The sequence below is a fragment of the Pseudomonas sp. A-RE-22 genome (assembly GCF_019956035.1).
In the GTDB taxonomy this organism is placed as follows: Bacteria; Pseudomonadota; Gammaproteobacteria; order Pseudomonadales; family Pseudomonadaceae; genus Aquipseudomonas; species Aquipseudomonas brassicacearum.
The window spans coordinates 1-57671 of record NZ_JAHBCZ010000066.1 but is presented as its reverse complement, the minus strand read 5'-3'; the positions used below and the strand labels follow the sequence as shown (position 1 = coordinate 57671).

Below are 57671 nucleotides of genomic sequence, written 5' to 3'. Positions count from 1 at the left end.
TCGCGGTTACATAACACTTCGCCGACGTGGCTGTCGCACTGCCAGCGTATCGGCAACTCCTGTACATGGGTCAACGCCGCGGCCTGCAGGGATTGCAGCAAGGCCTTGGGGGTGACACGGTCGGTCAACGGCAGCTCGCCGCGAGCAAATACCAGCATGTCGCGCACCTGGTGCTCCAGTTCGTGCAGGCGCTCTTTCAAGCGTCCGGCGAACCGTTGCTGAGTTTCCATCGGCAATTGCTGTTCAGTCAGATGACTGGCATAGAGCAGCGCGGCAGAAAGCGGCGTACGAATCTGATGGGCCAGCGACGCTACCATCCGCCCCAGGGAAGACAGGCGCTCATGGCGAGCCAGCTGGTCTTGCAAGTGACGGGTTTCAGTCAAGTCATTGAGCAGCACCAACTGCCCCGGCTCGGCATCCAGCGAGCGCGTCGAGATGGACAGGCGCCGACCGTCCTTGAGGGAGACCTCATGACCATCGTCTTCACGGGGCGCAAAGCAGCGGGCGATGACATGCCGCCACAGCTCGCCTTCCAACGGCAGGCCGAGCAACTCGCAGGCCGCGGGGTTGGCTTCGCGCACACGGCCGTGGGCGTCGATGACGATAACGCCACCGGGCAACAGATCGAGGAGATTTTGCAGACGATTAGCCAGGCGTTCCTTTTCCGCCAGCTCCTGCATGCGCTGGGCGCTGACCACGGCCAGCTCACCCTTGAGCTCGGTGACCCGGGCTTCGAGCAGGCTGTAGGAATCAGTCAGTTGGCTGGACATCTGGTTGAACAGCGAAAATGCCTGCTCAAGTCCTAGCCGGCTTGCCTGCTCGGCGGACGGCATGTGTCCCGGCTCAGGGACAGGAGACATCTGGGCGACTTGGGTCATCGTGCTCTCTCGCTTGGCTGACCGTCAGTTAAACGGAACGTTGCGAGGGCTATAGCAATACCCGTGCCGAAAAAAAACCGCCTGAAAATCAGGCGGTTGGAAAACAGGCGTCAATCATCCGCCTGTTCATCTCCGTCGCGACGGCTCATGCCGTACTTGCGCATCTTCTCCACCAGGGTGGTACGGCGGATGCGCAGGCGTTCTGCGGCGCGGGCCACGATACCATTGGCATCGTCCAGCGCCTGCTGGATCAGCCCTTGTTCCAAGCCTCCCAGGTAATCCTTGAGATCCAGGCCTTCGGGCGGCAACAAGGCATTGGCGGTGAAATCCGGCGTATGACCATTGATTGCCACCCGCTCCTCCAGGTCGCTTCGCAGGCTGTCGACCATTTGCTCGTCTTCATCGTCGACGTAGCGGAATTTCTTCGGCAGCTCGTTCACGCCGATCACCCCATACGGGTGCATGATCGCCATGCGCTCCACCAGGTTGGCCAGTTCACGGACGTTGCCCGGCCAGCCATGACGGCACAGGGACATGATCGCCGCCGAGTTGAAACGAATCGAACCGCGCTTTTCGTGCTCCATGCGCGAGATCAGTTCGTTCATCAACAACGGAATGTCTTCGACCCGCTCGCGCAGTGGCGCCATTTCGATCGGGAAAACGTTGAGGCGGTAGTAGAGGTCTTCGCGGAAACTGCCAACCTCGATCATGCTCTCGAGGTTCTTGTGCGTGGCGGCAATGATTCGCACATCGACGCTCTGGGTCTTGTTGCTGCCCACGCGTTCGAAGGTGCGCTCCTGCAGGACCCGCAACAGCTTGACCTGCATCGGCAGCGGCATGTCGCCGATTTCGTCGAGAAACAGCGTACCGCCATTGGCCAGTTCGAAACGCCCGGCGCGGCTAGTGATCGCGCCGGTAAAGGCGCCCTTCTCATGACCAAACAGCTCGCTCTCCAGCAACTCGGCCGGGATCGCGCCACAGTTGACTGGCACGAACGGCGCTTCGCGGCGCTTGGAGTGGTAATGCAGATTGCGCGCAACCACTTCCTTGCCGGTGCCCGATTCGCCCAGGATCAGCACGCTGGCGTCAGTATCGGCGACCTGCTGCATCATCTGGCGCACGTGCTGGATCGCCCGGCTGGTGCCGACAAGGCTGCGGAACAGGTTGGGTTCGCGATGCCTGCCGCGCTCACGGGCCTGGTCGTACATCTCGCGATAAACCTGCGCGCGATGCAGCGAATCAAGCAGCTTGCTGTAGCTGGGCGGCATTTCGAGCGTGGAAAGTACTCGGCGGCGCTGGTCCTCAGGCAAGTCAAGGGAAGAATTTTCGCCCATTAACAAAACCGGAAGGAACTCATCCCAGGTTGAGAGTGTCTTTAGCAAGCCCAAAAGCGTTGCGGGAGCATTTACGGTCCCGATAAGGACACAGATGACTTCACGACTGGACGACAATGAGCCGACAGCCTGCTGCCAGTCATGGCTTCCGCAGGGTAAATTTTCTTCTCCAAGAAAATTCAGGATCACCGCCAAGTCGCGGCGGCGGACGCTATCGTCATCGATCAGGAGAATTTTGGTTTCACGCCACATGCAATAGCAACTTCCCTAGTCAACCCAATGCCCGAAATTAGGGGGCAAGCTAGACGCTTGCAGACTTGTCATGCCTGTAGACGCCTTAAATCTGTAAACAGTTACTAGTTAAGTCAAAAAACCGCGCACAGTCAAATTTATGGCGCAACGAGCTCGGATTAACTGAGCATTAACCGAACAGATGGTAAACCTTTGCCGCGCTCTGTGCTTGATGGATCTGTTGCATCTCGTCGACGATCGCCTGACGCTCTCCTGTCGCCGCCTCCAGCAATTGCCGATACACCCCTAGCAACTCCTCAAGATTGATCCGCAACGCCGCCTCATCCACCTGGGACTCGCCCAGGACGTCTTCCATGCAGGAACGGCAAGCCAGGTCCAACTGACCGATGGCCTCCCAGTTTCGCTCGGCCAGGGCATCAACCAAGGCATCACGGGTTTGTTCGATTCGCTGCAGGACAAGACTCATGAGAGCACTCCTTAGAATTGCGGACCAGGCGCGGCAATGGCATCCCAGCCTTCCTTGACCGTGTGAAGCAGATCGGCGACTTCGTCGAGGATCTTCGCATCGGCCTTGACGTTGGCTTCGGCCAGACGTTTCATCATGTAAGCGTAAAGAGCGTCCAATTCAGCGACCGACTCGGCCCGATTTTCCAGGTCCAGGCCTTCACGCAAACCACCGACGATGCCGATGGCCTTGCTGATCAGAATGCCTCTGTTTGCAATATCCTTGCGCTCCAGCGCGCCCTTGGCTTGGGCGATACGATCCAGCCCGCCTTCCATGAGCATCTGAACAAGACGATGGGGACTCGCTTCGGAGGTTTGCGCTTGGGCGCCAATCTTCTGGTATTGGCGAAGGGCCAACATCGGATTCATGTTCTACCTCATCTAAAAACTTCAGTTCGTATAAACAGCGTATCGACGCTGCGTCAAAAAACTTTAGACCGAAAAGCCGAAAGCCCGGAACGTTGTCAAAACGTTGCCGGGCTTTTTGCATCGCTCGAAAATCAGCTGTTTTTCTGCTGGGCCGCCATCGCTTCGAACATGGAGGTGATGTTACTGGCGGTGGCTTTCAGCTTGCCGACCAGGGTATCCATGTCGTTGTATTTTTTGGTCAGCGTGGCGGTCAGGGTCACAACCCGGCGATCCAGGGCTTCCTGATCGTTCTTCAGCCGGGCCTGGGTCCTGTTCAGCGTTGTGGTCCGCTGATCGAGGATACCGCCAGTCTGGGTATAGGGTTCGATAGCCTTGCCCATGCGCTCCAGCAAGCCATTGGTGCCCGTGAACAACGTCTGGACTTCACCGCTGAGCTTTTTATCGTTCATCGCTGTGGTGAATTTGACGCTATCGAAGTTCAACGCACCCGTCTTCTGATCGGTGGTAATACCCAACTGAGCCAGCGACGTCAGCTTGTCGCCGGCGCCGGTTTCAGACAAGGGCGTTCGAATCGCCGCCAGCAGCGAGCGAGGCAACGCGTCACCGGTCAATTTTGCCGACACCGTCAGCTTCCCATCATCGTCGAGCGACGGCTTGGTCAGTGCGGTGACGCTATTGGCGATCGCGTTATAGGCATCGACGAATTTCTGGATCGAGGCTTTCAGGCCATCGTTGTTCGGCGCCACGGTAACGGTTGAAGTGCCGCCGTCTGCTACTCCGAGCAAGTTCAACGTCAATCCGGAAATCGCCGTGCTTACCGTATTGCTCTGGCTCGTCAGTTTCATGCCATCGACAGTGAAATTAGCGTCCATGGCCAGGGCCCCGATGGCACCCGCCGAAGTGGCCGTCAGCGGATCAGTGCCGGCACCCACAACGTTCGTGCCATCGATCTCCAGCCCCGCGATGCCGCTCACCGAGATATCGGAACCTGCGCCGGTAGTGGTTGAACCCAACACCAGGCGCGAACCGAAAGAATCGGTGATGATGTTCGCACTGACACCGGCAGCCTTGAGCGAAGAGTCGGCGTTGATCGCGTCACGGACCGATTGCAGGGTCGAACCATCCGGCACATTGAGGTTGTAGTTGACCCCCTTCTGCGAGATGGTCATCGTACCCGATGGGATGGCACTGGTCGTACCACCAGCGAAAGCCGCCGAAGTGACTTTGGACGCAGTGGCCAAGTTGGTGACTTTGATTGCGTAAGTGCCATTCACCGCCGAGTTGCTGGCGGTAGCGGTGAGGACACCGGGAGAGGAAGACGTTGCAGCAAAACCCGAGAATTGCGGGGTCGTTGTGCTGGACAAGTCCTTCATCGCGGTATTGAAAGCCGCCAACAACGACTTCAGGGTTCCCACCCCGGAGATACTGTTGGTAGTCGTCGTCGTCGCTCGGGTGATCTGACCTTGCTTGGCGGCCTTGTCGGAATCGACCAGCGCCTTGACGATTGCGGTGGTATCAAGGCCAGAGCCTAGACCCAAGCCAGGTAGAATTGGACTTGCCATGTGGGACTCCCTTCAGTGTGTCGCCGGCCTTTTGACCCTTACAACGCCCAAAAGAACATAGCAACAAAATTCGTGCCAGTTGTCAGGCTTCGGCGCTGAACAACAAGCTGTTTGCATCATTCAAACTGTTGGCCAGTTTCAGAACCTCTTCGTTCGGGATCTGGCGAATCACTTCACCGGAACCACTGGCAATCACTTTGACCACTACTTTGCCTGAAGGCTCATCAATAGAGAACTCCAGGTTGCGCTTGACCGACTGAACGAACTTCTCGATTTCCTGAACGGCCTTCTTGAGTTTGTCCTGCTCGGCGGCAGCGTCTTTAGGAGCTTCCTTGACCGGGGTCACGGTAGCAACCTCGGCTTGAGGCTTCTCCACCGGCTTGTCGGCCACGGTAGGTGCCGGCTTCGCCGCTGGATAAGACAAGTTCAGCTTCACGCTCATATCCATGTCCATCACCTCTTGAACGGAAAAAGCGAGAGAGCACGCAAGCGCACTCCCCCGCTAAAACTCATCCGGCTATTACTGAAGCAGCTTCAGTACAGCGGATGGCAGTTGGTTGGCCTGGGCCAGAACCGAAGTAGACGCTTGCTGCAGAGTCTGCTGCTTGGTCAGTTGTGCAGTTTCAGCAGCGAAGTCGGTATCTTGTACGCGACCCAGTGCAGCACTGGCGTTTTCGTTGATGTTCTGCAGGTTGGAGATGGTGCTGTTCAGACGGTTCTGGGCAGCACCGAGGTCAGCACGGGCGGCGTTGATGGTATCGATGGCGCTGGTGATCGCGTCCATGGCGGCCGAGAAGTTGCTTTCAGCAGTAGCGCTGTCGGAACCAACGATGGTGGTCGCAGAACCTACACCCAGGGTTGTAGCGTCGAAGCTGGCGCTCAGGGTCAGGGTGATCTGGTTGTCCGTACCGGTGTTCGAACCGACCTGGAAGGTCATGGTGCTGGCGGTACCGTCAAGCAGGTTCTTGCCGTTCAGGTTGGTGCTGTTGGCGATACGGGTCAGTTCGTCGCTCATCTGCGAGAACTCTTTGTTCAGAGCGATACGGTCATCTGCGCTGTTGCTGTCGTTACGGGACTGGATGGCCAGTTCACGCATACGTTGCAGAATGTTGGTTTGCTCTTGCATCGCGCCTTCAGCGGTCTGCGCCATGGAGATACCGTCGTTGGCGTTTTTGATCGCCATGTTCTGACCGCGGATTTGCGAGGTCATACGGGTAGCGATCTGCAGGCCGGCGGCGTCGTCTTTGGCGCTGTTGATTTTCAGGCCGGAAGACAGGCGGGTCATCGAAGTGGACAGAGCGTCGGAAGCCCGGTTGAGGTTCTTCTGAACGTTCTGCGATGTGACGTTAGTGTTTACTGTTAAAGCCATGACGAATTCCTCGTTGGTTGGGTACTGCGGCTTCCGGCCCTTGGCAACCGCCGGGGGTGTGGCCTAGAGAACCTTCGTAATAGTTATCGTCGGATTAGGAACTTGCTTGAGGGCTTTTTTCAAAAAATTTGCTAGCAGACTGCCACCCCTTGAGAAACAAGGGTTTAGCCGAGGGTGAAGGCCCGAAAAATGGCGTCAAGAAACCGCAGAACGACGTCGCGGGCAAAAAAATAGCGCTACAGGTCAACCTGAAGCGCTATTGGAAGAAAGGCGATTAGATCAATCGCGATAAAGAATCGCCGATCCCCACGACAGGCCGACACCGAAACCGCTTATCGCCACGCGCTTCCAGTCAGCATCCAGCACGTGCTTTTCCAGCAGCAGCGGAATGCTCGACGACACGGTATTACCAGTCTCGACCATGTCCTTGATGAACTTCTCAGGTTCACCCTCGAAACGCCGCGCCACGGCATCGACAATCGCCGCACTGCCTTGGTGGATGCAGAACGCGTCGATGTCACTGGCTTGCAGCGACGATTCGTCCAGCAGTTCGTGCAAATGAGCGGGTACTTTCAACAGGGCGAAGTTGAAGACCTGGCGGCCGTTCATGAAAAACACCCCATCGCTGACCTTCAGGTGTGGCGCGCCGGAACCATCGGTGCCGAACTTCGCCTTGCCCAACTGCCAGCTGGCGCCCTCGGCCATCCACGTGGCGGTGGCGGCATCGCCAAACAACATGGTGGTGTTGCGGTCTTCAGGGTCGACGATCTTCGAATACGGATCGGCGGTGACCAGCAACCCGTTCTTCAGCCCTGCGGCCTCCATGAAGCCTTTCAGGGCATAAATGCCGTATACGTAGCCCGAGCAACCCAGCGATATATCGAACGCCGCCACATGGGTCGGCAGGCCGAGCTTGTCCTGCACGATGGCGGCCGTGTGTGGCAGCCCCTCTTCATCACCGTTCTGGGTGACAACGATCAATGCGTCGATGGATTCACGCGAAAGCTGCGGGTTGTTGGCGAACAATGCATTCACTGCTTCGACACACAGGTCCGAGGTTTCCTGGTCAGCGTCTTTGCGCGGCAGGAACGCCGAACCAATCTTGCCAAGGATGAATTCTTCATCCTTCTCGAATTTGGCACCCTGAGCGTAGTTATCCACACCAGCGGTCGGCACATAACTCGCTATGCTTTTTATGCCAATCATCATGGCTTCCCGATCATGTACTGCGACTAGGTTCACCCCCAAAAGCTCAGGGGCGCTTCAAAAATGGTTGATTCCCGAGGGCTGACGCCTTGTCCGGCGAACGAACAGGCCTCCACTCCGGGGAATACAATACAGTGAAGATGCACTTTATGACCTATGCGTCACGCCGTTTTGTTCTGCAAAGGCATTTTTTCATGGCAAACAAAGCCGCGACGTCTCCCGTGATGGCATAGGACACCGGAAAGAAAACTCGGGGATGGCAGCGTAATTCGCGGAAGATGCCGGCAGGTTTTTACCTGCCGGCATTGATGGAAAGCCCCGCAAGGGAGGCTATCCGGCAGATCAGTTGAGCAAGTCGGCCCAGGGTACGTTGCGCACCGGGCCGAGAGCGAAACCCGCGCCTTCCAGCGACAGATTGCCGTTGTAGAACCGATCCTGGGCGAGTGCTTCGGACCACTTCTCACGCAGCGCCGCACGCGCCTCTGGCGTACTCGCCAGCACGCCGGACTGGATTACCTGCACGTGTGGCGTCCATACCGTCAGGTACCCGGCCTGGCCGACTCTGAGGCACAGGTCCACGTCACCCAAGGCATCGTCGAACAAATCGCTGTCTATGCCGTCAGCAGCGTTGAACAGCTGTTTGGAAATCATCAAGCAGGCAAAAGACACCGCCGAACAATTCTGCTCGACGACCAACCGGTTCATGTAGCCTCTGGCGGTCTTCGGCTCGCCGACGAAGGCCGAGCCCACTTCGTCATTCAAGCCCAGGACCAGGCCGGCCTGGGTGATACGTCCATCGCGCTCGACCAGCTTGGCGCCTACCACACCGACTTCCGGACGCAAGGCCTGGTTGAGCAGCGATTCGATCCAGTTGACGTTGACCACTTCACTGTCGGCCGCCAGGGTAACCAGATACTCGCCCTTGGCCTCCTGGCTGGCAGCGTTGATCCAGGTGCCCGTCGCGACATTCGGTTCGATATCCAACAGCCGAACGCGACTGGCCTGGTGCCCCTGGCCATCAAGCCAGGTGCGCAGCACGGAATGGTTCGCTGTCCCGGTGGGGACCAATACTTCGTAACGCTGATATCGGGTGCGCTGCAGTACGCTGAGCAGGCAACGTTGTAGCGCCGTCAGATCGCCAATGCCATGGACGATGATCGACACCAGAGGGCGCTCGGCAAAGCGGTAATCGATTTTGTGCGTGCCCGGCACGACCGCGCTCACGTCAGCCTGATAACCACGAACCGCCAAGTGACGCAGCAATGTCTTGCGCTCGTCGGCATTGTCTTCCACCGGCAGCGCCTGGCAAGTCAACAGAGGCTCATCCAGGTGGGCAAGCCCCTCCAGGCCGCCCTGCTCGATCAAACGTAACAGCAGGTCGAACTCCAGCGCATTCTTGAACTCGCGCGAATAACCGCCGAGTCTTACCAACGTCTCGCGGCGTACCAGCCAATGACGGGCCATCAAGGCCGGGGCGTTTTGCAGCAAGTCAAGGTTGAACCCTGGCCGGAAGACGTCGGTCAGCGTCCCGTCAGGCTGGCGCTGGAACTCATCCATAGCCACGGCCTGGCACTGTGGCGCAGCCAGCAATTCCACCCCCGCGCGGAACAGGCCGCCCGGTGTCAATTCATCGCCGGCCTCGGCCATGACCATCCAATCGCAATCGCTTTGGCTGACAACCTGATTGATTTTGTCGACGTAATTGCTTTCGTTGACTTTGACGAAATGCAGGACATGCTGCGGTGTGGTCTCGGCCGGCAGGTCGCCAGTAGTAAACACGACAATCTTGAACGCCCGGCAATAGCCATTGATCACGCTGTCGAAGGTTGCCTGCATCTTGAAGACGTCAGCGTCCAGATCCAGGAGCAAAATGCCAAATGTCGGGCCCCCGTTGCGAGCAGCCAGGTATTTGGACACTTTCTGGGCTTCACTGGCGCTGGGTTCACGCGCCTCGAGCCAGCGCAGCAATTGACCGGAGCGCGTGGTGTCGAACAACCTCGCGGTATTTTCAAACGCCGCTGCCTTGAGCCGTTGTTCCCAGGCCTGGATCATTTGCACGTAGCGCGTGTCACCCTTGGCCTGCATGACCTCGAGCAATTGCTTCACCAGATCCTGGTTGAAGGCATAGCTCAGGAAAGCCCTCGCCAGCTGTACATCAAGCGGCTCGGCGCTGGTGTTGCGCTGGGGGCGAGACAGCTCCTTCTGCTTGAGCATGACGGCTTCCAGCTCCTTCAACTGCACCTGCCCGCTTGGCGCCGCGTGAAGCAGGAATTCCAGCGAGGTGAGCACGTCGAAAAAAGCCTGGTTATAAAACGGCAACTCAACGTATTGCGTCGGCTCGAAACGCCGAACCGGTTCGCCACGCCGCGAATCCCAGGTCGACTCGAACAGTTTCCCTGCCTGCGGCACCGAGCGCTCGACCAGCTTCTTGAGTATGGCCAGGGCATGTTCGCGCGCCGAAGCATCCGTGCCAAAGGCGTCGGCCAGCATCGTGCCCATGCGTTCCTGTTCAGCGACTGCTCGCAAGTCCTCGGCACCAGGCGCCATGCCAACCGGGCTCCGTGGCTTCGCTACGCGACTGCGCTCGTGCACACCATAAGCAATGTCCAGCAAGCGAACCTTTGCATCCGACACCAAGCCAAAGCAATGGCCGGCCTCCTGCAACCGTGAATCAAAACCGACGGGCAACGACGCGTAACTGCGCCGCAGGGTTTCAGTGCGCGTGAGTGCGCTGACCAATGACGGGCAATCCTCGGCAAACACGGCCAACCGGGCCTCGGCCGATGGGCCGGAGTAATCTTCACTGCCCTTGCGATCGAGCAAGTAATAGTCGACATGGTCGGCATGGGCCTCGAACGCCAGGCTGTAGCCTTGGCAGGCACCGTATTCGGCGTGTGCCTCGAGGAAACTCAACGCTTGTTCGAGCGCTAGGGGCAGCAGGAAACTCTCGGCATCGGCAATCGCCATGTAAGGCGTGGCAACTCGCTCGACGGCCTGGCGAACCTTGTCACCGAAACCTCCCGCCGTGGGCGCATGCAGGTATTGCACGCCGGGAAATGCTGCCGTGATATCAGCGTCGAGCAAGCTTGATGAGTCGATCACAAGTACGGCGAACGAACTGTCGCGGTAATGGCGCAAGGCCCGCCGCAGGGCTGTCGACTGGTCGTGAGCGAGCAGCACCAGGGTAAACCGTTCACTCAACGGCGCAGCCGATCCTGTTGGGACATTGCTTTGCATATTCATTCCTTAACGAGTGGGTGGCGCCGTATCAGCAACACCGGGAGTTTCGCGGTTGAAACTCATCAATCCGGTAGCCAACCATTGGCCCAGTACTGCAGGTTATCGCCGCGCAAGATAAAGTCGCGCAGCACCACTTCACGTAATTCGTCGCCCATCCGGTAACTGGCAATCGGATCCGCCAGGTGCATACGGATGGCCTCCAGCCATTCTTCGGTGCTGTTGGTGAGGACCCGGGTACAAGGCAGGTGCCCCCGGTAAGCCTCGGTATCCGAACAAATGACCGGATAGCCACACGCACCGTATTCCAGCAGGCGAAGGTTGCTTTTACAGTCGTTGAAAATATGAAATTCCAGCGGCGCCAAGGCCAGGTCCAGATTCAGGCTGGCCAGCTTCGCCGGATAATCCGCCAGGCTCACGCCTGGGTGAAATTCATGGATATAGGGCTTGAGCAAATCGGGACACATGCCGAAGAAAACCCATTCGACTTCGTCGGCCAGCTCACGCACGACATCGGCGATGAGCTCCAGATCGCCACGATGGCTGGTGCCGCCGCCCCAACCGATACGCGGTTTGCTGGAAGTTGCACGCTGGCTTCTGAGGTGGTTCCACAGGCCGGCAGCCAGCATGTTCGGTACCACGCGGATGTCATGGTGCATGCTCGACAAGACGTCCGCCAGCGGATGGGTGGACACCACGACCCGATCGCACAGGCCGATCCCTCGGCGCAGCAAGTCCTCGAGGTTGTCCGGCATGTTGCGGCTGTGTTCGTTTTTTTCCGGGACCCTGGCGATGTAGTCATCCAATTCGTAGATGCGCATGGCGTTGGAGTAAGTCTTGACTTGAGTGATGTCCTTGAACTTAGTCACGTTATAGCGACCCTGAAGGATGATCACATCCGGTGACTGGCGCTCGATGTCGATGATCGAGGGCGTATCGTAGGCAACACGCCCCACGACTCGACCCGCCGCTTCCAGTTCGAACAACGGTTGGCTGACCCGGTAATGCCCCACCGCCGAGGTATTGACCGCCATCCCCAGGATCGAGGGGACGTTGCGGGTGATCAACGGATTCCAGCCGGTGCGTGGTCCGGGCTCGAGACTGAAGCTTTTCCCGGTCAGGGTCAGGTTACGGTTGTAGGCAGGATCGTTGGCGATCCTGGGCAACCAGCGCTGATAGAACGCCTCTTGTTCGCGCTCCAGCCGCTGCTTCCACGAAGGATCACGACTGGCTTCCACGCCGGCCGCCAGCACGACATCACTGTAAGGCGTGGTGACGATCAGGTAGCCGTTCTTACCGACCTGCTGGCATAGCTCCAGCGAGTTGATCCCCTGTGTCGTAATGGTCTCATCGAACCCGCCCACTTCCTCCAGAACCTGCTTGCATATCAACAGACAGTGATCACCGACGGCGCTCCAGTTCTGCACCACCTGCAAACGTTGCATGTAGCCGCCGAATGTCACCGATTCGTTGACAAAGGCCCTGCCCGCCAACCCACCCAACCCCATGATTACGCCGGAGTCGATGATCCGGCCTTGCAGGTTGAGCGTACGAGGGCCGACGATGCCGACCTCAGGACGTTGAGCATGATTGAGCAGTTCGTCCAGCCAGGCGGCTTCAAGCACGATGCAATTGGGGTTGAGCAACAACAGGTATTCGCCGCGGGCCTGTTGCGCGGCGAAGTTGCGGATCACCGCTTCGCTGGCACTTTCGGGATGCGCGAATATTCGCAACTTTTCACTGCCCAGCTCGGCCATCGCCCGCAGCCAATGTTGCAACTCGGTATTTTCACTGGCGTTATCGACAATGATGATTTCGTAATGCGGATACGTGGTAGTACTGATCAGGCTGTTTACGCAACGTTCCAGCGCGCTCAGATCATCCTTGACGCTGATGATGATCGACACCAGGGGGCGCTCGACGAACAGATATTCGATGCGTGGGATCAACGCCAGGAGCGGCCCGGGATGAAGTCGATGCTGTACGCCGATACGCTGCAGATGAGCACTGATCAGCCGGACGTTTTGCTCGATGACCTCAGGCAACGACAGCCATTGGGCAAACGAAAACGTCGACTCGACCTGGACTTCCGGAATGTGACCAATGACTTGCGGACCATCCGTTTCCACCAGGCGCCAGACCAGATCATGGGGCGCCAATTCGCCCAGGGTCGAATCGAATCCACCCGAGGCCAGGAATCGGGCACGCTCGAAAGCCAGTGTCCGCCCGACATAGGGATAACCGCGCATCAGATCGAGATTGAAGTCGGGCTTGAAGATCGGCTCCACCGACTTGTCATCCACCAGCGCACCTTCATCGCTGTAGAGGCAGGCAGCACCCGGCGAGCTGACAATCCGATCGGCCATGATCAGCAGCGCTGACTCGGTCAAGCGATCGCCGGCACGCAGCAGGTAGAACCAGTCGGCGCCATCCAGTTGAGGCAACAGTTCGTTGAGCTGCTGCGCCCAGTCCGCTTGCAGGCCAAGACGCAGGACATGGTTGTCCACAGCCTGGCGCCCATTGGACAGCAGCAGCACCGATTCGCAGGCATAGGCCTGGGACGCGATACTCTGCAGGGTAATACCCAACGCATAAGGATCGTCCTGCTCATCGATGATGACGGGAACGATCATCGGTCGATAAGCCCAGCGGGCGATCTGCCGGGACAAGACTTGCTTGCGCGATGGACTGAAACGTCGGCACGCCAACCACTGCGCATAGAGGTCTGCGTAGCTTTCGATGTCCGTGCCGACTTGCGCGCCGATGACACCCTGGCGAGTCGCAATGACCGAGTAGACGTTGAGTTCTTCCCATTCGGGCGCCCCTGGCTCCCTGAGCAGCCCCAGTGGCTGGTAACGCACCCAGCCACTGGCGGGCGCCGGCTCGCCACTGCGTTGGGCCAGCATTTCCTTGAGCCATGTCAGCTCCACCGTGGCCGCTTCAAGCATCTTGGCCTGACGCGCCAGGCGCTCAGGATGCAAGCGCTGGCCACTTCCCTCGGCGTAAAGCTGGACCAGATTACCCCGGCGCAACAGGCAGATGAACAAGGCAAAATCGAGGACAGCCTCGAAGCCTTCACCGGGCCGGGCCAACGCTGGCAGCAAGGCCTCGACATCGGTGCGGCGCATCAATGCGCCACTCAAACCGCCGAGAATATTACGGGTGGTTTTTTCAAAATACGCCAGCATGTCGTTGCCGTTGAGCAACGCATCGAACTGCGTGATGCCGGTGTTTTCAACGCGGATCGGCAAGGCATAGTTGTCTGCATCGATCAAATGATGCTTGTTGATCACCAGCGATACTTGCGCATGCTCCTGCAAGATGGCTGCCTGTTGACTGACGCAGAACGCCAGCAACTGGTCGTCATCACACAAGAACTTGATGAACTCACCCCGGGACTCTTCAAGACAGCGCAACAGGTTCTGCTGGAACCCCAGCCGCGTCGGGTTGCGCAAGTAACGCACCGGAACAGTGGAGCCCATGCCAATTTCCTGGACAATCTGCTCGATTCCGTCGGTGCGGCAGTCGTCGCAGATGACAATCTCAAGGTTCTCGTAGGTCTGCTCGAGCGCGCTTTGCAAGGCGAGGCGGAAAAAGCGTGGGTGATACGCGGGAATGGCAATGCTGACAAGAGGAGCTGATTTCACACGCTTGGCTCTCAACCGGTGGGCGCCAACTCAGGCGAGAGCAGGACGTCCTGAATCGTATAAGGAACGGGTCAGGGACCGCTTATAACGTCACGGTCCCTGCCCTGCATCACATTTTGTTGAACAATCCCAATTGAGCGATCTTGCTGAACGCCAACTGCGACGCTTGAAGCATAGTCTGCTGCAAGGTCAGGCGCGTCATCACCTCGGCCGCGTCGGAATCACGAATCGCCGACTGGGTCTGCGAGTTGGCGAGGACAAAGCTCTGATTGGTGTCGCTCTGGGTATCGAGCGACTGGCCACGACCACCGACCGAACTCAATGCACTGGTCAAGTGGTCAGTGCCGCTGGCCAGGTTACCGATAGCCGAAGCCAGTGACGCATTCAGTTTCTGGATGGCGATGTTGTCGCCATCGGCCGGCGTGTTCAAAGCAGTCCGCAACTGGTTCACGGTGTCCAGGACGTTCTGCGTTTCGTGGGTATTGACCGCGATGCTGAACTGATCGTTGGCGGCCGGGGCACCGTTGAGCGTGAAACTCACGCCGGATGCGGTGGCGACGTTGCCCGCCAGGGTGCCGCTGGATACCGGTTTGCTGTCAGCGGTCAGTGGCGCGGCGTACAGGTCGAAGTCCGTGGCACTGGTAAACTTCAGCACCGCCGACCCCGTCGGGAAGCTGGCGTGGTAGTCCGTCGGATTGGTGATTGCGCTGCCGGTGATCTGGGTCGCGGTGGCGTTGCCCGGGCTGCGGGCAGGCGTGAACGAGTCGGGTTTGGCAGCCAGGGTGAACGTGTGGCCGGGCAAGATCGTACCGGCAACGTCGCCCGCATGAAGGTTGACGTTCAAGGTCAGGTCGACGCCGCGAAAGCTCACAGTCTGCCCGATCTGGTTATTAGGCTCGATAACCCCGCCCTTGCTGGCTTCGGCGGTCACATCATTGCCACCCGAGTCGGTGATTTTCAACTGGGTGCCGCTGGTGAATTCCACCGTGTACGGCTCGCCGCTGCGGAACTGGCTGTTGTACGTCACGCTGGACGACACTTGGCCGTTGGTCAGCACCACGCGACCATCATCCACTGCCGGCGCGGTCATGGTGACCTGGGTGCGACTGGTGTTGACGGATGTTTGGAACACTTCCCAGCCGGTGCTGTTGGTGGCCATCGACATGGTGTCGCCGATCGGCAGGTCAAGGGTCACCTGGTCGCCGTTGTAGCTGTAGGTGCCATCGCCGTTGCGAGTGAACGGTACGACATCGCCCTTGGAACCGGAAAAGATGTACTTGCCGTTTTCATCCTTGGTGTTCATCAGGCTCAGCAACTGATCTTCGATCGACCCCAATTCCGAGGCAACGGCTTTACGGTCCGCGTCGGTGTAGGCGGCGTTACCGGCACTGACGGCCAATTCCTTGGCGCGCTGGAGCACATTGCCAATGCTGGTCATCACCGCTTCGGTCGTGCCCAGGGTCGCCTTGATGGTGGTGACGTTGGCTTCATATTGGGAAAGCATCGAAGCCTGGTTGCCCAGTTGCAGCAGGCGCGAAGCCCCAACCGGATCGTCGGCGGCGGTGTTCACACGTACCAGGCTGCTGGCTTCTTCGCTGGTCTTGACCACCTTGGCGAAGTTTTTCTGGTAGTTCGCAGCCGTGCTTTCGTAAAACTGAGAAGTAGAAATGCGCATGGGCTACGGCTCCTTAAAGACTGTTGATCAAAGTGCTGAAGATTTGCTGCGCCGCCTTGATGATCTGCGAAGACGCGGTGTAGTACTGCTGGAACTTGACCAGGTTGCCGGTTTCTTCATCCAGGTCCACGCCCGACAGCGAATCGCGGGCGGTCTTGGCATTGTCCAGGATCGCACCAGTGGCGGCACTGTCGAGCTTGCCCTGGGCGGCCTTGGCGCCGACGCCTTCCACCAGCTTGCCGTAGGCATCGTTCAGGGAAATACCCTTGCTGGAGGAACCGGTGTCCACGGTCTTGGCGGTCTGCAAGCCGGCCAGGACAGTACCGTTACGGTTGTCCAGGCTGCCGGGCTGGCTGAGGCTGACATTGATGGACGCTCCGTTGGACGGAGCACCGGCAATGGACATGTCGAACGTGACGGTGCGTTGTACCGGTGGCACGGACGAATCCATGATCGGGGCGCCACTGGCATCCTTGAGCGGAACACTCAAGCTCAGGGTGTTGCTTTCCCCAGGTTTGATCGTGCCATTGCTGATCTGAACGCCCTTGGCATCGAGCAACTGATAAGCCTGGCTGGTGCCATCGGCGGACGTCGCGCCGAACACCACCTTGACCGGCATGGAGTTCTTGATGCCGTTCTGGACGATGGTCGTGGTGGCGGCGTCGTAGATGTCCAGCTTGGTGGTCATGCTCGGCTGGCCGTTGGCCGGAATGGTCAGCGTACCGCTGCCCCCTGGCACGATGGCGGCACCCAACGGCGCGGCAATCGCCAGCCGCTTGGAGTCGGTCATCTCGGTCTTGATATTGGCCGCCTCGTTGCGGGTCGGCGTGAGTTTGAATGTGTCGCCGACGGCCGCGGTACCGTTGGCAAAGGTCATCGAGAAGCCGTCGATCACCGGCGGCGGGGTGGTCGCGGTGTTGAACGCGCCCATCGAGGTGCCGTCAGGCAGGCGCTGGACGGTGTAGTCCGTGCCGCTGGTGAATGTCACCTTGTAGTCGTTGGTGGTCAGCTTGCCGGAGTCTTTGATGGCGATGTTGAAGTTGCCGGAGCCGGCGCTGTTGTTCAACGACGCAACGCTGCGCTGGCTGATCTGCGCGGCGCTGTTGATGTTAGTGAACAGGTTGGCACCGAAGGCCCCGTTCATGTCGATGCCCGAAGCCTGGACGCTGTTCATCTGGTCGGCGACCACCAGGGCCACGCGCCCCAGCTCGTTCATGGCCGGGTCGAGCACGGTACTGCGGTAGCGCATCAAACCGCCGATCTCGCCACCGGTGAGCACCGAGGTCAGGTCCATGGAGCTGGAACCGCTATTGAGCTGGATGCCGATGCGTCCCGGGTCGTTCTTGTCCGGCACGGCTTCCAGGGTGTTGACGGTATTGCCCATCACCAGTGGTTGGCCGGAACCCAGGTAGATGTCCAGGCTGCTGCCGTTCTCGACCACCTGCGTGCCTGTGAACGTCGAAAGCTGGCGAATGGTTTCGCTGCGGGCATCGAGCAGGTCGTTGGGGGCGCCGCCGGCGTTGGAGACTTCGGCGATTTTCTTGTTCAACTGCGCAACGGTAGCCGCCAGGTTATTGACCTGGTCGACCATGTTCGACAGGTTGCCGTTGATGTTCTGGCTCTGCTCCGTCAACTGGTTGGCAACCGAATTGAAACGGTTGCTCAAGGCCTGGGCGTCGCTGAGCAGCAACTGACGGGATGCATCGTCACCCGGCTTGGCGTTGACGTTCTGCACCGAGGCGAAAAACTTGGTCAGGGCACCATTGAGACCGGTGCCGCTGTCCGACAACAGGGAGTCGAGCGGAGTGATCTGGCCCTGATAGGCCGCCGCGTCACTGTTGAGCGACGTGGTGGTTTTCAGTTGTGCTTCAAGGAAGGCGTTATATACCCGACGCACATCGGCCAGGGTCGTGCCGGAACCAATGAACACGTTGCCGTACTGGTTCGAGGCCTTGGTGGTCTGTACGGTCTGCTGGCGCGAATAACCGGCGGTATCGACGTTGGCGATGTTGTTACCCGTGGTCACCAACGCAGTCTGGCTTGCTGACAGACCCGACATCCCTATATTGAGCAAACTCATGGTTCAGACCTTATAAAGTCGTGGTGGCGCCTGCAGAAGCGTAGTTTTGGTAACTCGTCATCTGCCGGGCTATGTTCGAAATCTTGCTGGCGTAGTGCGGATCGGTGGCGTAACCGGCCTTTTGCAACTCGCGTACAAACTGTTCCGGGTTATCGGCAGACTTCAGCACATCTTGATAGCGACTGTTGCTTTGCAGCAGGTTGACCAAGTCGTGGAAACTGTCGCGGTACGAGGCGTAGGAACGGAACTCGGCCGTCTCCTTGACCATCGCACCATTGCGAAATTCGCTGGTGATCGCCCGGGCCGAATCGCCCTTCCAATTGGCGCTGGCCTTGATACCGAACAGGTTGTGACTGCTGCTGCCATCGGGCTGGCGCATGACCGATTTGCCCCAACCGGTTTCCAGGGCGGCCTGGGCCACCAGGTAACGCGGGTCGACACCGATGCGGTCGGCCGCTTCCTTGGCCATTGGCAACATGGCGTTGACGAATTCGTCGGCATCGCGGAAGGCCTTGCGTGCCGGTGCCAGCGGCGGCTGGGCCACGGCGCGGCCATAGACCTGCATGTCGCCTTTCGGCTCGGCGGCCTTGAGTGCGGCCAACCAGTCGCCATTGGCCAATTCGCCAGTCGCCGGCTTGACGGCGGCGATGGCGCGATCCGTCAGGACGTTCTGTGCAGGCACATCGGCGTTGGCCGCGGCCGAAGGCACCAGCCCGGCAAGCAGGCGGTCAGCCAGTTTCGGCGGCAAGGCCAGGCGGCGCTGGTTGATCAGCTCCATGTCATTGCGATGAGTACCCTCGCCCGCCCCTTGCGGCACGTTCACCGCCCGGGAAGCCCACAGCGGACGCTGGCCGTTGGAGCGCGAAAGAGGACCGTCGGGCAGCGTGCCGGCGGCCACTGGCGTTGGCACCGCTGCCTTGGCGACCTTGTCCAGCGCCTCTTGCTGCTTGGCGGCCGACAAGCTTGCCGCCTCGCCTGGCGCCAGCGGTTTGTTCTTGGACATCTGGCGCAGCAGCACATCGGCCAGGCCGATACCACCGCCTTCGCGGGACATGGAGACGGCCAACTGCTGGTCGTACATTTCCTGGTACTGCTTGGCTTCCGGCGTGTTCATCGGATTGTCCTTGCCCAGCGCATCGGTGGCCGAACGCATGGACTTGAGCATTTCGCCAAGGAACAGCGACTCGAATTCCTGAGCCACTTTACGCAGGTTGCCGTCGCTGTTCTTGTCGCCAACCTTGAGTTGGTTCAGTCGGTTCAAGTCCGAGTAGGAGCCCGAATCCCCGCTGATCAAAGTACCCTTGCGCATGTCCATGGACCGGTCCTCAAATCACGATCAGGTCGGCTTGCAACGCGCCGGCCTGTTTCAAGGCTTCGAGAATCGCCATCAAGTCGCCTGGCGCCGCGCCGACCTGGTTCACCGCCCGGACGATTTCATCCAGGGTAGTGCCCGGGCCGAACTTGAACATCGGCTTGGCTTCTTGCTCGGCATTGACCCGCGAACGGGGGACCACGGCTGTCTGGCCGTTGGACAACGGACCAGGCTGGCTGACGATCGGGTCTTCGGTGATGGTCACGGTCAGGCTGCCGTGGGTCACGGCGGCCGGAGACACCTTGACGTTCTGGCCGATCACGATAGTGCCGGTGCGCGAGTTGATGATGACTTTCGCCACCGCCTGGCCCGGGTCGACCTCGAGGTTTTCCAGGATCGACAGGTAGTCGACCCGCTGGCTCGGATCCAGTGGCGCGGTGACGCGGATCGAGCCGCCGTCGAGGGCCTGGGCCACGCCTGGGCCGAGCATGTCATTGATCTTGTCGACGATACGCTTGGCGGTGGTGAAGTCGGAACGGTTGAGGTTCAGCGTCAGGCTGTTGCCCTGGTTGAAACCGCTCGGCACTGCACGTTCCACCGACGCACCGCCAGGGATGCGACCGGCCGACGGAACGTTGACGGTGATCTTCGAACCGTCGCGCCCTTCGGCATCGAAACCGCCCACCACCAGGTTGCCCTGGGCGATGGCGTAGACGTTGCCGTCGATACCCTTGAGCGGCGTCAGCAGCAAGGTGCCACCGCGCAGGCTCTTGGAGTTACCGATGGACGAGACGGTGATATCCACCTGCTGGCCAGGCTTGGCGAACGCCGGCAGATCGGCACTGATCGACACCGCCGCGACGTTTTTCAACTGGACGTTGCCGGAGCCGGCCGGCACCTTGATGCCGAACTGCGACAACATGTTGTTGAAGGTCTGCAAGGTGAACGGGGTCTGGGTGGTCTGGTCACCGGTGCCGTTCAGGCCCACGACCAGGCCGTAGCCGATCAACTGGTTGGAACGCACGCCGGAAATGCTGGCGATGTCCTTCAGACGCTCGGCTTGAGCGGTAAAGGCTGCCGACATTACCAGGGCACCGATCAACAGCTGCTTAAGATTCAACTGGGCCACCTAGAAAGGGAACTTCGGGCTGAGGAAGAAACGGTCGAACCAGCCTGGCTGGCTCGCATCGGCAAAGGCACCGGTGCCCGAGTAGGTGATGCGTGCATCGGCCACCCGAGTCGACGAAACCGTGTTGTCGGTGGCGATGTCATCGGCGCGAACCATGCCGGCGATGCGCACCAGTTCGTCACCCGTGTTAAGGGTCAGCCACTTCTCGCCGCGCACGACGATGATGCCGTTGGGCAACACATCGGCGACGGTCACGGTAATCGAGCCGGTCAGGCTGTTGCTCTGGCCGGACTTGCTGTCGCCCTTGGTGGCACGATCAGAGTTGTATCCAGCGTTGAGGCTCAGGTCATTGCCCCCGATCGGGTTGTTGGTGGTCAGGCTGGAACCGAACAACGACGTCAGGCCGACGCTGGTATTGCTGGTCTTGTCCATTTGCGAGTTGGCGTTCTTGCTGGCCTGGGTCCGCTCATTCAGGGTGATGGTGATGATGTCACCGACCCGGAAGGCCTTGCGGTCGCTGTACAGGTTCTGCTCGAAGCCAGCCTGGTAGATCGAGCCATTGTTGGCGGCAGCCGGCAACGGCGTGCGCGGCAACACCGGGGCGTAATACGGGTCATTGGGCCTGGGTGTCGGCGCGACACAGCCCGCGAGTGCGGTGATCCCACTCAGTGCCAGAACAGATACGAAGCGTTTCATGACCCTACCTCTTGGTGTTGCAGGCGACCCTGGGGCCGCCCTGTCTACGTAATGACGGACGTTGCGACGTGATTACAGATTCTGCGTAACGAACGAGAGCATCTGGTCGGCGGTGGAGATCACTTTGGAGTTCATCTCGTAGGCGCGCTGGGTGGTGATCATGTTGACCATCTCCTCGACCGTGCTCACGTTGGACGTTTCCAGGGTGTTCTGCAGCGTGGTACCGAAACCGTTCAGGCCGGGAGTGCCGACTTGCGGCGCGCCACTGGCGGCGGTTTCCAGGAACAGGTTATTGCCCACCGCTTGCAGGCCGGCCGGGTTGATGAAGTCGGCAGTCTGCAGGTTGCCGATCACTTGGGAGGCCGGGTTGCCCGCCACCGTGATGGACACGGTGCCGTCACGGCCCACGGTGAACGTCTGGGCATCGTTCGGGATGATGATGGCCGGCTCCAGGGCGAAACCGCTGGCATTGACGATCTGGCCGTTGGAATCGAGGTGGAACGTACCGTCACGGGTGTAGGACGTGGTGCCGTCCGGCTGCAGGATCTGGAAGAAACCGCGACCGTCGATGGCCATGTCCAGCGGCTGCTCGGTGGTTTGCAGGCTGCCGGCGGTGAAGTTTTTCTGGGTGCCGACAATGCGCACACCGGTACCCACTTGCAGGCCCGACGGCAGTTCGCTGTCCTGGGTCGACTGGGCGCCAGGCTGGCGTTTTACCTGATACAGCAGGTCCTGGAACTCGGCACGATCACGTTTGAAACCCGTGGTCGAAACGTTCGCCAGGTTGTTGGAAATGGTCGTCAGGTTGGTGTCCTGGGCGGACAGACCTGTTTTGGCAACCCATAGAGCCGGAAGCATTCGATTCTCCTCGTACGCCTGTTTTTCGGCGCGACGCTTTAGTTAATGGTTAGATCTGCAAGACCCGAGCCATGGCCTCGTCGCCTTCTTTGGCGGTGTTCATCATTTTGACGTGAAGCTCAAACTGCTTGGCCAGGGCCAGCACCGAGGTCATTTCATCCACGGCATTGACGTTGCTCGCTTCCTGGAAACCCGACACCAACTGCACGTTGGCATCGATGGGCGCCGGCTGGCCGTCCTTGGTACGGATCGAACCGTCCAGGCCCTTGGTCATGTTCTTGAGGTCCGGGTTGACCAGCTTGATGCGGTCCACTTCAGCCATCACCCGCGGGCCTTCGCCCATGGCGCGGATGCTGATGGTGCCGTCCTGGCCGATTTCGATTTTCTGCTCTGGCGGCACGGCGATCGGACCGCCGTTGCCCATCACCGGCATGCCGTTGCCGGCGCGCAGCACGCCCAGGGCGTCGACATTGAGGCTGCCGGTGCGCACGTAGCTTTCACCGCCGTCGGGGTTCTGCACGGCCATCCAGCCCGGCCCGCTCACCGCGACATCGAGGTCACGACCGGTTTCCACCAGCGCACCCGGAGTGAAATCAGTAGCAGGCCGTTCGGACATGGCAAACGCCCGCGCCGGAAAGCTGTCGCCGAACACCGGCATCGAGCGAGCCTGTTCCAGGTCTTTCTGAAAACCGTTGGTGGAGATGTTCGCCAGGTTGTTGGCATGGGCCCGCTGCGCCAGTGCGTTCTGGCTGGCGCCGGTCATTGCCACATAAAGGTACTTGTCCACTGTCGTTCCTCTGCATGCCGGACGTTTGCCGCCCACTGCTGTGTTGCACAGCCTTAAGCAATTTGCAGACCAACTTTTTTCTGGCGGGCCCAGGCCCGGAAAACAAAGGGCTCTGGGGGTGCGGAGGCTATTGCGCAATTGTGTCGAAGTCGAAAAACCGGCGGTGTTATGCCGCTAAGTGGCAAGGGCTGCCAAAGCACCGCCGAGCACATCTACCACCCGGTCTTGTTGATCTGCGGATAGACCGAGCCATAACGGCAAACGCAACAGCCGCTCGGAATAACCGTCGGTAATATCCATTGCGCCATGCACCCGCCCATAGCGCGATCCAGCGGGCGATGAATGCAGCGGCACGTAATGGAACACCGCATAGATTGCGTGGCTCTTGAGCGCCTCGAGAACGAGCTGGCGTTCCACACCAGGGGCGAGGAGCACGTAGTACATGTGCGCATTGTGCTGGCAATTTTCAGGAACGATCGGACGACGAAGCAACCCTTGCTGCTCAAGTCCCGCCAACGCAGCATGATAATAGTCCCAGATCGCCAGGCGGCGATGGGTGATGACTTGCGCCTCTTCCAACTGGGCCCAGAGGAAGGCTGCTGTCATTTCTCCGGGCAGAAACGAGGAGCCCACCTCTTGCCAGGTGTATTTGTCCACCTCGCCCCTGAAGAATCGACTGCGATCGGTACCTTTTTCCCGGATGATCTCGGCTTGCAATGCCATTGCAGGATCATTGACCAGCAACGCCCCGCCCTCCCCCGAGATCACGTTCTTGGTCTCGTGAAAGCTGAATGCCCCAAGATTTCCGATACTGCCCAAGGCTCGACCCTTGTAGGTTGACATCACGCCTTGCGCAGCGTCTTCAACCACCGCCAGCCCATGCTTATGCGCAATAGCCAGGATCGTGTCCATCTCGCAGGCCACACCGGCGTAATGGACGGGTACGATAGCCTTGGTCCGTGACGTGATCGCCGCCTCGATCAGACGCTCGTCCAGGTTCAGGGTATCAGGACGAATATCGACGAAGACCGGCACCGCGCCACGCAACACAAAGGCATTGGCCGTGGAGACGAAGGTATAGGAAGGCAAGATGACTTCGTCGCCAGGCTGGATGTCCAGCAGCAACGCTGCCATTTCCAGCGCAGCCGTACATGAGTGGGTGAGCAATGCCGTGTTGCAACCCGTGTGCGACTCCAGCCAATGGTGACAACGCTTGGTGAATGGGCCATCACCGGCGAGCATGTTGCCGAATTTGGCCTGGGCAATGTAATCCAGCTCTTTGCCGGTCATGTACGGGCGGTTGAAGAGTATCGTTTCGTTGCTCATTGCAAACTTCCCTGGGTGGGCATAGTAAATAGTGGCGCACAGCACAAAATCTCAAACCACACTGATCCGCCCACCGATCTGACTGCCTGTATCTAGATTTTCGTAGAAGTACGGAGTAAATCCGGCCCTCTTCATGGCCTGTTGAGTTTCACCAATATCGTATTCAATCCGATGCAGGGCGAAGGCTTCACCGTCCCAGGTCGCGAAAGCTGCTCGAGCATCCCCATCACGCGGCTGACCAACTGAACCTGGGTTGCAATAGACCTTGCCCTCGCCACTCCACAAGTACTGGACATGGGTATGGCCTGAGGCGAAATACTGACCGGGCAACGGCGCGAAATACGCTTGCGAGGGTCGCACGTACTCGTCCAGCGGATCGTTCCAGCCGCCATGGACGATGCTCAATCCATGCTCGGTCGAGCGCTCCGGGAACGATCCCAACCAGGCCAAGTTCTGCGCAGTGATGATGCCCTGCTGATAGTCCAGGCAGGCATTGGCGCTATTGGAGCGAGGGCAGCGCTCATTCTTCGCCAGGTACCAATCATGATTGCCCATCACCGAGAAAATGTTTCGCTCGCGCAGGGCCTCGCAACATTCATTGACTTGGCTGTAATAACCGGCCGTGTCGCCCAGGCAGATAATCCGCGACACACCCAGCTCATCCAGCTTGGCAAGCACTGTCCGCAGGGCACTGTAATTGCCATGTACGTCAGAAATGATTCCGATCATAGACAATGAAATCCTCTATATAACGAACAGCGAAACCACTACGAATGGTGGGCTGGGCCGGTGCCTTGCCGTCGAGGTAATGATCCAGACACATGGCCGCCTCGTTGTAACCGAATGCGCGACGTATCGAACTGGTCGAGGATATTCGCGGATTGATCTCAAGCAGGCTCCAGGAGCCATCGCTGCCACGACGGAACTGCAAGTTGGTCGGGCCTACCGGTTTGAAGGCGCGGCACAACCTGGCGACTGTTTTATCCAGCGAATCATCCTGATACACCCAAGCCTTGGCGGTGGACCCGTCCGACGCCAACTTGCGCTGGAAGTTGATGATCGGACCGGTGCTCCCCCGGCCATCGCCAAACGCCGCCACGGTGAATTCGTCGGCCGCGCTGCCAATGATGGGTTGCGCCATGAGGTAGTCACCGAGCAGTGCCGCGTGAGGCGTAAAGTCGCGCTCCTCGCGAACCCAGACCAGCCCTTTGGAGGCGTAGCTTCTGCGCGGCTTCAGCAGAAACGGCAGGCCCAAGGCAGCCTTGAGCGAGTGAAAATCCCCCGACAGCAGGCTGGGAATACGACTGGCATCCCCCAGCGCCACCAGCGCCTGGTCCATTGCCCACTTGTCCCTGGAAAGGTCGATCAGTTCCTGGTTGTTGAGCACGACCTGACAATCAAATGTCGCCAACAACGCTCGGTTGTCCGACAGCCAATGGACATCCTGTTCGATCCCGGGAATAAGCAGATCAACCTTGTACCTGGCCAATGTGTCGCCCAGCCACTGGCCGTACCCCGGGTCTGCGGTCAACGGGGCCTGCACGAATACATCGCTCCAGCCGCGACCGACAGCGTCGTCGTAGATATCCGTGCCGACCAAACGAACAGAGGGAGCCGCCTCACGCAGCGACTTGAGCAGGCCATAACCCATGATGGCGCCTACGCCGGTCACCATGACGGTCTTCATGACAGACTCTCCCGATGCGCTCTCATCAGTCCAAAGCCCCGACGAACATCTATTTGCGGAGTAAACTCAATTTGCTTGTACAACTCATGCGCACAGTCAAAAGGAGGCAGATCGGGAATATCGCTTTTTTCCGGTAGGAAGCGGACATCCACCGGCTTGCCAAACGCCTCGAATGCGGCCTGGGCAATTTCGGAAAGACGGGGAGATTCGGGATGGCCGCAGTTGTACAAGCCGGCAATGCCCTGCTCTGCCAGCCGCGCGCAGACCTCGGCAAGGTCACTCAGGTGCAGGTAGTTGCGCCTGGCGTCGTTGCTGCCATATAGCTCGACGGCTTGCCCCGCCTGCGCCTTGTCGGCGATGGCGTAGAACAACGGTTGGTGAGGCCTGCACTGCTCGCCGCTATCGTAGACCTGACTGATGCGCAGGACACTCAACGCCATGCCCCGCTCTTGGCAATACAGGCTGGCCACTTCCTCGGCATGACGCTTGGACAGCGAGTAGATACCGAAATAAGGATCCGCCGGCCGGTCGCAGGCCGAACGCGACGACAACAGAACGAAATGGCGCGCCCCGCATTGTTCGGCCAGGCGGCAGGCAGCCAATGTCCCGACGCTGTTGATCAGCTCGGCGCGAACCAGATCGTCCGGCTGACGACCGCCGAAATCGGCAGCGGCCAGCACGACGACATCGAAGCGCTCGTCGCACGCGCAAGGCGCCTGGCTAGCGAGGTCAAAAGTAACATCGGCATCCCGGCGCCCCGCCAACTTGACTTCGCCAAGGCGCGACAACGCGAGGGCGACCGCCTTGCCAATGACTGATGTACTGCCAATTACCAGGCTTTTCATGACTGGGCGACTGTTGCTTCAAGCATCAGCGCACAACTGAGCTCCGGATAATCGATGCCCACGGTACACATGGCCTGGACGATGTCCGGCCCCAGGTTCAACTCTTTCAATTGTCCGGTGGTGAAGGGCTTGAGAAACACGCCTTCCTTGCGCACGACCTGGAGCCCGGCGGCTTCCAGTTCAGCGGTCAAGGTCTGTAGCGAGTAGCTGCGCACATGGCCCAGCTCCAGATCGCCACGCCCCAACGCCATCATGTCGCCAAGCAGTCCGGCAGCATGGCCGAACCGCCGATGCAGGGACTCGCCGTTAGGCACCAGAACGAAGCAACGACCACCCGGTGCAAGAAAGCGCTTGAACCTTTGCAGCACGACCTGTGGATCCTCGACATGCTCAAGGACAAACCCCATCACGATGAGATCGAAACGCTTGTCGGTGTCGAATGTCTCGAAATAACTTTCGACGATCTCGGCCGTATTATCCGGGTACTGGGCCTTGAATTGGGCGATCACCGATGCAGAGCCATCGATGACCGTGTGTCCACTGAAGAACTGCGAGAAGCGGTGGGTACTGAAACCGTGGCCCACACCGAGCTCCAGCAGGCTTTGCGTCTGGGTGCACAGCGCCATGATGCGCTGGGGATACCAATTGAGAATGATGTTGTTGTCATACGCGTAGCCAAAGCTGTCGCTGTAGGCTGCGATGAAGGTATCAAGATCGTTGCTCATGTCACATACACTCCGCTGCGCGGCAAAGGTAGTCATTCGTACACATCAATCGGCCAACCAGGCCCGTCGCCAGGCGGCCAGGCGCTCGCCTTCAAGCAGCCACTGCGCACGCACGGTCGACTGCAAGGCGTCCCCCAGCGTCGCAGAGGCCTCACGGTCTTCCAGATGCAAGCGAATCGCCCGGATCCAGTCTTGCGCCTCGTTACTCACTCGCGACAACGGCAACACCTCGCCGCCGACAAAACCTGGCACGCGGCTGCAAATGACCGGATGCCCGCAAGCGGCATGCTGCAGGACACGTAAATCACCAGAACAGGCATTACCCAGGGTTTCGGCCATGGGTACCAGCGCAAGATCCAGATTCAAGGCTCCCATGGCCCCAGCCAACTGCTGCTGCGCGACACTTGGGTGCAGTTCCTTCAAAAAAGGTTGCAGTGCTGCGGGACAGTCGCCGAGCACCACCCACTCGACTTCGTCAGCCAACGCGGGCACCACGTCGGCCAGCAGTTCAGCATCCTTCCCACCCAGCCAGCCCAGGCGTGGCTTGGAGCCCATGCGGCGCTTGCTTTGTACACGGCCCCATGCAGCCGGTAGCAGGGTTTCCAGCACGCGGATGTCGTCATGCTGACCCTGTAACAGTTCGGCCAGCGCTGGCGTGGGAACCAGCACCCGATCGGCCTGCAACATCCCGAACCGCAGACGCTCCAGCAGTTCATCGGCTGAGTAATCGCCCTTCAATTCCATCTGCGGCAAGTAACCGTCCAGATCGTAGACGGTGAAGGCCTTGGAAAACGCCCTCAGGCGGCTCAGCGCTAGCAGCCCGGCATCATCCAGAGGGCGCTGTAGCACGATGGTCGTCGGCGCCAGGCGTTCGATCTCCACCGGCGACAGCAAACTAGAAACAGCCGCGCCTTCGACCTGCCCCGCTTCAAGCAATGTGCTGAACGGCTGAACCAGTCGCGAATAGGCTCCCGCCCGCTGCTCGGTGACAAAAACCAGCACCCTTGGCACGCTGCCTTGCAGGGGATACCAGCACAGGTCCTTGTTTTCCCGGACAAACCCCTCACCGACGCGCAGTGAAAAATTGGCATTGTAGGCAGGGTCGCGGGCCAACTGTGGTAACCAGCGAGCGAACAAGGCATCCTCCTGCTCGCTGCTTGCACGGGTGTCTGATACAGCGTCCGTCAACAGACGTGCGTAAGGCGTCCAAACGTTCAGGTATCCCGCCTGCTGCAGTTTCAGACACAGATCAACATGAGTCCAGGGTGCCAGCAATGGATCGGTCTCGAAGCCATCGGCCTCGAGAAACAGGTCCCGACGCAGCATCAGGCATTCACCACCCACTGCGGAGCAGTTCTGCTCAAGCCCAAGCCGTTCCATGTAACCCGATGCCTGGGATGACAAGCCTTCGAAAGCTCGACCGACAATTCCGCCCAGTCCCAAGACAAGACCTGCCTGACGTATCCGACCTTGGCTATCTTGCAACTTGCCGCCCACGGCGCCGACTTCCGGACGCTGGGCGTGATTGAGCAACGCTTGCAACCACCCGGGCTCAAGCACAGCGCTTTGCGCGTCGAGCCAAAGCAGATATTCGCCGCGCGCCTCCTGCGCCGCCGCGTTGCACATGGCCGCACGAGACTGTCCCGGCATGAAACGCAACACCTGGAAGCGGCCTTCGCCCATCTGCTCGACCAGCCCCAGCCACTCCAGCAAGGCGGGTTCGTCGTTGCCCGGTTCAATCAGCAGGACTTCGAAGTCCACAGCGTCGGTCTGCATCAGCAGGCTTTCCAGGCAACGCTGGAAATTCGTCAACTGTCCTTCCAGATAAATCAGAATACTGACCGAGGCCAGCCGCTCGTGGCCGTAGTCGATACGATAGCGGCTCGGCTCCTTTTCCAATGCAATCGCTCGCGCCTGGCCGTAGCCACGTTCCTGAAGGTGCGCATCAATGACCGCACGCTCATCAGCGCTTCCCGACTGCCGCACCTCGTTGGCGATCAGCAGGGGTTCGCTGACGTGCCCGATGCTCGCCATCCCGCACTCGGTGATCAGGCGCAGTTGGTAGGCCAATTCAAAGGCGTCACCGCAGGCATTATCAAAACCGTTCAAGCGCATCAGCGCCTCACGAAGGTACATCCAGTGACGGGAATGGCTGGCCGGAAACGCCAACAACAAATCCAGATTCAGGTCGGGTCGCAACGAGAGGTCGATCACGCCGCCCGTACGCAGCGCCTCGTCGGCGTACACCGCCAGGCACCCGTCAGGCGCATCAAGCAGATTCAGAGCCGTCACCAGCAATCCTGCGGCGATGAACTCCTCCCCCGCCTCCACCAGCATGACCCAATCGCTCTGGACGCCCTCGAGCAAGCCATTGATCGCGGCTGCCGGTTGCTTGGGATCACACGCCAACCACTGAACGTTGGCACGCCCCGGGTCAGCGGCTCCCATCACGCACACATGGATGCGCTGGTACAACTGTCGATCGAGGCTGTCCAGGGTGTGAGCCAGCGCCAACTGATTGCCGTCATCGCGGACCAGGACAGTGAAGCTGGGCGCCGCCGAGTTGGCCAAGCGCTCATTCATCAGACGCAATTGCTGCGCCGTAGGATAGCGTTGGCGCAACCAGTCGAGCGCACCCAGACGATTGCCAACCGCCTCTCGAGCGGCAGTCGCCTGGGTTTTTGCAATAAACGCATCCAGCTGCTGCCAGAAAGACGCGGTGCGTTCGACGTAACGATGCAAGGCGTCACCGAGGCTTGCCCGCGCATGTTCCAACGGGTCCGACTGATCAAGCATGGCAAAGCCGACACTGCCAAAGAAACTGGTGTCGAGCAGTGGCTGGTCGACGCCATGCCCCGGAATGAAAATCACCGGGCAGCCACACAGCACCGCCATGACGCAGGTCATCGACCACTCGTAGCTGTACATCACTTCCGCATGGCGCAGCACCTTGGCCAGCTCGGGCAGGGGCAAGGGGTTGGCCATGCTCAGCAGGCGGATATCCGCAGGCAGTTGCGAGTAGTCGATCTGATCCAGAGGATGGCGGTTCTGGTAGAGGTAGCTACCCTTGCGCACGGCGCCTGCGCCCACCGTCGAGAACATTTCGACATCGATGGTCGGCAGGCACAACAGGTCGCCGTCAGGGTCGCCACGGTGCTCGGCGAGCCGGGCGGCGTAATAGAAAAACAAGTCGGTGGGCGCGGCGTCCATGCCATTTCCCGTGAGGAACCCCTCGAAATTCAGGAGAAAACGCGCCACGACCGAACAGTTGAGCGGATTGCCGGGGAACACCTCGGGATATACGGCAATCGGCACCTTGCCCGCGGCCATATGGCGCTGTTTGATGGCGGAGCTGATCACCGGAGTCTTGAGGTCGGGATTGACCACTTCAGTGCCGCAGATGTAGGCCTCACGACCACTGAGATTGAGCATATGGCAGAGGTAGTGCAGCGAGACGACGCCCGACGACGATTCACGGTATGCAGGCGCCAGGAAGTAGTAGGGATGCTCGGGCTTGGCATACATCAGCCGCAGACGCGCCAACGCCTGTTCGAGCGAATGAGCGTCCAGCTGCGCAAGGTTCGACATCGGGTGCAATCTCCAGAATCAAATCAAAAGGGTGTCACTGGCAAGGCCTGCTCAGGCAGCCCTTTTCTTCAGAAAATCCGATGCGTCCGCGCCGGTATTGAACAGCAGGTCGATGACGCTGACCGCATGCTGGAACTCGCCGTACACCTGCGGATACTCGGGATAGCCGGCATAGCTCATATAAGAAACCGCGATCCCGTTGGTGGCGAACGCCGCTTCGTCGAGGTAGTGACTGGCGGCGGGGCCAGAGAGGTATTCGTTCGCCCCGAGGGCCTGGCATAGATGGATCAGGCGTTCATTCTTGCCCTCCACACCTCCCAGGTCCTCGGAACGGTACAGCGGTGTGTGGATCCCCAGCAGGGGGCACAAGCCGGCAATAAACAGGTGGTTGATATGGGTCAGGTGGCTGAGTCCCGCAGCCTGCTCGTAGAGCGCGCGAATCGGCGCCTCCATCTGGGCGAAGCACGGTGCGCGCCGGTAGCTCTGCTCAATCGTCTTCCAGTGCGCGGCGGCCCAATCCGGACTGCTGACCTGGACTTCGTTGATCAACTGTCCGAGACGACCCTTCTTCTTGACCGCAATACTCAGCCAATGCTCACCCTGGGCAGTCTTGATCTTGTTGCGGTTGCGCCAGTCACTCCGGGTGTACTGGACATCGTCATAAAGGATGAACGCATCGACGCTGCGGATCAGATCGAAATACCCCTTCCAAGGGATGTAGTTCGACTGCACTACAGCTATTTTCTTTTGCATCCTGAGCCTCACGTACGCAGCCGAAACCGGGCCTTTGCCCTGTCAAAAAATCGCCACCCTCTAAGATTAAGCGGGGATAGACCACGATCTAGCAAATCCCATACCAGGGGAAAACGCCCCGCTACGGCTCAGTCTTGCCAACCTCATACTCCCGCAACTTGTTGGCAATGGTCGTATGGGAAACCCCCAGCCGCTTGCCCAGTTGCCGGCTGCTCGGGTGCTCGGAGTACAGGCGCTCCAGCACGGCTTTCTCGAAGCGTCCGACGATCTCATCCAGCCCACCCTCAAGGGAAAAATCGCCAAGGGGCTGACGCACGCCGTAGTCCGGCAAGCGGATATGCTCGGCCTTCACCGTCCCGCCATCGCACAGGGAAACCGCCTGGAACAGCACGTTTTCCAGTTGCCGGACATTGCCCGGCCAGTGGTAGTGACTGAGACGGTCCATCGCCGCCGGGGCCAGCTTGGGCAGGGCGCAGCCGATCTGGCGGCTGGCCTGGTCGAGGAAATGCTCCACCAGCGGCGCCAGGCCATCGAGGCATTCGCGCAGCGGCGGGATGTGCAGGGAAAGCACGTTCAAGCGGTGATACAGATCCTGACGGAATTCGCCCCGGGCGCAGAGTTCGGACAAATCGACCTGGGTGGCGCAGATCACCCTGACGTCCAGGTACACCTCCTCATCGCTGCCAACACGCCGGAAGCAACCGTCCTGTAGGAAGCGCAGCAATTTCACTTGCAGGCGCGGGCTCATCTCTCCGACCCCGTCGAGGAACAGCGTCCCCCCGGCGGTCAGCTCCAGAAGGCCGAGCTTGCCTTCGGCCCGGGCACCTTCGAAGGCCCCCGGCCCGTAGCCGAAGAGCTCGGTCTCGGCCATGGACTCCGGCAACCCGGCACAGTTGAGCGCCATCAATGGCGATTGCCCGCGCGGACTCGCCAGGTGACAGGCGCGAGCCAGCAGCTCCTTGCCAGTGCCGGTTTCACCTTCTATCAATAGCGGCGCGTCCAACGGGGCCATGCGCCGAGCCTCACGGACCACCGCCGCCATGACCTTCGAGCTCTGGAAAATACTGTCGAAGCCACGCAGTTCCTGTTTGCGCACGTTATAGATACGTTCGCCAACCCGGTCGGCCCGGTGCAGTGTCAGCACCGCACCGGCCATGGCTTCGCTGTCGTCGTGCTCCGATTGCAGCGGCGCAATGTCGGCCAGGAACACATCGCCCTTGACCTTGACCCGCAGGCCGTTGATGCGCGACTGGTTGGCCCGCACCAGTTCCGGCAAGTCGAAATCCTCGGCATAGCGGGACAAGGGAATCCCCGGCACCTCATCCACTCGCACCCCGAGCAACTGCGCCGCTGCCCGGTTGGCCGCTACGATGGAGCCGCCCATGTCGATGGACAGCACCGGGAATTCCAAGGCGCCGAGCAAGGCGTTGAGCTCCATGTGCCTACGCTCGCTGGGCATCAGCCCTACACGCTTGACGCCAAATACCCCGGCAATGCCTTCGAATTTCGGACGCAGCGCCTGGAACTGGATGTTGATCAGGTTTGGGCAGTGCAGGTAGATCGCGTTGCCATGCTCGCCACCGACCTCCCCCCGGGCGACGTTGATGCCGTACTCCACCAACAGGTTGAGGATGTCCCGCAGGATACCGATGCGATTCTGGCAATGGACTTTGATGCGCATGAAAAGGCCCGATGTGTATGAAAAGGTCCCTGCCACCAGGTTTTTCTGCCCGGCAGCGTAAATAACCGTCAAGATTATGTGACAGTTGTAGGCCGTTTCCCAACGGAAAATCCCAACAACCTTGTAGCCGCCGCCATTTCGTAACGAAAAGTTTACGGATTGACGATTCCCTCACCCAATCCATTTTCGCCAGCCTGCTGCGCAAGCCCCTGCTTCGAGTTATCTCTAATACATCGCTGGACATAACAACAACACGTCTTCCCCCTGAGGGAAATCAGCAGGAGAGCAGCATGAAGCAGACGCAGTACGTGGCCCGCGAGCCCGATGCGCAAGGTTTTATCCACTACACCGCCGAAGAACATGGGGTGTGGAATACGCTGATCACCCGCCAGCTGAAAGTCATCGAAGGCCGTGCGTGCCAGGAATACCTGGACGGCATCGACAAGCTTGGCCTGCCCCACGACCGTATCCCGCAACTGGGCGAAATCAACCAAGTGCTGGGCGCGACCACGGGCTGGCAAGTCGCCCGGGTACCGGCGCTGATCCCCTTCCAGACTTTCTTCGAATTGCTCGCCAGCAAGCAGTTTCCGGTGGCGACCTTCATTCGTACCCGCGAAGAGCTGGATTACCTGCAAGAGCCGGACATTTTCCACGAGATCTTCGGCCACTGCCCATTGCTGACCAACCCCTGGTTTGCCGAATTCACCCACACCTACGGCAAACTCGGCCTACAGGCTTCCAAGGAAGAACGCGTCTACCTGGCGCGCCTGTACTGGATGACCATCGAGTTCGGCCTGGTGGAAACCCCGCAGGGCCGGCGCATCTACGGTGGCGGCATCCTGTCCTCGCCCAAGGAAACCGTGTACTGCCTGTCCGACGAGCCTGAGCACCAGGACTTCGATCCACTGGAAGCCATGCGCACGCCCTATCGCATCGACATCCTGCAACCGGTGTATTTCGTGCTGCCCGAGCTCAAGCGCCTGTTCGACCTGGCGCACGAAGACATCATGGGCATGGTCAAGCGCGGTCGGGAACTGGGCTTGCACGCCCCGAAATTCCCACCAAAGGCTGCGTGAACCGCGTCTTTTAATCTCAATTGAGTCTGTTGCACAACGCGGCTTTGCTTTAGCGTGGGTGCATCGACGTTTTCAAATATTCGATCCGGGAACACACCATGAACACTCTGAACCAAGCCCATTGCGAAGCCTGCCGCGCCGATGCCCCACAAGTCAGCGACGAAGAACTGCCGGTGCTGATCAAGCAGATCCCCGATTGGAACATCGAAGTGCGCGACGGCGTGATGCAGCTGGAAAAAGTTTTCCTGTTCAAGAACTTCAAGCACGCCCTGGCGTTCACCAACGCTGTCGGTGAAATTTCCGAGGCCGAAGGCCACCACCCTGGCCTGCTCACCGAATGGGGCAAAGTCACCGTGACCTGGTGGAGCCACTCCATCAAGGGCCTGCACCGCAACGACTTCATCATGGCCGCCCGCACCGATGACGTGGCCAAGACCGCAGAGGGCCGCAAGTAATGCATTTCGACGCCATCGGCCGGGTACCCGGCGACCCGATCCTAGGCCTGATGGAGGCCTACGGGGCGGACGCCAACCCGAGCAAGTTCGACTTGGGCGTGGGTGTCTACAAAGATGCCCGGGGCCTGACGCCGATTCTTCAGTCAGTGAAACAGGCCGAACAACGGCTGGTGGATCGCCAGACCACCAAGACCTACATCGGCGGCCACGGCGACGCTGCATTCGGCCGGTTGATCAACGAGTTGGTGCTGGGCGCCGACTCTCCGCTGATCAGCGCAAAACGTGCCGGCGCCACCCAGACACCGGGCGGCACCGGCGCGCTGCGCCTGAGTGCCGACTTCATCGCTCAATGCCTGCCGGGCCGTGGCGTATGGCTGAGCAACCCAACCTGGCCAATCCACGAAACCATCTTCGCCGCGGCCGGGGTCAAGGTCAGTCACTACCCTTACGTGGGCGCTGATAACCGCCTGGATTTCGAGGCGATGCTGGCGGCCCTGAGCCAGGCGCCCAAAGGTGATGTCGTGCTGCTGCACGCCTGTTGCCACAACCCCACCGGATTCGACCTGTCCCATGAACAATGGCGTCAGGTGTTGGACGTGGTGCGCAACCGCGACCTGCTGCCGCTGATCGACTTCGCCTACCAGGGCTTCGGTGATGGATTGGAACAGGACGCCTGGGCGGTCCGACTGTTTGCCCAGGTCCTGCCGGAAGTGCTGGTCACCAGTTCCTGCTCAAAGAACTTCGGCCTCTACCGCGATCGTACGGGTGCGTTGATCGTCTGTGCCCGGGATGCCGAGAAGCTAGTGGACATCCGCAGCCAACTGGCAAACATCGCCCGCAACCTGTGGTCGACACCGCCGGATCATGGTGCGGCCGTGGTGGCGACCATCCTCGGCAACCCGGAACTCAAGAGCCTGTGGGCCGATGAAGTCCAGGCCATGCGCCTGCGCATCGCGCAATTGCGCAGCGGCTTGCTGGAGGCCCTCGAACCCCATGGCTTGCGCGAGCGCTTCGCCCATATCGGCGTGCAACGCGGGATGTTTTCCTACACCGGCCTGACGCCGGAACAGGTCAAGCACCTGCGTGAGCGCCACAGCGTCTACATGGTGGGCACCGGCCGGGCCAACGTGGCCGGCATCGACGCCACGCGCCTGGACCTGCTTGCCGAGGCGATTGCTGACGTTTGCAGATAACACCACCGTCGGCCGTTGATTTTGTGGCGAGGGAGTCCCCGCCACGTCTTCGACGCTGCGCTGTCGCGCAGGGAACTAGAGCGACGTCCACGAGATATCTGTTTTTGATCGTTCCCACGCTCTGCGTGGGAATGCATCCCGTGACGCTCTGCGTCACCTTCCAGAAGCGGAACGCGGAGCGTCCCTGGCGACATTCCCACGCAGGAGCGTGGGAACGATCGATATGTATTTTCAGCCTTAAAAATCAAATGGTTGCATTTTATTCCATGAGAGCTTGCTCCCGCTCGACAGCTCCTACAGGCCTGTCCACTCGCGGACAAACTGCCCGAGATCCTCTTGCGGCGCCGTGCGCGCTTCTTTCTGCGGTGTGCCCAGGTAGAGAAAACCGATCACCTCCTCCCCATCCTCAAGGCCAAGCCCCCTGGCCACATGCGGCGAGTACGCCAGTTCACCGGTGCGCCACACGCCGCCAACCCCTTGGGCATACGCCGCCAACAAGATGCCATGGGCTGCGCAGCCGGCCGCCAGCAGTTGCTCGGATTTGGGGATTTTGAAATGGTCCTGCAGACGGGCGATCACCACCACGACCAGGGGCGCGCGCAATGGGCCGTTGAGGGCCTTTTCCACGACGGTTTCCGGTACCAGCGGGTCATTGAACCGCGCTGCTTCGGCCAGCAGTTCGCCCATGCGATGCCGCGCCTGCCCTTCGACTGTCAGAAAACGCCATGGCCGCAGCTGGCCGTGATCCGGCGCCCGCATGGCCGCGGCGAACATGAGTTCGCGCTGTTCCGGCGTGGGGGCCGGCTCCACCAGGCGCGGGACGGAAACACGGTTGAGCAAAGCGTCGAGAGCCTGCATCGGCCACCTCCTGAAAAAATGTCCGGCTATTCTAGTAGCTGTGCGGCGAGTTCGTTAGCGCAAATTCCGCGGCCAGGTGCCCACTCGGCGCCGGGTGCCGGTTTACAGGGCGCTTGTCGCGGGTAGAATGGCGCCCTTCCTTTTTCAGCCTGAGCGGACTTCATGGCGTTGCCGACCCTGCGGATCATTGGTTTCATCATCGGCATCTTCCTGATCACCCTGGCGATCTTCATGGTCGTTCCCATGGCCACCCTGATGGTCTTCGAGCGCACCCGCGACCTGCCGTCGTTCCTCTGGTCGAGCATGATTACCTTCCTCGCCGGCCTGGCCCTGGTGCTTCCCGGGCGCCCGGAACACATCCACCTGCGCCCGCGCGACATGTACTTGCTGACCGTCAGCAGTTGGCTGGTGGTGTGTATCTTCGCCGCGCTGCCGTTCCTGCTGACCCAGAAGATCAGCTACACCGACTCGTTTTTCGAAAGCATGTCGGGCATCACCGCCACCGGCGCCACCGTCCTGAGCGGCCTGGACACCATGTCCCCGGGCATCCTGATGTGGCGCTCGCTGCTGCACTGGCTCGGCGGTATCGGCTTCATCGGCATGGCGGTGGCGATCCTGCCCTTGCTGCGCATCGGTGGCATGCGGCTGTTCCAGACCGAATCGTCGGACCGCTCGGAAAAAGTCATGCCCCGTTCCCACATGGTGGCGCGGCTGATCGTGGCGTCCTACGTGGGCATCACCATTCTCGGCACCCTGGCGCTCTGGTGGGCCGGGATGAGCCTGTTCGATGCCATCAACCATGCGATGTCGGCGATCTCCACCGGCGGTTTTTCCACCTCGGACCTGTCCCTGGCCAAATGGACCCAGCCGGCCGTGCACTGGGTCATCATTGTCATCATGATCCTCGGCAGCCTGCCGTTTGCCCTCTATGTCTCGATGTTGCGGGGCAATCGCCGGGCACTGATCAAGGACCAGCAGGTCCAGGGGCTTATCGGGGTGTTGCTGGTGACCTGGCTGGTGCTCGGCACCTGGTATTGGGCGACCACCGACCTGCATTGGCTGGAGGCGCTGCGGCACGTGGCGCTGAACGTGACGTCCATCGTCACCACCACCGGTTTCGCCCTCGGCGACTACAGCCTGTGGGGCAATTTTTCGCTGATGCTGTTTTTCTACCTGGGGTTCGTCGGCGGTTGTTCAGGCTCGACGGCCGGCGGGATCAAGATCTTCCGCTTCCAGGTCGCCTACATCCTGCTGCGGGCCAACCTTAATCAACTGATCCACCCCCGCGCGGTGATCAAGCAGAAATACAACGGTCATCGCCTCGACGAAGAAATCGTCCGCTCGATCCTTACGTTCTCGTTCTTCTTCGCCATCACCATCTGCGTGATCGCCCTGCTGCTGTCGCTGCTGGGCGTGGAATGGATGACGGCGCTGACCGGTGCGGCCAGTACCGTGTCCGGCGTCGGTCCGGGGCTGGGGGAAACCATCGGGCCGGCCGGCAACTTCGCACCGCTGCCGGACGCGGCCAAGTGGATTCTGTCAGGAGGCATGCTGCTGGGCCGACTGGAGATCATCACGGTGTTCGTGCTGTGTATCCCGGCGTTCTGGCGTCACTGACCGCTTCAGGCTGACTCGCCAACCGTGCCCGGTATTCGCCAGGCGTGGTGTCGAACCAGCGGCGGAAGGCCCGGAAAAAATTGCTTGGGTCGGCAAACCCCAGCAGATAGGCGATCTCCAGCAGCGTCATGCCCGACTGCGCCAGGTACTGCTCGGCCAGTTCACGACGGGTGTCCTCAAGCAAACTCTGGAAACTGGTGCCCTCTTCCTGCAAGCGCCGCTGCAAGGTGCGCTGCGACAGGTGCAGCGTCTGCGCCACCACGTCACGCTTGGGCTCGCCCTGGGGCAACAGTCGGCACAACACTTGTCGTGCCTTATGGGTCACACGGCTTTCCGAAAAACGCGCGAGGTATTCACCGGCAAACCGGTCATGCAACTGCGCCATGGCTTCGTTGGCCGTCGGCAGCGGCGCCTCCATGTCGGCCCGCTCAAAAATCAGCGCGTCATAAGACGCGCCGAACACCAGCGGTGCGCAGAAGGCTCGCTGATAAGGCGCCAGGTCCAGGGGTTCGGTGCCTTGGAACAGCACTTTTACCGGGTGCAAGGTACGCCCGGTCAGCCAGTTGCACAGGGCCAACGCACAGGCCAGGGACGCTTCGGCACTTTGGCGAGTGGGGGGCAAATGGTCGCCATGCACCGTCAGGATCAGCCCATAGCCCTCTTCCAACCGACGAAAACTCAAGTCGGCGCTTTCGGCAATAATTCGCTGGTATCGCACCAGTCGCTGGAAACCCTCCGCCAGCGTGCGACTGGACATCAAGGCGTAGCCCGCCACATGGAACGAGGCCGGGCGCACCACTTTACCCATGTTCAAGCCAATGGCCGGGTTACCGGACAATTCCACCGCCCGTTGCCAGAGCCGCGTCATCGAGTCCTGGGGGAAGCGTGCATCCGGATCGTCCAGCGCATCAAAGTCCAGCCCCAGTTGCTTGAACAGCACCCGACAATCCAGGCCGTCGATTTCCAACGCCTTGACAATCCCCATCGCCCAGCTTGAAGAAGTCGTTCGTTCGTTCATGACGTTTTACTTGCATGACGAGCCGCAGGGTACGGCTGGATTTGCGAAGGATACTAAAGTGGCGCCCATTGTCACTGGCTGTTGCAAGTGATCGCTCTAGACTCAAAGTAAGCCGCTGGATTTATCGGTTGCCAGAACAATAACCAAAGAGCCTGCAGTCTTGGAAAACGCCAAACGATTCAATACCTTCGCCGAGTTCTACCCGTATTACCTCGGCGAGCACAGCAACAGCACCTGCCGACGATTGCATTTCATCGGCACCTCCCTGGTCATCCTGGTGTTCGTCATGGCCCTCGTAGTGGGGAGCGGGTGGCTGTGGCTCGCCCTGCCCGTGGCCGGCTACGGCTTTGCCTGGGTCGGGCACTTCTTCTTCGAAAAAAACCGTCCCGCCACCTTCCAGCATCCTTTCTACAGCCTGCTCGGCGATTTCGTCATGTACCGCGACATGCTGCTGGGCAAGGTGGCGTTCTAGCCAAAGGATTGCCTATGAACACTCATGCACGTTTTACCCACATGCGGGACGGCTCTCAGGAGGACTGGGCGATCATCGCCGCCGACTTCAGCGCCTACGCCCGGCAATTGCCGGGCCGGATCCTGGCCCACTTGAAGCTGCTGGACGGCGATTTCGGCGGGTTCCCGGTGGATCGCCTGACCCATTCCCTGCAAACCGCCACCCGTGCCTACCGTGACGGGCGGGACGAGGAATACGTGGTCTGCGCCCTGCTCCACGACATCGGCGACACCCTGGGTTCGTATAACCACCCGGACATCGCGGCGGCGATCCTCAAGCCCTTCGTCAGCGCGGAAAACCTGTGGATGGTGGAGAAGCACGGGATTTTCCAGGGCTATTACTTCTTCCATCACCTGGGCATGGACCGGCACCTGCGCGAGCAGTTTTTCGAACATCCGCAGTATCAGGCGACAGTCGACTTTTGTGCGAAATATGACGCAGCAGCGTTCGATCCCGAGTACGACACGCTGCCGTTGAGTTTCTTCGAGCCGATGCTGGAAAGGCTGTTTGCTGCGCCGAAGCAGTCGATCTACAAGGCGGCGATGACGGAGCAGCCTTCTGGCTGACAGATTGCTGGGGACCGCTGCGCGGTCCATCGCGGGCAAGCCTTGCTCCCACAGGTGTTGCCTGCTCTCATGGGCGGTGAGTACTTGTGGGAACAGCCTTGCTCCCACAGGTGTTGCCTGCTCTCATAGGCGGTGAGTACTTGTGGGAGCAAGGCTTGCCCGCGATGGCGTCATGAAGGCCTACACCGGCTCAGTCACTTTCAACTCAGTCTTGGCCAGTGCCTCCCGTGCCTGGGCCTCCGCCAACCGATACAACTCGATCGACCCGTCCCAGTGCTCGATCAGCGCCGTGCAGGATTCGACCCAATCGCCACAATTGAGGTATTCCACCTCACCCACCATGCGCATCTCGGCATGGTGGATATGCCCGCAGACCACGCCATGCAGTTCGCGCTTCACACACTCGTGGGCGATGGCTTCTTCGAAATCGCTGATGAAGCTGACGGCGGTCTTGACCTTGTGCTTGAGGTACGCCGACAACGACCAGTAGCCGTAGCCGTAACGGGCCCGCCAATGGTTGAGCCAGCGGTTCAGCGTGAGGGTGAACTCGTAGGCCGAATCCCCGAGGAACGCCAGCCAACGGTGGTACCGGGTAATGACGTCGAACTGGTCGCCATGGATCACCAACAGGTGCCGACCATCGGCAGTGACGTGCACCGCTTCGTCCACCAACTGGATATTGCCCAGGATCAGCTTCGAATAGCGCCGCAGGAACTCGTCATGATTGCCGGTGACGTAGATCACTTCGGTGCCGCGCTTGCTCATGGTCAGCAAGCGGCGAATGACGTTGGTGTGGGCCTGGGGCCAATACATCCCACCGCGCAGTTTCCAGCCGTCGATGATGTCCCCCACCAGGTAGATCTTGTCGGCGTGGTAGCCCTTGAGAAACTGCGACAGGTGCTCGGCCTGGCAATCCCGGGTGCCCAGGTGCACATCGGAAATCCACAGGGTGCGAACACGCTGTTTGCGGCTGGGTCTGGCGAGCTCGGCGCTGGTCATTGGGCAACCCTCTGATCGTTTTTGCCACTGTGCACGCCAGCGGTTAATGGCCTATGACAAACACAAGTCCATTGCATGACAGCGCCGGGCGTTGCGCCCTCGGTGTATGCTGGCGGCCTGACACGGGAGACCGCGATGAGACCGATCCTCACGCTACGCCACTACAGCCACGACTTGATCGCCCACAGCCATGACCATGCCCAACTGGTGTTCGGGCTGTCTGGCGCGCTGGATTTCGAGGTCGAAGGGCATGGCAGCCAGGTGGTGCAACAAAGCTTCGTGGTGGTACCGGCCGGCGCGCATCACGGCTGCGGCAGCCCCCACGGCAGCCGCTGCCTGGTGTTGGATGTGCCCAGTGATGATTGGGTCGGGCAATGCCTGGGGGATCACGCCGACGCCAGCCGCCGTTTGCTCGACGACACCGCGCGCCTGCCCCTGGATGCGGGGCAAAGCCAGTTGGTCAGTTGGTTGGCGGGCAGCCCGGTGGACGATCCGGTGATCGCCCAGCAAGGCGCGGTGCTGCTGCTGGCGAGTCTCAATAACGCTCGCCAGGCAACCCTCGGCGGCCGGCGCCTGCCCTACGCCGCACTCAACGCCCACATCGACCAGAACGCCGCCTATCCGCTGCAAGTGGCGGACCTGGCACGAGTCGCCGGCCTCTCCAGTGCCCGCCTGCACGCGCGCTTCGTCGCCGAGTGCGGGCAAACCCCGATGGATTACATCCGCAGCCGCCGCTTGCACAAGGCTGTAGCGTTGTTACGTGATTCGCAGTTGCCCATCGGTGAGATCGCCCACCGGGTCGGCTACGGCTCCCAAAGTGCCTTCGCCGCGGCGGTACTGCGGGAATTCGGCGCCTCGCCGGGCAAGCTGCGGCGTCAGCGATAGATTCGCGCTAAAAATCGCTAGGATCGCGACAGACACTGCCGCCTCACCCACGCTTAAATACTAGGGGACGATCCTGTGGGAGCGAGCTTGCTCGCGATTGCTATCTGTCAGTCAATATCTGCATTGCCTGAACCACCGCTTTCGCGAGCAAGCTCGCTCCCACAGAAGACACTCGCCAGTTGCCCCACTGTCTGTTGAAAGGATTGAAATGACACCCCGTACCGCCCTCGGCGCCCTGCACATCGGCGCACTCATGTTTGGCCTGACCGGTGTATTCGGCAAACTCGCCGCAGCCTCGCCGGCGGTCATTGTGTTCGGTCGCGCCGTCTTCGCCGTGCTCGCCCTGGCGATGTTCGCCCGGTTCGCCAGCAACAGCCGCTGGCAGCAACTGCGGGCCCAGGATGGCTGGCGATTGCTCCTTGGGGGGCTGTTGCTGGCCGGGCATTGGGTGAGTTTCTTCATCGCAGTGAAGGTTGCCGGCGTGGCGGTCGCCACGCTGGGGTTCACCAGCTTCCCGGCCTTCACGGTGCTGCTTGAAGGGCTGATCTTCCGCGAGCGGATTCGCGCCAATGAAATCTGGTTGGTGGTGTTGGTGAGCGTCGGCCTGGTGTTGGTCACGCCGAACTTCGACTTGGCCAGCGGCGCCACCACTGGCCTGCTGTGGGCCGTGTTCTCGGGGTTGCTCTTCTCCCTGCTGTCATTGACCAACCGCGCCGGTTCGGCGCACGTCCCGCCGGTGCAGGCCGCGCTGTGCCAGAACGTGGTGGTCGGGTTGTGCCTGCTGCCGATGGCCGCGCCACAATTGAGTGACGTTCGCCCCATCGACTGGTTGTGGATCGGCTTGCTCGGTGTGTTCTGCACCGGCCTGGCCCACAGCCTGTTCGTCGCCAGCCTGGCGGTGATCAAGGCCCGCACGGCAGCGGTGGTGTTCGCCATGGAGCCGGTCTACGGCATCGCCATGGCCTGGTGGCTGTTCGATGAGAGCCCGACCCTGCGCATGCTGCTGGGCGGCGTGGTGATCATCACGGCCATCGTGATCTCAAGCCAACTGAGCGGTTCAAAGAAACCGGGGGTTGGCGCCCAAGCCGCGTCTCACTGAACCCGATCGTTGTGGCCCAGGTCCCGCTCCGGATCGATCCGGTCGCGGACCCGCTGCTTGAGGACCTTGGCTTCGGGAAAACCACCATCGGCCTTGCGCTCCCAGATCTGCGTGCCGTCGCAACTGATGTGGAACACACCGCCGGTGCCCGGCACCAGCGACACCTTGCCCAGGTCATCGCCAAAGGTGCTGAGCAGCTCCTGGGCCAGCCAGGCGGCGCGCAGCAGCCATTGGCACTGGGTGCAATAGGTGATGACGACTTCCGGTTTGTGTTCGGTCATTGCGGGTGGACTCCTGGGTTCGAAGGCGTCGCTATAATACCCGCCTTTGATCGCCCGCCCCGAGATTGACGATGCGCCGCCTCCTGCCCCTCCTGCTTCTGTTGCTGTTGCCCCTGCTCGGCCATGCCAACGAGCCCGCCGTCGACGCGCCACGCCCGAAAATCGGCCTGGTGCTGTCCGGCGGCGCCGCACGGGGGCTGGCCCACATCGGCGTGCTCAAGGCCCTGGAAGAGCAAGGCATCAAGATCGATGCCATCGCCGGCACCAGCATGGGCGCGGTGATCGGCGGGCTGTATGCCTCGGGCTACAAGATCGACGAACTGGAAAAACTCGCCCTGGGCATCGACTGGCAACAGGCTCTGTCCGATGCGCCACCGCGCAAGGACGTACCATTCCGGCGCAAGCAGGATGACCGGGACTTCCTGGTCAAACAGAAACTGAGCTTTCGTGACGACGGCAGCCTCGGCCTGCCCTTGGGGGTCATCCAGGGCCAGAACCTGGCCCTGCTGCTCGAAAGCCTGCTGGCCCACGCCAGCGACACGCGGGACTTCGACAAACTGCCGATCCCGTTTCGCGCAGTCGCCACGGACATCGCCACGGGCGAAAAAGTCGTGTTTCGCAAAGGCCACCTGCCCAAGGTCATTCGCGCCAGCATGTCGATCCCGGCGGTATTCGCCCCGGTGGAACTGGACGGCCGGCTGCTGGTGGACGGCGGCATGTCCGACAACATCCCGCTGGATGTGGCCCGGGAAATGGGCGTGGACGTGGCCATCGTGGTCGACATCGGTACGCCCCTGCGCAACCGCAAGCAACTGGTCACGGTGGTCGACGTGCTGAACCAATCGACCACCCTGATGACCCGGCGCAACTCTGAAGAGCAACTGGCAACGCTGAAGAAAGACGACGTGCTGATCCAGCCGGCGCTGGCGAGCTTTGGCTCCACCGATTTCGGCCGGGCCCAGGACATGATCGATGCCGGTTACCGTGCCACGCGGATACTCGAGGCGCGCCTGGCTCCTCTACGCCCGTCCGAGGCGCCCGACGCCGAGCTCATGGCCGCGCGCACCCCCAGCGAGCGCACGCCGGTCATCACCGCCATTCGAGTGGAGAACGACTCGAAAGTCGGCGATGACGTGATCCGCTATTACGTTCGCCAGAAGATCGGTGAGCCGCTGGACCTGGGCCGCCTGCAGACCGACATGGGCACGCTGTACGGCCTGGATTACTTCGAGCAGGTGCAATACCGCGTGGTCCGCAAGGGCCCGGATCACACGCTGGTGATCAGCGCTCGGGGAAGACGCACCGGCACCGACTACCTGCGGCTGGGGCTGAGCCTGTCGGACGACATGCGCGGCGACAGCGCTTTCAACCTGGGAGCCAGCTATCGGGTCAACGGCATCAATCGCCTCGGTGCCGAATGGCTGACCCGGGCGCAGATCGGCGACAAGCAGGAGTTGTACAGCGAGTTCTACCAGCCATTGGATGTCGGCTCGCGCTACTTCATCGCCCCCTACGGGCAATTCGAATCCCGCAACGTGGAGTCGATCCTGGACAACGATCCGGTGGCCCAGTATCGCGTCGAGCGCTATGGCTTCGGGCTGAACGTGGGCCGCCAGATCGGCAACAACGGCGAAATCCGCTTCGGTGTCGGCCAGGCCTGGGGCAAGGCGGATGTGCGCATTGGCGACCATGACCAGCCCAGCGAAAACTTCAATGAAGGTTTCTATGAGCTGAAGTACTCCTTCGATTCCTTCGACAACGTGTATTTCCCCCACGAGGGGGAAGACATCGGCCTGAGCTGGCGCCAATACGAACCGGGGCTGGGTTCCGACCAGCGTTACCGCCAATGGGAGTTCAAGCTGGACAAGGCCCTGAGCAGCGGCCCGGATACCTTCATCCTGGGCGGGCGCTACGGACGAACACTGGACACTGCTGAAGTCGTGACGTCCAGCTTTGTGCTCGGTGGCGCGCGGCAACTGTCAGGCTTTCGCGAAGACGGGGTGTCCGGGCAGAACATCAGCCTGATGCGCGCCGTGTATTACCGCCGCCTCACACCGCGGGCCTACCTGCCACTGGACTTCCCGCTGTACATCGGCGGCTCATTGGAACGCGGCCGGGCCTGGAACAACGACAACGAATTCGACAGCGGCTACATCAACGCCGCCAGCATTTTCCTCGGTTTCGATACACCGCTGGGGCCACTGAATTTCAGCTATGGCTTTAACGACGATGATGAACAGGCGGTGTATCTGAACCTGGGGCAGACGTTTTGAGGGGATAGGCGTTTGCCTGGGCTGGATTGATAGCCTGACAGGCCGCTATCGCGAGCAAGCTCGCTCCCACAAGGGGTCCATGGGTGTCTGCGCAATGGCTGTTCACCACAAATCCCTGTGGGAGCGAGCTTGCTCGCGATAGCGGCGGGTCAGTGTCGGTGATGTTGACTGTGCTGCTACCTCAGCGAATCCCCGCCAGCAGCACCCGGGCGGTTTGCTTGAGGGGTTCGTCGCCCTCCTCGAGCAGTTCTTCAAGCAGGGAGACGGCGGTTTTCAGGTCTCCATCGTCGATGCAATTCTGTGCCTGTTCCAGCTTGACCGAGTGTTCAGGGACCTGAGGTTCGAGGGAAAGGGTGTCCAGGGAAACAGGTTCAAGTGCCAGCGGCTCAAGTTCCAGCGACTGTTCTTCGTCGGCAAAGCTATCGAGGAAGGCATCGTCCAGGGACTCGGTCTCCAGTGGCGCTTCCCATTGCAGCTCCGGTTCGTCAAAACCTGAAAGCGAAAAGCTCTCGGCGGCATGGGGTGAAACAGCCTCCTTATCAACCGTGTTGTCCTGGGCATCGGCGAGGTCCCAGCTGGTTTCCATGGACAGTGCATCCAGGTCCAACTCGAACTCGTCACCGGGCACCGGTTCACGTTCAGGTGCCGGTGCCGGTGCCGGAGCAGGTGCAGGTGCAAAAACCGGTACCTGAGGTTGTACCGACGCCACTGTCGGCGCGGCGATAATGGCAACCTTGGGATAGCGCCCGCGGATCTCCTCCAACGTCCCGGCATCGATACCCTGTGCCAGTAGATGATGTTCCTGGGCCTGGAAACCGATGACATCGCCCTGCTTGCCCAGTACCTCCAGCAACTTGAGGCCCAGGTCGGTGCGTTCCGGCTCCGCCAGCAACGCGGCGCGCAACAGCCCTGCGGCCTCGGTGAACCGACCGTAGGTCAAGTAGATCCCGACGCCCTCCAGCACATCGCCCAGGGGCGTATCCCCGTTGTTGAACGATGCCGCAGTCTCGGACGGCTCCGTATCGGGGATTGATGCATAGGTTTCGTCGTCCTCCTCCAGCATCGGCTCGGGACGCCCGGTCATCGGTTCCAACTCGGCCTGCTGCTGCCGACGCCGAACGAACAGTAACAGCGCCAGCAACCCCAACAGGCCCACCAGCCCCGCCACCCATGTCCAATTGACGCCCTCTGGCTCTGCTACCGGTTCTGTAGCGGGTTGCGCGTCCGGCGCCGGTTCCGCTGCAGGAAGCGCCGGTTGCGGTGGTGTCGATGCAACAGGGGCTGGTGCAACCTCGGCCAGCCGGGCCTGCAATTCGCTGATCTGCTTGCGCTGGCCAGCGATTTCCTCGTCCTGGGCCTGGAGCCGGGCCTGCAGTTCATCGATCGTCTTCTGTTGCTGCTGGTTTTGCAGCACGCTGGCGGCCATTTGCTCATCGGGCGCGGCGGGGGCCTGGCCAGCAGGGGCTGCAGCCGAAGTCGGCAGCACGGCCGAGTCGGGCAGCAACAAGTGCTGGCCGATGGAAAGCCGGTCACTGCCGGGGTTCAAGGCCTGGATTCCTTGCATCAACTCATTGACCGACGCGTTGCTACCGGCGTCATGCAGGCGCTTGGCGATGATCCAGGGGTTGTCTCCCGGCACGACGGTGTAACGCTTGCCCTGTACCGCCGGGGGCGGCTTGATGGACTGAGGGGCCTGGGAAGGTTCATCACGGACCGGCACGATACCCGGTGTGCCCGGCGGGTCGATCAGTACGGTGTATTCTCGCAGCAGGCGCCCGTTGGGCTGATTGAGCTGCACCAGGAAGTTGAGAAAGGGTTCCTCCACCGGTTTGCTGGATGTCACCCGAATGAAGCTGCGCTCCCCGCGCAACACCGGCGTGAAGCGCAGGTTGTTGAGAAAGAACGCCCGTTCCACACCCGCACGACTGAAATCGTCCGGGCTCGCCAGGCTGGCCGACAGATCGCCCTCGCTGATCCCGGCCACATCGACCAGGGCGATATCGGCGCGCAACGGCTGGTTCAGGGCGGAATGGAGCGTGATGTCCCCCAGCCCCAGCGCCGACGCCAAGGCAGAATACCCCAGGGCACCCACGACGACCGACACGTTGACCCAACTGCGCAACGTGGACTGCAAACTTTCAAGCATGGGTATCCCTTTCGACTACCAGACTGAGCGCAAACGCATCCAATACGATCACTTAGTACTGGTTATAGTTCGCTAATCGCCGAATCTCAAAAGTCTGGCGCCAGGGATAATGCCTCAGGATTTTTCCAGGTTGGCCAGGATCGTACCGTGGACCCGCATGCACACACGCATGTCCGCTTCGTCGACACCTTCGAAAAGCTCACGACGCAGTTGCGTGGCAATGGTTTCGATTTGTTCGATCAACGGCAGGGCCGGTGCGCAGAGCACGATTTTCTTGGCCCGGCGGTCCTCGGCCACGGCCTGGCGCTGCACCAGCCCCTGGGTTTCCAGGCTGTCGAGCAACCGGGCCAGTGTCGGGCCTTCGACGGCGACGCTCTGGGCCAGTTCTCGCTGGGTCGGCGCCTGTTCGAAACGGGCCAGGTGCAACAGCACCAGCCAACGCGCCTGGGACAGGCCCAGCCCGGCCAGGCGGCGATCCAGTTCGGCACGCCAGCCTCGAGACATTTGCGCCAACTGCATGCCAAAACGGTGTTGATCGGTTAACGGCATAAAAAACTCATCAGATCTGAAATAGAGAAAAACTAATTATTAGTCAGCTAAGCATGAGCTTTGGATTCAAGCAAGGTTCACCTTGTACTGAATCGTTAAAGGCACGCAACCCACTGATCAGACTTCAAATTCCGACTGCAACGCAGCCCTGACGCAATACAGCACGCCTTCGGGAACCCGTCCGACAAACAGTGCGGCAACTTCAGACACTGGCGGTAACTCGCCTTCGCCATCCAGGAAGGCATCCTGCACCTCTCCCATCAGTTCTTCGGGCAGATCCAGCGCCTGTTCCAGGGACAACTGCTGTTTGCCAATGGCTTCGGCCAGCATCGTGTAGACGTTCTTTTCCGAGCACTGCAGTTGCCCGGCGATCTGCAACGGCGTCATGCCGGCCCGGGCCAGCGTAATGAGTTCGTGGCGTACATCGGCCACCGCTTTCGGTGCTTCGGCCTCGCCGCCCAGGACCTGGAGGAAGGCCTCGCCATACCGCTCCAGCTTGCGCGCGCCCACACCACTGACCTGGGCCATTTCCGCCAGGGAGGTGGGCTGGCTGCGGAGCATTTCCAGCAGCGTCGAGTCGGGGAAGATGACGTACGGCGGGACGCCGTGCTCCTCGGCCAGCTTGCGCCGCAAGGCCCGCAAGGCTTCCCATTGATCGCGCTCTTCGCCACGCACCAGTTGGCTGGCCTGGCTCTTGCTGCTCTTGACCGCCGTTGCCGGCTTGAGGTCGCGACGCAGTTCGAGGGTGACTTCGCCTTTGAGCAACGGCCTGCAAGTCGCACTCAGGCGCAGGCCGCCGTAGCCTTCCAGGTCGATGTCGGCCAGACCGCGGGCCACCAGTTGTCGGAATAATGAACGCCACTCACCCTCGGTGCGTGCCTTGCCCACGCCGAACACCGACAGGTGCTGGTGGCCAAAGCTGCGGACCTTTTCGTTGTCCTTGCCCAGCAACACGTCCACCAGATGCCCGACGCCGTAGCGCTGGCCGGTGCGGAAAATCGCCGACAAGGCCTGGCGGGCCGGCTCGGTGGCGTCCCAGGTTTCCACGCCATCGACGCAGTTGTCGCAATGCCCGCAAGGCTGGGGCATGTCTTCGTCAAAATAGGCCAGCAGGGTCTGGCGACGGCAGCGGGTTTCTTCGCACAGCGAGAGCATCGCGTCGAGTTTGTGCTGCTCCAGACGCTTGTGGCGCTCATCGCCTTCGGAGTTCTGCAGCATCTGCTTGAGCATCACCACGTCTTGCAGGCCGTAGGCCATCCAGGCATCGGCCGGCAAGCCGTCACGGCCGGCACGCCCGGTTTCCTGGTAATACGCCTCGAGGGACTTGGGCAGGTCCAGGTGCGCGACAAAACGCACGTTGGGCTTGTCGATGCCCATGCCGAACGCAATGGTGGCCACCATGATCAAGCCTTCCTCGTTGAGGAAGCGCTTCTGGTGATAGGCCCGCAGGTCGTTGGGCAGGCCGGCGTGATACGGCAGCGCCGGGAACCCCTGTTCACACAGGAACGCCGCCACTTCATCGACCTTCTTGCGCGACAGGCAATAGACAATGCCGGCATCACTGCGGCGCTCGGCGAGGAACGCCAGCAACTGCTTGCGCGGCTGCTCCTTGGGTACGATGCGGTAGAAAATATTCGGACGGTCGAAACTGGACAGGAAGCGCTCGGCGTTCTGCAAGTGCAGGCGCTCGACGATTTCCTCGCGGGTGCGCTTGTCGGCGGTGGCGGTCAGGGCGATGCGCGGCACGTCGGGGAACAGTTCCGCCAACTGCCCCAGTTGCAGGTATTCGCGTCGGAAATCGTGCCCCCATTGGGATACGCAGTGGGCTTCGTCGATGGCGAACAGGGCAATTTCCAGGCTCTGCAGGAACGCCAGCATGCGCGGCTGCACCAGGCGTTCCGGGGCCAGGTACAACATCTTCACTTCGCCGCGCTTGATGCGTGTCGCCAGGTCCCGCTGTTGCTCGGCGCTGAGGGTGGAGTTCAGCGAAGCAGCGGCAACCCCCAGCTCTTCGAGGGTCGCAACCTGGTCGTCCATCAATGCGATCAGCGGCGAGACCACCACGGCCAGGCCGTTGCGCAACAGCGCCGGGACCTGGAAGCACAAGGATTTGCCGCCGCCGGTGGGCATGAGCACCAGGGCATCGCCACCGTTGGCCACGCGCTCAATAATGGCACCCTGGCGGCCACGGAAACTGTCGTAGCCGAAGATGTCCTTGAGGACGCGTTGAGCCTGTTCGAGCATAGAAACTCCAAAAATCACCGAAACATCCCTGCAAGGCTGGTTCAGAATCACAAACGCTGCACCGGCAAATCGTAAGTGTGCGTTTCGAACCGGCGGGACGCCGCAGGGCATCACAAAACGCGGCAGTATACCCGAGGCCTTCGTTGCAAAGGGGGCTGCTGACAGGAGGTGCTAGCGGCTAGGGATACCCATACATTGCTTCCGTTGCCACAAGTCCCTGTAGGAGCGAGCTTGCTCGCGATAGCGGTGGGTCATTTTGAGAAGGTGCTGGATGTGCCGCCCTCATCGCGAGCAAGCTCGCTCCCACCACATTTGATCTGCGGCGCCCCCCCCATTTGTGTCCACCCCTGGCCTTCAAGAGGCAAATACGCCACGCGGCTGGCCTGGGCGCTCAAGAAGGCCTAGAATTCCCGCATTGTTTATTCCCCAAGGTAGCCCGTAATGTCCTTCGCTGAGCAACTGACCCGCCTGCAAGTCTTTCTCGACGCCGATGAGCTGCACGAAGAGGCGCTGGACTACGTGGCCGCTCACGGCTATCTGACCGCCCTGTCCATCTGCGCAGAAACGGTGCCGGACCGTGAGTGGATCGACGCCCTGTTCGCCGAAGAGCCGCATTACAGCGACGAAGCCCAGCGTGCCGAAATCGAAGCCACGCTGGTCGGCCTCAAGGCCCACATCGCCCGCCAACTGGCTTCCGACGAAGAATTCGAACTGCCGTGCGACCTGGACCTGGGCGATGACCCGGACGATTCGGAGTTGCGTGGCTGGTGCATCGGCTTCATGGAAGGCGTGTTCCTGCGCGAAGCCGCCTGGTTCGAAACCGCCGAAGAGGAAGTCAGCGAAATGCTGCTGCCGATCATGGTCGGTTCCGGCCTGTTCGATGAGCAACCGGAATTTTCCGACATCGCCGCCGACGCCAACCTGATGGACGACATGATTGTCCAGATCCCCGAAGCCCTCACGGCCCTGTACCTGCTGTGCAACGCACCGGACGAGAAACCGGCGATCCTCAAGCCTCGCCACCACTGAGTGACCGGGTGCCCTCGCCAGTCGGCAATCGCCCGCTGATCCTGCGTTACGTTCTGTTGGCCATTGGCTGGCTGAGCGTAGCGCTGGGGGTCATCGGCATCTTCGTTCCCGTACTGCCCACCACCCCTTTCCTGCTCCTGGCGGCGGCCTGTTTCGCCCGCAGCTCGCCGCGCTTCTACCAATGGCTGGTAGAACATCCCCGCCTCGGCCCGTGGATCCGCGACTACCTCAGCGGCAACGGCATCCCGCTCAAGGGTAAGGTCTATGCCATCGGGCTGATGTGGGCGAGCATCCTCTTTTCCTGCTACCTGGTGCCCCTGCCGTGGGCCCGGGGGTTCATGCTCACCAGTGCGGTGCTGGTAACGGTTTATATCCTCAAGCAGAAGACATTGCGCAAACCCTGAGCCGCCACAAAAGCAAAACCCGTCATGTCCAGACTGGACATGACGGGTTTTGTCGTTTCAGCTCACCTCACACCGTGTCCACCTTCAAAGAATGATCGTTGAGCATTCCGTTGATGATGGTCGCCGTATCCGCCCCGCCAGCGATCATCCCGTCTGCGCCGGGCGTGACGCCGTAATGACTGGCGAGGTTGACGCCCGCCAGATCGATGGTCTGGTTCGGCGTGGCACCGGCAATGGCACTGACGTCGATGCTGGTGATGACCGACCCTCCGCTGCCGCTGATGGTGAAGTGCAGGTAATCGTCCAGTGACGCGGTGCTGCCGTTCTCCCCTTGCAACAGCTGGGACAGGTCGAGTTTGTCGACGCCGGGCGAGAAGTCCGTGATCACGTCGTGGCCGCTGTTGCCTGCCTGCCATTGGAAGGTATCGGCACCGCTGCCGCCAGTGAGCGTGTTGTTGCCCAGGCCGCCGATCAGCAGGTCATCGCCGCCACCGCCATTGAGCACGTCATGGCCCAATCCACCGTTGATGCGGTTGCTCGCGCTGTCACCGGTGAGGGTATCGTTGAAGTTCGAACCGACCAGGTTTTCGATGCCGGTCAGCGTATCGGTGCCGGCGCCTACGGTGTTCTGCGCCGCCAACAATCCCAGGTTCACCGTGACCCCGGCGGTGGCGTGGGCATAGCTCGCCGTGTCGTTGCCCGTACCACCGTCGAGCAGGTCGTTGCCCGCGCCGCTGTAGAGCAGGTCATTGCCTGCCCCGCCGTGCAGGGTGTTGTTGCCCGAGCCTGCGCTGAGGATGTCGTTGCCGTCGCCCGCATTGAGGATGTTGTCGCCGTTACCAGCCAACAGCACATCGTCCCCGGTGGTGCCCGTCAGGGTATGGCCCGCCTGGTAGCTGATGTCCACCGCAGCACTGTCGCTACCGCCATGGTTGTCGCTGGCGGTGTAGCTGCCGTGGTAATCCGGGGTGCTGTCCTGGGCGCCGGCGTAGTTGACGGTCATGGTCAGTTGATAGTTTTCCGCAGCGTTGGAATTACCGCCGCCGGGATTGGGGATGTTGGTGACGTGGATCTGGTAGTTGCCATCCGCCGCCGCAGTGAACGAGGCGCCGTCGCTGATCGCAATGAACGGCCCACCGTTGAGAGAATACTCAAGGGTGATATGCCCACCCGCCAGGTTATGGTCCAGCGTCAGGGTTTCACCCTGCTTGAGGCTGATGTTGAGGCGGTCCTCATCGTTGGCATTATTGTTGGAAACCGCACCCAGCGCGCCACTGACCACCAGCACCGCCGTCATGGTCGCGGCATTGGCGACGAAGGCGCTGCGATTGAGGTTGATCGACTGCACGTTGTTACCGGTGAAACTGACCGTGCCGGTGCTGCCGGTGAAATCCCCGCCTTTGGCGGTCCAACCGGTATTGAAACTGGTGGGTGACGCGGTGAGCGGATCGCCGTTGGCGTCGCTGTCGTTGCCCAGCAGCAATTCGCCCGGTACCACGATGTTGCCCGACAGCACGTTGGTGATGATGTTGTCGTCCATCGCCACGGGTGGGCTGTTGGGCACGACTTTGACCACCAGGCTGGAGCTGGCCAGGTCGCCATCGTTGTCACTGACGGTGTAGCCGATGTTTTCGGTGATCAATACGCTGGTGGCGGTCTGGGAGGTATAGCTGAACGCACCGGTATCGAGGTTGACCACCAGGGTACCGTCATGGGCGGTGGCAATGCTCAGCGTGTTGGTGGTCGTATTGAAACTGCCATGGTTGACCCCACCACTGGTGCTCAGTGCACCGTGGCCACCGTTGGCCGTCGGGTCATAGCTGTACGTGGTGCCATCGACCACCAGGCTTTTGACAAACCCACCATCGGCGCCGAACGAACCGCCTTCGCCCAGCAGGTTGCCGGTAACCGGCGCGCCTTGCACCGTGCCGGAGAGCACCGAATTGAGCTGGTTCAGGTCGGTGACCACCACTGCGTTGGTGTTGGTATGAGCGCTGCCGTCGTAGGCCAGCGGGTCGAGGTAGTCGTTACTGACACCGTCGCCCAGGCCAATGGCGTAGTTCTTGATGCCGTTGGCATCAAGGAAGGCTTTCCACGCCGCCTCGTCTGCCGTGCCGGTTTCCAGGCCAGAATTGGGCTTGCCGTCCGAGAAGAAGTAGCCGATGTTCTGCGCGCCGGTCAGTTGCCCGGAAGTGACAAACGCAGTCTTGGCCGTCGCCACTGCCGCGTCGTAGTTGGTCCCGCCACCCGCCGACAGGCTGGAGAGAAGCGACTTGGCAGTCGCCACGTCGACCCACACCGAAGTCTGGTCGGTGGCACTGCTGCTGAACGTCACGAGCTGGACTTTCACATCCCCCAGGTCATCGTATTTATCGAGCAAGGCGCTGATCGCCTGTTTCGCCAGGTCCAGCCGCGAAAGCCCCGGTACACCGGAGTCATCGGCCATGCTGCCGGACACGTCGAGCACGATCAGCAGGTTCGAATCGATCTCCACCGCGGTGACCGAACGCTCGGACGCAACGGCCTTCGGTACATCATCGACGATGCTGACCACCAGACTGCCGGTGGTGCTGTTGCCCAGGGAATCCGTGGCCTGATAGGTGAAGCTTTCGCTCAACACGTTCGGGCCATCATTGGCATGGGGCGTGGTGTTGGCTGGCGAGGTCAGGGTGTAGGTGTAGGAACCGTCCGGGTGGAGCAACAACTGGCCGTAGGCGCCGGTGGCGTTGCCCACCAGGGTGAAGGAGACGGCGCCAGTGGCACCGCTGACTGAACCGACCAAGGTGCCACTGGCAGTTTCGCTGGTGGCGCTCGGGTCGCTGCCGGTGACGCTGCCAGGGGCAAGGTCCTGGCCATCCTGGTTCAGGTCGAGGGCTTTTTCATAGACAGTAACGTCGTGGTCGGTTTCTGCGATGAGGCAGCTGTTGTGCACGTCAATGGTGAGGGTGGTGGTGCTCTCATCACCATCGGCATCACGCACGGTGTAGGTGAAGACATCGGTCGCGCCTGCTGCACCGACAGCATCGGGGTTGCTGTGGTAGACGGCGTTGCCGTTAGCGTCCAGGGTCAGGTAGCCGTAGGTGCCGTTGATCTGGTTGTTGAGACCACCGACAGCAGAGGTTGAAGTGTCGTTGCCGGCGCGCACGCCGATCACCATGCCGCCATCCGCGCCAAGTACGTCGTTGTCCAGCACGTTGCCGTTGACCGTGCCGCCCTCCAGCACCGAGGCGAAATCGGCATGGGCGCTTGGCACGTCGTCGACGATGTCGATGACGATGGTGCTGGTGACGGTGTTGCCCAACGAGTCCGTGGCCTGGTAGGTGAAGCTTTCGCTCAGCACATTCGGGCCATCGTTGGCGTGGGGCGTCGTCGTGGCTGGCGAGGTCAGGGTGTAGGTGTAGGAGCCGTCGGGCTGAAGCGACAGTTGCCCGTAGGCACCGTTGGCGTTGCCCACCAGCGCGAAGGTCACTGCGCCAACGGCACCGCTGATCGAGCCGACAAGGCTGCCACTGGCGGTTTCGCTGGTGGCGCTCGGGGCGCTGCCGGTGACAGTGCCGGGGGCCAGGTCCTGGCCGTCCTGGTTCAGGTCAAGGGCTTTTTCGTAGACGCTGATTTCGTGGTCGGGGGTGGCGACGAGGCAGATATCGTGGACATCAATGGTGATGGTGGTGGTGCTTTCATCACCGTCGGCATCACGCACGGTGTAGGTGAAGACATCGGTCGCACCCGGGGCGCTGACGGTGTTCGGGTTGCTGTGGTAGACGGCGTTGCCATTGGCGTCCAGGGTCAGGTAGCCGTAGGTGCCGTTGATCTGGGTGTTCAAGCCGCCAATCGCCGGAGTCGAGGTGTCGTTGCCTGCACGCACACCGATCACGGCACCACTCGCAGCCGGTCCGTCGGCACCACCTTCATCGTTGTTCAGGACGTTGCCACTGACCGTCCCACCTTCATCCACCGAGGCAGAGTCGGCATGAGCGGTCGGCAGGTCATCAACGATATTCACGTCCAGGTTGCCGTTGGCGGTGGTGCCGTTATCGTCGGTGACAACCACTGCGAACTGTTCGCTAACGCTGTTGGCGCCGTTGGCGTTTGGATGGGCTTCGTTATCCAGCAAGGTGTAGCTGTAGCTGACCACCCCAGTCGCAGCGTTGAAACCGGTGATAGTCAGGGTGTTGCCCAGCGCGGTGGTAATCGACTGTGGGAAACCGGCTGCCACGCCACCCGTCACCACATTGATGCCGCCAACACTCAAGGTTTGCACACCGTCCAACGCAGTCACGGTGAACGTGCCGCTTTGAGTCAGGGTCGGTGCATCCGGGCTGCTGCCATCGCTGAGGTTTTTCTCCTGCAATGACAACTCACCGCCGTCGGTGTCGAGGCCGGTGATGATCACTGGGTCATCGTTGTTGTGTACTTGCAGCACCAGGTTCGCGGTGCTGGTGTCACCGTCGGCATCGGTCAGGGTGTAGGTGAAGGTTTCGCTGCCATCGCCACCACCGTGCAGGCCCTTGAAGTCGGCATCGGCGGTGTTGAGGGTGTAGGTGTAGGAACCGTCGGCATTGAGCACCAGGGTGCCGTAAGTACCGGTGAAAGTGCCGGGGGTGATAGGGCCGGACGCCACATGGTCTGCACCTTGGGTGTCGTTGGTCAGTACGCTGCCGGTCAGGGTCAGGTTGGTTTCCGAAGCGGTACTGGCGTTGCTGTCGTCCACGGCTTTAGGCAAGTCATCGACGATGTTCACGTCCAGATTACCGTTCGCGGTGGTGCCGTTGTCGTCAGTGGCGACCACTGCGAACTGTTCGCTGAGGCTATTGGCGCCGTTGGCGTTTGGATGGGTTTCATTGTCCAGCAAGGTGTAGCTGTAGCTGACCACGCCCGTGGCGGCGTTGTAGCCAGTGATGGTCAGCGTATTGCCGAGTGCGGTGGTAATCGATTGTGGGAAACCGGCTGCCACGCCACCCGTCACCA

Annotated in this window: 44 protein-coding genes (1 of these 44 running past the window's edge); 11 read left to right on the top strand and 33 right to left on the bottom strand. The window is 60.7% G+C overall.

Annotated elements, in window-relative coordinates:
* The 25 genes from KGA89_RS25775 to KGA89_RS25655 form a co-directional block, all read right to left on the bottom strand.
* On the bottom strand, nt 1-878 hold the 5' portion of the coding sequence (locus KGA89_RS25775) for a sensor histidine kinase (RefSeq protein ID WP_411740622.1). The gene continues 331 nt to the left of window position 1, outside the view; 878 of the gene's 1209 nt are visible here — the first part of the coding sequence; it begins with the start codon at nt 876-878; the stop codon falls past the left edge of the window.
* A 110-nt stretch (nt 879-988) separates the two neighbouring features.
* Complete coding sequence (locus tag KGA89_RS25770) at nt 989-2464, bottom strand: sigma-54 dependent transcriptional regulator (RefSeq protein WP_027912740.1); 1476 nt, start codon at nt 2462-2464, stop codon at nt 989-991.
* A 169-nt stretch (nt 2465-2633) separates the two neighbouring features.
* Nucleotides 2634-2930 carry a hypothetical protein gene (locus tag KGA89_RS25765; RefSeq protein ID WP_027912741.1) on the bottom strand — a complete coding sequence of 99 codons (297 nt, stop codon included), beginning with the start codon at nt 2928-2930 and terminating at the stop codon, nt 2634-2636.
* Between the two features lie 11 nt (nt 2931-2941).
* Entirely contained in the window at nt 2942-3337 is a 396-nt protein-coding gene (gene fliS / locus KGA89_RS25760; RefSeq protein WP_003199073.1) for a flagellar export chaperone FliS, read from the bottom strand.
* Nucleotides 3338-3468: 131 nt separating this feature from the next.
* Nucleotides 3469-4899 (bottom strand): flagellar filament capping protein FliD, encoded by a 1431-nt coding sequence (fliD, locus tag KGA89_RS25755; protein ID WP_027912742.1) that lies wholly within the window; start codon nt 4897-4899, stop codon nt 3469-3471.
* Nucleotides 4900-4981: 82 nt separating this feature from the next.
* Nucleotides 4982-5347, bottom strand: coding sequence for a flagellar protein FlaG (locus tag KGA89_RS25750; protein ID WP_027912743.1), 366 nt, complete (start codon nt 5345-5347; stop codon nt 4982-4984).
* A gap of 72 nt (nt 5348-5419) precedes the next feature.
* Entirely contained in the window at nt 5420-6268 is an 849-nt protein-coding gene (locus KGA89_RS25745; RefSeq protein WP_027912744.1) for a flagellin domain-containing protein, read from the bottom strand.
* Between the two features lie 279 nt (nt 6269-6547).
* Entirely contained in the window at nt 6548-7474 is a 927-nt protein-coding gene (locus tag KGA89_RS25740; RefSeq protein ID WP_027912745.1) for a ketoacyl-ACP synthase III, read from the bottom strand.
* A 342-nt stretch (nt 7475-7816) separates the two neighbouring features.
* On the bottom strand, nt 7817-10711 hold the full coding sequence (locus KGA89_RS25735) for a TIGR00180 family glycosyltransferase (protein WP_223472837.1): 2895 nt from the start codon (nt 10709-10711) through the stop codon (nt 7817-7819).
* 65 nt (nt 10712-10776) lie between these two features.
* Entirely contained in the window at nt 10777-14358 is a 3582-nt protein-coding gene (locus KGA89_RS25730; RefSeq protein WP_223472836.1) for a glycosyltransferase, read from the bottom strand.
* Nucleotides 14359-14467: 109 nt separating this feature from the next.
* Complete coding sequence (locus KGA89_RS25725) at nt 14468-16033, bottom strand: flagellar hook-associated protein 3 (protein ID WP_027912747.1); 1566 nt, start codon at nt 16031-16033, stop codon at nt 14468-14470.
* A 13-nt stretch (nt 16034-16046) separates the two neighbouring features.
* Nucleotides 16047-18113 (bottom strand): flagellar hook-associated protein FlgK, encoded by a 2067-nt coding sequence (gene flgK, locus KGA89_RS25720; RefSeq protein ID WP_223472835.1) that lies wholly within the window; start codon nt 18111-18113, stop codon nt 16047-16049.
* A 10-nt stretch (nt 18114-18123) separates the two neighbouring features.
* On the bottom strand, nt 18124-19428 hold the full coding sequence (gene flgJ / locus KGA89_RS25715) for a flagellar assembly peptidoglycan hydrolase FlgJ (RefSeq protein ID WP_003199053.1): 1305 nt from the start codon (nt 19426-19428) through the stop codon (nt 18124-18126).
* A 10-nt stretch (nt 19429-19438) separates the two neighbouring features.
* Nucleotides 19439-20509, bottom strand: a complete 1071-nt coding sequence (locus tag KGA89_RS25710; RefSeq protein WP_161796644.1) for a flagellar basal body P-ring protein FlgI — start codon at nt 20507-20509, stop codon at nt 19439-19441.
* Nucleotides 20510-20554: 45 nt separating this feature from the next.
* Nucleotides 20555-21250 (bottom strand): flagellar basal body L-ring protein FlgH, encoded by a 696-nt coding sequence (gene flgH, locus KGA89_RS25705; protein ID WP_003199049.1) that lies wholly within the window; start codon nt 21248-21250, stop codon nt 20555-20557.
* A 72-nt stretch (nt 21251-21322) separates the two neighbouring features.
* Complete coding sequence (flgG, locus tag KGA89_RS25700) at nt 21323-22108, bottom strand: flagellar basal-body rod protein FlgG (RefSeq protein ID WP_003199045.1); 786 nt, start codon at nt 22106-22108, stop codon at nt 21323-21325.
* Between the two features lie 49 nt (nt 22109-22157).
* Nucleotides 22158-22895 (bottom strand): flagellar basal body rod protein FlgF, encoded by a 738-nt coding sequence (locus KGA89_RS25695; RefSeq protein WP_003199043.1) that lies wholly within the window; start codon nt 22893-22895, stop codon nt 22158-22160.
* 174 nt (nt 22896-23069) lie between these two features.
* The gene (gene rffA / locus KGA89_RS25690; RefSeq protein ID WP_223472834.1) at nt 23070-24221 is read right to left on the bottom strand and encodes a dTDP-4-amino-4,6-dideoxygalactose transaminase; all 1152 of its coding nucleotides are present in this window, start codon (nt 24219-24221) and stop codon (nt 23070-23072) included.
* Nucleotides 24222-24272: 51 nt separating this feature from the next.
* Nucleotides 24273-24950, bottom strand: a complete 678-nt coding sequence (locus KGA89_RS25685) for a metallophosphoesterase family protein (protein WP_223472833.1) — start codon at nt 24948-24950, stop codon at nt 24273-24275.
* Nucleotides 24931-25908, bottom strand: a complete 978-nt coding sequence (locus KGA89_RS25680) for an ATP-grasp domain-containing protein (protein ID WP_223472832.1) — start codon at nt 25906-25908, stop codon at nt 24931-24933. The genes KGA89_RS25685 and KGA89_RS25680 overlap by 20 nt, the downstream gene beginning before the upstream one ends.
* Entirely contained in the window at nt 25905-26753 is an 849-nt protein-coding gene (locus tag KGA89_RS25675; protein ID WP_223472831.1) for an NAD-dependent epimerase/dehydratase family protein, read from the bottom strand. The genes KGA89_RS25680 and KGA89_RS25675 overlap by 4 nt, the downstream gene beginning before the upstream one ends.
* A complete protein-coding gene (locus KGA89_RS25670; RefSeq protein WP_032833238.1) occupies nt 26750-27478 on the bottom strand; it encodes a class I SAM-dependent methyltransferase in 729 nt (242 codons plus the stop codon). Before KGA89_RS25670 ends, KGA89_RS25675 begins: the two co-directional genes overlap by 4 nt.
* A 45-nt stretch (nt 27479-27523) precedes the next feature.
* On the bottom strand, nt 27524-31066 hold the full coding sequence (locus KGA89_RS25665) for a glycosyltransferase (protein WP_223472830.1): 3543 nt from the start codon (nt 31064-31066) through the stop codon (nt 27524-27526).
* A gap of 51 nt (nt 31067-31117) precedes the next feature.
* Nucleotides 31118-31819 carry a WbqC family protein gene (locus KGA89_RS25660; protein ID WP_123351120.1) on the bottom strand — a complete coding sequence of 234 codons (702 nt, stop codon included), beginning with the start codon at nt 31817-31819 and terminating at the stop codon, nt 31118-31120.
* A 121-nt stretch (nt 31820-31940) separates the two neighbouring features.
* A complete protein-coding gene (locus tag KGA89_RS25655; RefSeq protein ID WP_123351121.1) occupies nt 31941-33500 on the bottom strand; it encodes a sigma-54-dependent transcriptional regulator in 1560 nt (519 codons plus the stop codon).
* Nucleotides 33501-33790: 290 nt separating this feature from the next.
* On the opposite strand from KGA89_RS25655, the gene phhA reads away from it, so the two are divergent.
* The 3 genes from phhA to KGA89_RS25640 all read left to right on the top strand — a co-directional run bounded on the left by phhA (nt 33791) and on the right by KGA89_RS25640 (nt 36224).
* Nucleotides 33791-34576 (top strand): phenylalanine 4-monooxygenase, encoded by a 786-nt coding sequence (phhA, locus tag KGA89_RS25650; RefSeq protein WP_223472829.1) that lies wholly within the window; start codon nt 33791-33793, stop codon nt 34574-34576.
* 98 nt (nt 34577-34674) lie between these two features.
* Entirely contained in the window at nt 34675-35031 is a 357-nt protein-coding gene (locus KGA89_RS25645; protein WP_003184087.1) for a 4a-hydroxytetrahydrobiopterin dehydratase, read from the top strand.
* The gene (locus KGA89_RS25640; protein ID WP_223472828.1) at nt 35031-36224 is read left to right on the top strand and encodes an amino acid aminotransferase; all 1194 of its coding nucleotides are present in this window, start codon (nt 35031-35033) and stop codon (nt 36222-36224) included. Before KGA89_RS25645 ends, KGA89_RS25640 begins: the two co-directional genes overlap by 1 nt.
* Nucleotides 36225-36518: 294 nt before the next feature.
* Here the strand turns inward: KGA89_RS25640 and KGA89_RS25635 are convergent, their stop codons facing one another.
* Nucleotides 36519-37082: an NAD(P)H nitroreductase gene (locus KGA89_RS25635; protein WP_223472827.1), complete on the bottom strand. Its 564-nt coding sequence runs from the start codon at nt 37080-37082 to the stop codon at nt 36519-36521.
* A 162-nt stretch (nt 37083-37244) separates the two neighbouring features.
* Between KGA89_RS25635 and KGA89_RS25630 the strand changes: the two genes are divergently transcribed.
* On the top strand, nt 37245-38699 hold the full coding sequence (locus KGA89_RS25630) for a TrkH family potassium uptake protein (protein WP_003199020.1): 1455 nt from the start codon (nt 37245-37247) through the stop codon (nt 38697-38699).
* Here KGA89_RS25630 and KGA89_RS25625 read toward each other — a convergent pair.
* Nucleotides 38656-39717, bottom strand: coding sequence for an AraC family transcriptional regulator (locus KGA89_RS25625; RefSeq protein WP_223472826.1), 1062 nt, complete (start codon nt 39715-39717; stop codon nt 38656-38658). The genes KGA89_RS25630 and KGA89_RS25625 overlap by 44 nt on opposite strands.
* Nucleotides 39718-39877: 160 nt before the next feature.
* Between KGA89_RS25625 and KGA89_RS25620 the strand changes: the two genes are divergently transcribed.
* Together KGA89_RS25620 and KGA89_RS25615 are read left to right on the top strand one after the other, a co-directional pair.
* Nucleotides 39878-40189: a DUF962 domain-containing protein gene (locus KGA89_RS25620; RefSeq protein ID WP_027912759.1), complete on the top strand. Its 312-nt coding sequence runs from the start codon at nt 39878-39880 to the stop codon at nt 40187-40189.
* A gap of 14 nt (nt 40190-40203) precedes the next feature.
* Entirely contained in the window at nt 40204-40794 is a 591-nt protein-coding gene (locus KGA89_RS25615; RefSeq protein WP_223472825.1) for an HD domain-containing protein, read from the top strand.
* A 180-nt stretch (nt 40795-40974) separates the two neighbouring features.
* Here the strand turns inward: KGA89_RS25615 and KGA89_RS25610 are convergent, their stop codons facing one another.
* The gene (locus KGA89_RS25610; protein ID WP_003199013.1) at nt 40975-41793 is read right to left on the bottom strand and encodes a UDP-2,3-diacylglucosamine diphosphatase; all 819 of its coding nucleotides are present in this window, start codon (nt 41791-41793) and stop codon (nt 40975-40977) included.
* Between the two features lie 135 nt (nt 41794-41928).
* Here KGA89_RS25610 and KGA89_RS25605 point away from each other — a divergent pair, with 135 nt between their 5' ends.
* Together KGA89_RS25605 and KGA89_RS25600 are read left to right on the top strand one after the other, a co-directional pair.
* The gene (locus KGA89_RS25605) at nt 41929-42678 is read left to right on the top strand and encodes a helix-turn-helix transcriptional regulator (protein ID WP_223472824.1); all 750 of its coding nucleotides are present in this window, start codon (nt 41929-41931) and stop codon (nt 42676-42678) included.
* 208 nt (nt 42679-42886) lie between these two features.
* Entirely contained in the window at nt 42887-43777 is an 891-nt protein-coding gene (locus KGA89_RS25600) for a DMT family transporter (RefSeq protein ID WP_053162091.1), read from the top strand.
* Here the strand turns inward: KGA89_RS25600 and KGA89_RS25595 are convergent.
* The gene (locus KGA89_RS25595; protein ID WP_003199006.1) at nt 43771-44058 is read right to left on the bottom strand and encodes a SelT/SelW/SelH family protein; all 288 of its coding nucleotides are present in this window, start codon (nt 44056-44058) and stop codon (nt 43771-43773) included. The genes KGA89_RS25600 and KGA89_RS25595 overlap by 7 nt on opposite strands.
* 71 nt (nt 44059-44129) lie before the next feature.
* On the opposite strand from KGA89_RS25595, the gene KGA89_RS25590 reads away from it, so the two are divergent.
* Nucleotides 44130-46331, top strand: coding sequence for a patatin-like phospholipase family protein (locus KGA89_RS25590; protein WP_223472823.1), 2202 nt, complete (start codon nt 44130-44132; stop codon nt 46329-46331).
* 181 nt (nt 46332-46512) lie between these two features.
* Here KGA89_RS25590 and KGA89_RS25585 read toward each other — a convergent pair whose 3' ends face one another.
* The 3 genes from KGA89_RS25585 to recQ all read right to left on the bottom strand — a co-directional run bounded on the left by KGA89_RS25585 (nt 46513) and on the right by recQ (nt 51270).
* Nucleotides 46513-48477: a FimV/HubP family polar landmark protein gene (locus KGA89_RS25585; RefSeq protein WP_223472822.1), complete on the bottom strand. Its 1965-nt coding sequence runs from the start codon at nt 48475-48477 to the stop codon at nt 46513-46515.
* Between the two features lie 114 nt (nt 48478-48591).
* Complete coding sequence (locus tag KGA89_RS25580; protein ID WP_003199001.1) at nt 48592-49026, bottom strand: MarR family transcriptional regulator; 435 nt, start codon at nt 49024-49026, stop codon at nt 48592-48594.
* 117 nt (nt 49027-49143) lie between these two features.
* Entirely contained in the window at nt 49144-51270 is a 2127-nt protein-coding gene (gene recQ / locus KGA89_RS25575; protein WP_223472821.1) for a DNA helicase RecQ, read from the bottom strand.
* A gap of 441 nt (nt 51271-51711) precedes the next feature.
* Between recQ and KGA89_RS25570 the strand changes: the two genes are divergently transcribed.
* Both KGA89_RS25570 and KGA89_RS25565 read left to right on the top strand, forming a co-directional pair.
* On the top strand, nt 51712-52299 hold the full coding sequence (locus tag KGA89_RS25570) for a YecA family protein (RefSeq protein ID WP_003198997.1): 588 nt from the start codon (nt 51712-51714) through the stop codon (nt 52297-52299).
* An 8-nt stretch (nt 52300-52307) separates the two neighbouring features.
* Entirely contained in the window at nt 52308-52703 is a 396-nt protein-coding gene (locus KGA89_RS25565) for a YbaN family protein (protein ID WP_003198995.1), read from the top strand.
* 67 nt (nt 52704-52770) lie between these two features.
* On the opposite strand, the gene KGA89_RS25560 is transcribed toward KGA89_RS25565, so the two are convergent.
* The coding region (locus KGA89_RS25560; RefSeq protein ID WP_223472820.1) for a beta strand repeat-containing protein at nt 52771-57671 on the bottom strand (4901 nt) is incomplete at its 5' end.

Excerpts from the sequence above, each read along its gene's own strand:
- KGA89_RS25615 (WP_223472825.1), top strand. The coding sequence starts at position 40,204 with ATGAACACTCATGCACGTTTTACCCACATGCGGGACGGCTCTCAGGAG.
- KGA89_RS25625 (WP_223472826.1), bottom strand. The coding sequence starts at position 39,717 with ATGAACGAACGAACGACTTCTTCAAGCTGGGCGATGGGGATTGTCAAG.
- KGA89_RS25635 (WP_223472827.1), bottom strand. The coding sequence starts at position 37,082 with ATGCAGGCTCTCGACGCTTTGCTCAACCGTGTTTCCGTCCCGCGCCTG.
- KGA89_RS25765 (WP_027912741.1), bottom strand. The coding sequence starts at position 2,930 with ATGAGTCTTGTCCTGCAGCGAATCGAACAAACCCGTGATGCCTTGGTT.
- KGA89_RS25640 (WP_223472828.1), top strand. The coding sequence starts at position 35,031 with ATGCATTTCGACGCCATCGGCCGGGTACCCGGCGACCCGATCCTAGGC.
- KGA89_RS25630 (WP_003199020.1), top strand. The coding sequence starts at position 37,245 with ATGGCGTTGCCGACCCTGCGGATCATTGGTTTCATCATCGGCATCTTC.
- KGA89_RS25710 (WP_161796644.1), bottom strand. The coding sequence starts at position 20,509 with ATGTCGGCAGCCTTTACCGCTCAAGCCGAGCGTCTGAAGGACATCGCC.
- KGA89_RS25665 (WP_223472830.1), bottom strand. The coding sequence starts at position 31,066 with ATGTCGAACCTTGCGCAGCTGGACGCTCATTCGCTCGAACAGGCGTTG.
- KGA89_RS25610 (WP_003199013.1), bottom strand. The coding sequence starts at position 41,793 with ATGACCAGCGCCGAGCTCGCCAGACCCAGCCGCAAACAGCGTGTTCGC.
- KGA89_RS25590 (WP_223472823.1), top strand. The coding sequence starts at position 44,130 with ATGCGCCGCCTCCTGCCCCTCCTGCTTCTGTTGCTGTTGCCCCTGCTC.
- KGA89_RS25740 (WP_027912745.1), bottom strand. The coding sequence starts at position 7,474 with ATGATTGGCATAAAAAGCATAGCGAGTTATGTGCCGACCGCTGGTGTG.
- KGA89_RS25655 (WP_123351121.1), bottom strand. The coding sequence starts at position 33,500 with ATGCGCATCAAAGTCCATTGCCAGAATCGCATCGGTATCCTGCGGGAC.
- flgK (WP_223472835.1), bottom strand. The coding sequence starts at position 18,113 with ATGAGTTTGCTCAATATAGGGATGTCGGGTCTGTCAGCAAGCCAGACT.
- KGA89_RS25685 (WP_223472833.1), bottom strand. The coding sequence starts at position 24,950 with ATGATCGGAATCATTTCTGACGTACATGGCAATTACAGTGCCCTGCGG.
- KGA89_RS25595 (WP_003199006.1), bottom strand. The coding sequence starts at position 44,058 with ATGACCGAACACAAACCGGAAGTCGTCATCACCTATTGCACCCAGTGC.
- fliD (WP_027912742.1), bottom strand. The coding sequence starts at position 4,899 with ATGGCAAGTCCAATTCTACCTGGCTTGGGTCTAGGCTCTGGCCTTGAT.
- recQ (WP_223472821.1), bottom strand. The coding sequence starts at position 51,270 with ATGCTCGAACAGGCTCAACGCGTCCTCAAGGACATCTTCGGCTACGAC.
- KGA89_RS25745 (WP_027912744.1), bottom strand. The coding sequence starts at position 6,268 with ATGGCTTTAACAGTAAACACTAACGTCACATCGCAGAACGTTCAGAAG.
- KGA89_RS25750 (WP_027912743.1), bottom strand. The coding sequence starts at position 5,347 with ATGGATATGAGCGTGAAGCTGAACTTGTCTTATCCAGCGGCGAAGCCG.
- flgH (WP_003199049.1), bottom strand. The coding sequence starts at position 21,250 with ATGAAACGCTTCGTATCTGTTCTGGCACTGAGTGGGATCACCGCACTC.
- KGA89_RS25570 (WP_003198997.1), top strand. The coding sequence starts at position 51,712 with ATGTCCTTCGCTGAGCAACTGACCCGCCTGCAAGTCTTTCTCGACGCC.
- KGA89_RS25600 (WP_053162091.1), top strand. The coding sequence starts at position 42,887 with ATGACACCCCGTACCGCCCTCGGCGCCCTGCACATCGGCGCACTCATG.
- fliS (WP_003199073.1), bottom strand. The coding sequence starts at position 3,337 with ATGAATCCGATGTTGGCCCTTCGCCAATACCAGAAGATTGGCGCCCAA.
- flgJ (WP_003199053.1), bottom strand. The coding sequence starts at position 19,428 with ATGGACATGCGCAAGGGTACTTTGATCAGCGGGGATTCGGGCTCCTAC.
- KGA89_RS25660 (WP_123351120.1), bottom strand. The coding sequence starts at position 31,819 with ATGCAAAAGAAAATAGCTGTAGTGCAGTCGAACTACATCCCTTGGAAG.
- KGA89_RS25645 (WP_003184087.1), top strand. The coding sequence starts at position 34,675 with ATGAACACTCTGAACCAAGCCCATTGCGAAGCCTGCCGCGCCGATGCC.
- KGA89_RS25605 (WP_223472824.1), top strand. The coding sequence starts at position 41,929 with ATGAGACCGATCCTCACGCTACGCCACTACAGCCACGACTTGATCGCC.
- KGA89_RS25725 (WP_027912747.1), bottom strand. The coding sequence starts at position 16,033 with ATGCGCATTTCTACTTCTCAGTTTTACGAAAGCACGGCTGCGAACTAC.
- KGA89_RS25735 (WP_223472837.1), bottom strand. The coding sequence starts at position 10,711 with ATGCAAAGCAATGTCCCAACAGGATCGGCTGCGCCGTTGAGTGAACGG.
- phhA (WP_223472829.1), top strand. The coding sequence starts at position 33,791 with ATGAAGCAGACGCAGTACGTGGCCCGCGAGCCCGATGCGCAAGGTTTT.
- KGA89_RS25770 (WP_027912740.1), bottom strand. The coding sequence starts at position 2,464 with ATGTGGCGTGAAACCAAAATTCTCCTGATCGATGACGATAGCGTCCGC.
- KGA89_RS25680 (WP_223472832.1), bottom strand. The coding sequence starts at position 25,908 with ATGAAGACCGTCATGGTGACCGGCGTAGGCGCCATCATGGGTTATGGC.
- KGA89_RS25580 (WP_003199001.1), bottom strand. The coding sequence starts at position 49,026 with ATGCCGTTAACCGATCAACACCGTTTTGGCATGCAGTTGGCGCAAATG.
- KGA89_RS25675 (WP_223472831.1), bottom strand. The coding sequence starts at position 26,753 with ATGAAAAGCCTGGTAATTGGCAGTACATCAGTCATTGGCAAGGCGGTC.
- rffA (WP_223472834.1), bottom strand. The coding sequence starts at position 24,221 with ATGAGCAACGAAACGATACTCTTCAACCGCCCGTACATGACCGGCAAA.
- KGA89_RS25585 (WP_223472822.1), bottom strand. The coding sequence starts at position 48,477 with ATGCTTGAAAGTTTGCAGTCCACGTTGCGCAGTTGGGTCAACGTGTCG.
- flgG (WP_003199045.1), bottom strand. The coding sequence starts at position 22,108 with ATGCTTCCGGCTCTATGGGTTGCCAAAACAGGTCTGTCCGCCCAGGAC.
- KGA89_RS25670 (WP_032833238.1), bottom strand. The coding sequence starts at position 27,478 with ATGAGCAACGATCTTGATACCTTCATCGCAGCCTACAGCGACAGCTTT.